This window comes from Aestuariivita boseongensis (genome assembly GCF_001262635.1).
GTDB lineage: Bacteria > Pseudomonadota > Alphaproteobacteria > Rhodobacterales > Rhodobacteraceae > Aestuariivita > Aestuariivita boseongensis.
The window spans coordinates 1-40,797 of the sequence record NZ_JXYH01000029.1; the positions used below are offsets into that span (position 1 = coordinate 1).

Below are 40,797 nucleotides of genomic sequence, written 5' to 3' on the forward strand. Positions count from 1 at the left end.
GCGGATTGACGGCGGCAGGCCAGTCGCGGGCGGGCTCCGACCAGGCGGCAGCCAGGGGTTTGGCGGTTTTTTCGGGGATATGGCTGGAGGCCGGGTGCAGGCGGGTGATCGCCTCCAGCCCCACGCGCGCGCCCAGCCGGCCGATCAGATCATCCACCGCATCCGTGGCGGCAAGCCGTTCGCTGACGGCGCGCCCGGCATCGCGGTGGCCGGTGGTGGTGCGGACGTGAAGCGGTTCGGTCTCTGTCGCCTCCAGCCGCAGCATGTCGATGCCGAAGCCTGCGTCGATCTCGCCCAGTTTCATCGCCAGAAGCGACTTGATCCGGTGCGGGTCGCGCCCCGGACGGGCCAGGCCCAGCGTCACCACCTCTGCCGCCTGATCGGTGCGATGCGCCTCGAGCCTGAGCGTGCGCGCACCGCGCCCCTGCGCCTCCAGCTTGTCACACAGCCGGGGCAGCATCCGGTCAAGCGCGGCGAGGATATCGGCCTCAAGCCCGACGGGTTCGGGCAGGGTCAAACGCAGGGCAAAGTGATACGGGGGCCGGGCGGGAGAGACGGGTTCGGGCGCGCTGCCCATGGCCTGATCCAGACGCAGCACCAGCCCCTTGCCAAAGCGGCGGGCAAGGCCCGCACGGGGCTGGCCCAGCAGATCGCCGATGCGGCGCAGGCCCAGCCGGCCAAGCTGCGCGGTGATCTCATCTTCAAGGCGCAGCGCCGCCACCGGCAGGGGGCTGAGCGCGGAATAGGTCTGCCCCGGCGGCGCAATGGAGGCGGTGGAGGTGGTGGCCAGTTGTACCTCGGGCGCGGTGCCGCCTTTGGTCCAGTGCCTGCGCCGCGCGGCGCGGGAGCGGGTGGCGCGCGCCTCCTGATCAATCGCATCGCCTGAGCGGTCCGCGCCCGGCGCACGGCCCGCGTAACGCGCCAGCGCCCAGGCCGCGCCCAGCGTATCGGCAATGCCCATCCGCACGCTCAGCCCCAGATCGGCGCAATCGGTCTGCACCACGGAACAGAGCCCCGCCTCTCCCCCGAACAGATGCGCGCATCCGGTCAGATCGACGATCAGCCCATCGGGCGCCTCTTCCGCCACCCAGGGGGAAAACTTGCCCGCCCAGCGGCGCAGGGCGGCGAGAAACTGCACCTCAGCCGGGGCGTTGCGGGATTTGGTCAGAAGCGTGCCGCACATGGCATGGGCGTCGCGCAGGGGCTGGCCGGGATAAAGCCCCGCCGCCTCTGCCGCCGCATTGAGAGACGAGATGACCTGGGCGTTATGCTCTTCCGTCACCACGGCCAGCGGCGTGCCATCCGCGGCGAAACCGACACGCATCAGCCGTTCCGCGCCAAGGCGCGGAAACCACAGCGACAAGACACGGCGTTTCGGCATGAGATCGGCAGGCAGCTAAATGTTCACTCTTTGTTCTGATTTAGCCCTGCGCGGATCATGAGTCGAGTCCGGCAGACAAAAGGCCCAAGAAAATTCGAATTTTCTTGGGCCCCTGAATGGATCTTTCCGCGGGTTACTCGGTAACGGTCTGCAGACCGACCGGCTGGCCCACCACCACGAAATGCAGGTTTTCGGGCTGCATCACCCGTTTGGCCACACGCGCGACATCTTCCAATGTCACCGCGTTCACCTTGTCGTTGCGGGTGTCGATGTAATCCACGCCCAGCCCCTGCATCTGCATGCCGGTCATGATGCTGGCGATCTGGCCATGGCCGTCAAAGCGCAGCGGATAGGCCCCGGTGAGATAGGTCTTGGCGGCCTGCAGCTCTTCGGCGGTCACGCCCTCTTCGGCCATGCGCGCCCATTCGGCCTTGATCACCTCGACCGCTTCGGCCACGCGTTCATTAGCCGAGGCTACAGAGCCCATATAGACCGAGGCCAGATCCTTCGGCAGAAGATAGGAATAGACGCCATAGGTCAGCCCGCGTTTCTCGCGCACCTCGCTCATCAGGCGGCTTTCGAAGCCGCCGCCACCCAGAATGTGGTTCATCACGAACGCGGGGAAGAAATCTTCGTCATCGCGGTCGATCCCCGGCTGCCCGAACAGCGCCACCGATTGCGGCGTGTCATAAGGCACCACGGTCACACCGCCATTCAGCGTCACGGTGGCCCGGCCCGGAATGGGTGTCCCGGTTTCCGGCAGGTCGGCCAGAAGATCGTCCAGCAATGCGCCCAACTCTTCGGCGGTGATATCGCCCACCGCACCCACGTAGAGCCGGTCGCGCGCCAAGGCGCCTTTGTGGGCGGCCACCAGATCATCCCGTGTCAGGCCCGAGACACTGTCGATCGTGCCCTTGCCCGGGCGGGCATAGGGGTGATCGCCATAGGCCAGTTCGCGGAACGTCCTGCCCGCGATGTCATTGGGGTCACGCGCATCCGACCGCAGGCCGGAGAGCACCTGCTGGCGCACCCGTTCAATCGCGTCCTCGTCAAAGCGCGGCTGGGTCAGGGCCAGTTTCAGAAGCGCCACGGCGTCCTCGCGGTTTTCGGTCAGGAACCGGGCCGAGATCGACACGTCATCGTCACTGCTGTCAAAACTGATCGAGGCCGCCAGACCCTCAAGCGACCGGGCGAAGGCGCGGGCATCCAGATCGCCTGCCCCTTCTTCCAGAAGCCCTACCATCAGGTTGGTGGCGCCCAGCGCATCTTCGGAATCCAGGGATGTGCCACCGCGAAAGCGCAGCTCAAGCGCCATGAAGGGGATCGAATGATCTTCGACCAGCCACGCCTCGATCCCGCCGGGGGTTTCGATTTCCTTCACATCCACCCCGGCCCAGGCCGGCAGCGCAAGGCAGAACGCGATCAGGCTCGCGAAGATCCGGGTCATTGCAGAACCTCCTCTGCCTGCATCAGCCAGCCGGTGACGGATGTCTCACGTTTCAACACCGCGCGGGCGGCTTCGATGATGTCTTCGGCGGTAACCTCTTGCAGGATCGCGGGCCAGGCCTGCACGTCCTCGACGGTCAGGCCGCTGGTCAGCGCCCGGCCATAGCGGCTGGCGATGCCTTCGGCATTGTCGCGCGCATAGATTTCCGAGGCGCGCAGTTGCATCTTGATCCGCTCCAGCTGATCGGGGTCGACGCCGTCTTCGATGAACTGGGCCAGGGCCTCGTCCATGGCGTCTTCGGCCTCTTGCAGGCTGACGCCGGGGGCAGGCACCACGATCAGATCGAAGGTCGTGTCATCCAGCGCCATGCCGCTGTAGAACGCACCGGCATAGACCACCGTTTGCGTGTCGAACTGAAGCTTCTCGGCCAGATAGGACGTTGTCCCGCCACCCAGGATTTCCGCCAGGAAGGTCAGCGCGGCCGCCTTTTCCTGCGCACCGCTGTCGCGTTCCGGTGCGATATAGGAGCGGCTGACATAAGGTTGCGCCACGCGCGGATCTTTGAAGATCACGCGGCGTTCGGCAGTTTGCGGCGGCTCTTGTGAGCGGAAGCGCTCAGGCAGGGCAGGGTTGGCCGGAATGACGCCGTAATACTGCTCGGCCAGGCGACGCACCTCGTCGGGGTCGACATCGCCAGCGACGATCAGGATCGCATTGTTGGGCGCGTAATGGGTTTCATAGAAGGACAGCGCGTCGTCCATATCCAGCGCTTCCATTTCGTGACGCCAGCCGATGATCGGCACCCCGTACCGGTGGTTCAGAAATTGCGCTGCGTTGATCTGCTCGGAGAACAGGGCACGCGGATTGTTTTCCACGCGCTGATTGCGTTCTTCCAGAATGACCTGACGTTCGGTGACGATATCGCGTTCGGTCAGGCGGATATTGACCATGCGGTCGGATTCCATCTGCATCATCAGCTCAAGCCGGTCGGCCGCCACCCGCTGGAAATAGCCGGTGTAGTCCCAGCTGGTAAATGCGTTGTCGCGCCCGCCATTCGCGGCCACGGTCGCCGACAATTCACCGGATTCCAGCGTTTCGGTCGCTTTGAACAGAAGATGTTCCAGGAAATGCGCGACGCCAGACGATCCAATCGGTTCATCCGCCGATCCGGCGCGGTACCAGACCATATGCTGGACCACGGGCACGCGGTTGTCTTCGATGACAACCACTTCCATCCCGTTGTCCAGTTCGAAACTGGTGACGGCGTCATCTATGGTTTGGGCATGCGCTGCGGCGCTGCCAAGAACAAGGCCAAGCGTGATGGCACGCAACATGGGCGGTCCTCCTTCAGGTTGCCATGCAACCTACGCCGCCCTCACGCCCATTCAAGAAGTCTTGGCGGAAATGTGAGCGGTTACTGGAATTCCGGGGGGTTTGTCGGCGTTGGAATACCGCTTTGCCGCGCACGGCGTTCGGCCGCGAAGGAATCGAGCCGTTGCGGACGATACACCTGGTTGTAGCGATCCGTGCGGAACAGCTGGATCGAGGTCAGGCGGCCACGGCGCTTGCGGAACTGTTCATCCTCGGCCGATGTCGTCTCGCGAATGTTCTCGGGCACGCCGTTGCGGCTGGCATAGCTGACCAGCACTGCGTCCGAGGATGGCACGCCCTGATCGACCAGTGCCGACGGGCGTCCGCCAAGGGCCGCGATCGCATCGGCCTTGGGCTGCGGATCGGTCAGGTTCGCGCCGCCCGGCGTGGGTTCGGGCAATTCGCTGAAATTCGAAGGCGGCTGCAGAGGTTTGGAGGGCAGGATCAGAAATTCGTCCGGCCCCGCGCCAGTGCTGCGCAGATCCCGCAGCCCCTGGTTCGAGCATCCGGCGACGGCAAGCACCGCCACAACAATCGCAATTCGGGACAATGTCATTGTCACCCTCCAGACCGTTCGGAGCGCCGGTCAACACACGTCACCAGCACCCTCACGACGCCTTCTTACCGCGCGCACGGCCCTCGAACAAGATCAGACCTATGGCGCCGGCAAAGATGAAGATATCGGCGATGTTGAAAACAAACGGATTGTCGATGCCGCAGCAGGACATGTTCAGGAAATCCACGACAAAGCCATAGGCGATGCGATCCACCACATTGCCAAGCGCGCCCCCGATCAGCATGCCCGCCGAAACCAGCATCAGCATGTTGCCTTCGAAGCGCCGGATCCACCAGGACACACCGACCACCACAAGGATCGAGAACCCGACAAGAACCCAGCGCAGAACGTCCGGGGCGTCGCCGAAAAGGCCGAAATTGATGCCCCGGTTTTCGCCATAGCGAAAGCGCAGCAAAGGCGGCAGCACGTCGATCGACCGGACCTGGCTGAGCGCGAGGACATGCAGCATCACGTATTTGCTGGCCTGATCGACCAGGAACACCCAGAACGTTGTCCAGAAGACGGGCCGCATCCCCTGCCCCTTAATGCCGGAAATGGCGCATGCCGGTCAGCACCATGGCAAGCCCCGCCTCATCAGCGGCGGCGATCACTTCATCATCGCGCATCGACCCGCCGGGCTGGATCACGGCCGTTGCACCTGCGGCGGCGGCCTCCATCAGACCGTCGGCGAAGGGGAAGAACGCGTCGGACGCCACGGCAGACCCTTGGGTCAAGGGCGCGGGCAGGCTCAGCGCCTCGGCCATGCGTTTGGCTTTCTTGGCAGCGATCAGGGCGCTGTCCAGGCGGCTCATCTGTCCGGCGCCCACGCCCACGGTGGCCCCATCCTTCACGTAAACGATGGCGTTGGATTTCACGTGTTTCGCGATGATCCAGGCAAAGCGCAGATCGGCCATTTCGGCCTCGGTCGGGGCGCGTTTGGTCACGACTTTCATATCCGCCGGATCGACCCAGCCGGTGTCCTTGTCCTGCACCAGAAGACCGCCCGCGACCTGCTTGAACGCCATGCCGGGCGCGCGTGGATCGGCCATGCCGCCCGTGGTCAGAAGACGCAGGTTCTTCTTCTCTTCAAAAATACGGATGGCGTCTTCGTCTGCCCCGGGCGCGATCACCACTTCGGTAAAGATCCCGGTGATCTCCCGCGCAGTCTCTGCGTCCAGAGACTGGTTCAGCGCCACGATCCCACCGAATGCGCTGGTGCGGTCGCAGTCGAAAGCCTTCTGATAGGCCTCTTTCAACGTAGCGCCCCGTGCCGCACCGCAGGGGTTGGCGTGTTTGATGATCACGCAGGCAGGCCCGTCTTCGGGGGCAAATTCACTGACCAGCTCAAACGCTGCATCGGTGTCGTTGATGTTGTTATAGGACAGCTCTTTGCCCTGGTGCTGGCGGGCGGTGGCCACGCCGGGGCGGGCAGAGCCATCAGTATAAAACGCCGCCTGTTGGTGCGGGTTTTCACCGTAGCGCAGGGTCTGCGCCAGCTGACCGGCAACGACCCGGCGGCGCGGGGCGGTTTCCCCGATGGCGCCAGCCATCCAGGTGGAGACAGCCGCGTCATAGGCCCCGGTGCGGGCATAGGCGGTCTGTGCAAGGCGCTGGCGGAAGGCAAGGGAGGTGGCCCCGTCATTGGCGGCAAGTTCGGCCAGAAGCGGCTCGTAATCCTCTACATCCACAACGACATTCACAAAGGCATGGTTTTTCGCGGCGGCGCGGATCATCGCCGGGCCGCCAATGTCGATGTTTTCGATGCAGGTATCGTAATCCGCGCCCTTGGCCACGGTTTCCTCGAACGGATAAAGGTTTACGACCAGCAGATCGATCGCGCCAATGCCGTGGGTGTCCATCGCGGCCAGGTGTTCGTCATTGTCGCGCAGGGCCAGCAGCCCGCCATGCACCATCGGGTGCAGGGTCTTCACGCGGCCATCCATCATCTCGGGGAAGCCGGTCACATCGGCCACGTCGCGCACGTCAAGCCCCGCATCACGCAGGGTCTTGGCCGACCCGCCGGTGCTGAGCAATTCAACCCCACGCTCGGACAGGGCACGGCCCAGCTCCACAAGGCCTGTTTTATCGGAAACGGAAAGAAGCGCGCGGCGCACGGGGTGAAGATCGGTCATGGATTTAGGCAGCCTTGTCGGTCAGTCGTTGAATTCAAGTTCATCCCGGGAAAGATCGCGCACCCCTATCGCTGTCTCCTGCGCCTTGGCAAGCGACCACCGGACGGAGGTCGCATACTCCATTGCCCGGCCAGAGAGAACGATCTGTTTTGTCGCGCGTGGCTTCAGCCGGCCTTTTTCCAGAAAAACGGACGGCTCAAGGCTGAGTTGCGCGGCGCTGTCATGGCGGAACACCCAGATTTCCCCGCTTTTCAGCGCCATCGAGATGGCCGCGCCGCCCAGATCAACCGTGGCATCCACATCCGGGTGCAAATGGAATCGGACCACATAGGGGATGCCTTTCAGCTTGGTTGCGTCCAGCATCTTGTCGAAGACGCGCTTATCGGCCCCTTCGATCGCCAGAAGCATGTCTTCACCCGCCAGCCCGCGCCCGTCGAATGTCATCTCAAGAATGCGCGCATGGGTCAGGCCATAATGCGCGGCATAGCCGTTATGCCCGCCTTCGAACCGCAGCCCGTCACCGACGGTCGACAACTCGAACGGCACGTCTGTTGGTCCGGACACCAGCGGTTCGGTCAGACTGCCCAAGGGCGCATCGCCCAGCCGCGCGCTGGAGAACCCGTCAAGACACAGCACCGAATGCGATGGCGTCGCCCGCCCGGCCCGGCGCCATTCCAGCCCGAAACTTGCCCCCGATCCGCAATTCACCACCAGCGGCCGGCGCCCCGAGGTCAATTCGAATGAAAGGGTCGAGGCATGGGCGTTCAGCGACGCATCGCCCGCAGGCGGCCTGCTGGCATCAACGATGATACTGGTGCGCCCGCCTGACAGGCGCGCATATCCCATGGACAGGCCGTCTTCGCGCCGCTCCTTGATTTCGGAGGCCGCCAGGGCGTGATCGAGCCGCCCCTCCAGCCCGCGCCCGCCGCCGTGAAACCGGGCAAGCCCGCCATCGGAATGGCGTAGCGCGCGTAAGGTCGGGGCGATCCGCGCAATGGCGGCGGTATGGGCGGGGGGAACCGGCGCTTCCGCCTCCTCCAGCGCCGCCGCCGCCCAGGTCAGCAGCATGAAGACCTCAAGCAGTTCTTCCGGGTTGCGGGTGGGCAGACCGCCTTCGTCGTCAATCTGGCTTTCGCATTCGCGGGCAAGCGCGGTGATGGCCGGGGCGGCCAGCGCCTCTTCGCCTTCAAGGGCAAGGCTGGCATAGATCAGACCTGTCAGCGCCTCGAACCGTGGCAAGCCGGGGGCAGCGCCGCACCAGCGTTTCGACAGGAACCATGTCTGGCGGCCCAGCGACCGGTAGAACGCCTCGCTTTGTTCCTTCTCCACACCGCGCAACACCAAAAGCGCGTGGTTGATCCAGCGGATCACGCGGCGACCCGTCAGGTTCGGTGTCCAGCCGGGGCCGGAGCCGTCATCATGCGCCTCGATCCATTCAAACAGCCATTTCTGGGCCAGGGCGCGGGCGGGCGCATCGCCCACCGCCGCCAGATCATCCAGCCAGGCAAAGCCGTGGATTTCCTCGGCATACGCAATGTCGGGGGGATCAATGGCCCAAAGATCGGCGTTCTGCGCCTCGACCAGATAGCCTGAAAACAACAGGTTGCCCGCCACCAGCTGCCGCCCGCGCGCATAGCTGCCAATGGTCCGCGGTTCGGGTGAGGACACGAACCCACGCGCCGCCTTCTGACGGCGCGACAGCCGTGCATACAGACGGTTTAGAAACCGCGCCCGCTTGTCCGACAGCCGGGATCTGGGTGACATACGCTCTGCCTCATACGCTCTTTGGCGTTTTGTCAGATCATAGCTTCATGGCGCGGGTAAGTCACCGCTGATATTTGCGGGTTACGTCTCTTTGCGCAAAACCGCGATATAGAACCCGTCCATCCCGCCCAGATCGGCCCAGTAATCGGGCCGAAGGCGCAGCCCGCCTTCGGCAGTGATCCAGGCCGGATCAATGCCCGGCCGGTCAAGCGCTGCGCGGTCGATCTGCGCGCCGGGCAGGCGCGGCAAAGCCTCCTCCACCTGAACTTCACCTTCGTCGGGCAGCAGCGAACAGGTGCAATACACCAGCCGTCCGCCGGGCTTCACCAATCCCCAGGCATGATCCAGAAGCTGCGATTGCAGATCGAACAGGGCCATGAAATCCGACCCATCCTTGGCAAAGGGCAGATCGGGATGGCGGCGGATCGTGCCGGTGGCGGAACAGGGGGCGTCCAGCAGAACGGCATCGTATTGACCGGTCTGGTTCAACGCGTCGTCCACCCGCAGATCAGCCGTCAGGCCCGTGCGCGCTAGGTTCTCGCGCACCCGCGCCATGCGCGGTTCTGACGTGTCGACAGCCACAACATCCGCACCGGCGGCGGCCAGTTGCAGCGTCTTGCCACCGGGTGCCGCACACAGGTCGATGATCTTCTCGCCCGGCTGCGGGTCAAGGCACATCACCGGGATCGCCGCGGCAGCGTCCTGCACCCACCATGCGCCGTCCTCATATCCCGGCAGGGTCGAGATCTGGCCTGCATCCCCAAGGCGCACGGATCCGGTGGGCAGGCGTGTGCCGCCCAGCGCTGTGACCAATGCATCGTCGTCGCGGCTCAGGCTCAGATCCACCGGTGCGCCAGCGAAATGCGCCTGCTCCATGGCCATCACGGCCTCGGGCCCCCAGGCTGCCACCAAAGGGTTGCGCAGCCATTTCGGCAGGCGCGGCACACGCAGGGCGCCCCACGCATCCGGCCCCTGATCGGCGATCTTGCGCAGCACGGCATTGACCAGACCTTTGAGCGCGCCATGGCGCTTGTGCCGGGACACGATGGCAACCATGGAGTTGACGACACCATGCGCGGCCTCGCCCTGACACAGCTCGACCGTGCCCACCCGCAGCGCGTTGCGTACCGTCAAGGGCGGGTATTTGCGCAGGTGCTTCTGAAGCAGCCGGTCGGCACGCTCCAACCCGCGCAGGGTCTCCATTGCCAGGCGTTGCGCACGCGCGCGATCCTGCGGTTCAAGCCGGTCCAACGCGCCGGAGGCCAGCAATTCCGACATCAATCGCCCCTCGCCCAGGATCTGGTCCAGCAGGTAAATGGCGCTGCGGCGCGCGGCCTGGCCGGTATCTGTCATCTGTGTTTCTGCCCTGTCCTGCTTGCCCCGATCGGACGCGGGCGTATATCAAGGGCAGACGAACAAAGGAACCCGGCATGAGCGAACAAAACCGCACAGACCTGCCCCCCGCCGCCCAGCGCGCCCTGGCCGAAGCGGAAGAGCGGCGCAAGAAAGCCGAAGCAGAAAAGCCCCTGCCCAAGGAACTGGGCGGGCGCGACGGGCCAGAACCCGTCCGTTATGGCGATTGGGAAAAGAAGGGCCTTGCGATCGACTTTTAAGCCGCGCCCAGCTGCTTCTTCTTGCTAAAAATACGGAAACGCAACCTTCACGCCCCAGGCGCGATTAGGGACAATGCGCCCGGTCAACGCAGACGGAACACCGCCGACTGCCCCGCCCCACGATCAGATGTGAAGCGGATCCGGTCGTTGAACACGCGCACTTCCTGGCAGTTATACCCAAGGTCGGTGCCACCCCAATCCAGATCGCGGCAGAAATAGCCGTCCCGCCAGCTCCAGTTGCCGGTCACAGGCCAGCTGGCCCCCTGCCCGGAAATCTGTCCGGTCGGCGACACTTCAAGCTGCACCAGTGGACGGGTCAGCGTTTTGCCGTTCACAACTTCAACAAACTGGTTTTCATCCGCGATTTTGGCAAAGTCCGCCAAAGCCGGACTGGCCAGAGACGCGAAAATGGCAGTGATCATCGCGACGCGCATCGATCTAGGTTCCCCTGAAACCATGTAAAGATGACTGTGATACGTGCGTTTACCGGAACTGGATTAATTTTCAGAGAAGAATCTGCACATTTTCGCCCGATTTGGGCTGTCAGAGGCCCAAAACGTCCAGCATATCGTATTCTCCGGGCGGTTTTCCCTGCCCCCAAAGCGCCGCTTTCAGTGCGCCGCGGGCAAAAAGGCTGCGGTCGCTGGCCACGTGGCGCAGAATGATTCGCTCACCCGGTCCTGCAAACATCACGTCATGTTCGCCCACGATGTCACCGCCCCGGATGGCCGAAAACCCGATCTGGCCTTTCGCGCGCGCGCCGGTAATCCCATCGCGCCCCCGGTCCGACACATCGGCAAGCGAGATCCCCCGCCCCTCGGCCGCCGCTTCCCCCAGCATCAGCGCGGTGCCTGACGGCGCATCGACCTTCTGGTTATGGTGCGCCTCGATGATTTCGATATCGAAATCATCGTCCAGCGCCTCGGCCACTTTCTTCGTCAGCTGTGTCAGCAGGTTCACGCCAAGGCTCATGTTTCCGGCGCGTACGATCACCGCGTGGCGGGCGGCGGGTTTCAACGTTTCAAGCTCGGCCTCGGTAAATCCAGTCGTCCCAATCACATGCACCAGCCGCGCCTGCGCTGCGAGCTTGGCAAACTCAAGCGTCGCGGCAGGTGCCGTGAAATCCAGCACGCCCTGAGCCTGTGCGAAGGCCTCAAGCGGATCATCCGTCACGGTCACGCCCAGACGCGCGCCGCCCATGGCCACGCCCAGATCCTGACCGACCCAGTCATGGCCCTTCCGTTCCACAGCGCCCACCAGCCGCGCCTTGTCGCTGGCGCGGATCATCTGTGCCAGTTGCTGACCCATCCGGCCCGATGCGCCGGTGACCACAAGTCCGGGAAGCTGTGTCATATTCGTGAAGCTCCTTGAGTGTGTTTTGTCCTCATATCCAAGCCGGGCCGCCTTGGCAAAGGCCCATGCAAGGCGTAAGTGGTGGCCCATGGGCAAGAACAAGTTTCATGACGGGCCAGGTCCGTCCCAAAGGCAGCTTCGGGTGGGCGAGCTGATCCGCCGCACATTGGCCGATGTGCTGGCGCGCGGGGATGTGCATGACCCCGATCTCAACCGCATGTCGATCACCGTGGGCGAGGTGCGCACCTCACCCGACCTGAAGATCGCAACCGCCTATGTCCTGCCGCTGGGCGGGCGCGGCTCGGACGAGGTGCTGAAGCTGCTGGCGCGCAACAAGAGCGAGCTGCGCCGTATCATCGGCAAGAAGCTTGCGCTGAAATACGCCCCCGATCTGCGGTTTCAGCTGGATGAAACCTTTGACCGGATGGATGACACCAGACGCATGCTGTCTCAGGACGTGGTGCGCCGGGACGTGGACGAGTGATCAGGCTTTTTTCTGCGCTGGTGCTGATGACAGTCGCAACCGCGGCGTCCGCACTGGACTGCAAGGAAATGTCCCAGGGCAACAACATCTATGCCCTGTGCGAGGTTGATGCCCGCACCGCCGATATACGTATGTTCCTGAAGGATGCGCAGGACGAACCGCTGGGGCAGTTCGACACGCTGAAGGACATGCTGGAAGGCAAGGGGCTGTCGCTGGTCTTTGGCATGAATGGCGGCATGTATCACGACGACCGCGCGCCTGTGGGTCTGTTCATCGAAAACGGCGTGCAGCACATGCGCCTTGTGCGCGGCGCAAGCCCCGGCAATTTCGGTCTGGTCCCGAACGGTGTCTTCTGCATCCGCGACGACCGCGCCGATGTCATCGAAACCGAAGCCTACGCCGCGGACACACCCGATTGCGATTTCGCCACCCAATCGGGGCCAATGCTGGTCATCGACGGCGAAATTCATCCGAAGTTCCTGCCCGACAGCACCTCGCGCTTTATCCGCAATGGCGTGGGCACCAGCGCAGATGGCAGCCGCGTGGTCTTTGTGATCTCGCGCATCCCGGTGACGTTTCACGAATTCGCCCGGTTTTTCCGCGATGATCTTGGCCTGCCCAATGCGCTGTTTCTGGATGGCAATATCTCACGCATTTATGCGCCGCCCCTGAACCGGGACGACCGGGGCTTTCGTATGGGGCCGATCATCGGCGTGGTTGCCCCTGCCGATTGACCATGACGCCGCCTTGCGTATAACGCGGGCTTTTCACGACGCATCGACAATCGGGGCAAGGCAATGGCACGTAAAGGGCGCGATATCTCGGGCTGGCTGGTGGTGGATAAACCCGCCGGCATGACCTCGACCGCTGTGGTCAACAAGGTCCGTTGGGCGCTGGGTGCCAAGAAGGCGGGCCATGCCGGCACGCTGGACCCCGAAGCGACCGGCGTTCTTGCCGTGGCGCTGGGCGAGGCCACGAAAACCGTGCCCTTCATCACCGACGCGCTGAAAGCCTATGCCTTTACCGTGCGGCTGGGTCAGGCCACCAACACCGACGATGCCGAGGGCGAGGTGATCGCCACTTCGGACACACGCCCCAGCGATGATCAGATCAAAGAGGCACTTGGCCAGTTCGTCGGCGATATCATGCAGGTGCCGCCAAAATTCTCGGCCGTGAAGATCGACGGGCAGCGCGCCTACAAGATGGCCCGCGACGGGGAGGAGGTTGAACTTTCCGCCCGCCCGCTTTGGGTCGAGGAACTGGTGATGACCGACCGGCCCGATCCTGACCATGTCAGCCTTGAGATGACCTGCGGCAAGGGCGGCTATGTCCGGTCGATCGCCCGCGATCTGGGAGAGGCGCTGGGCTGTTACGGCCATGTCACGCGACTGCGCCGCATCTGGTCGGGACCCTTCGACGCGGAAGAAGGCCTGAGCATCGACCAGATCGAAGAGATGGCCCATGACCCCGCGCTTGATGCGCATCTGAAACCGCTGGAAGTGGGGTTGACCGATCTGCCGGAACTGCGCTGCACCCCCGAAGGCGCCACGCGCCTGCGCAACGGCAACCCAGGCATGGTGATCGCCACGGACGTCGAATATGGCGATGAATGCTGGGCGTCGCTTGATGGCAAGGCGGTTGCCGTCGGCATCTACAAGGCCGGGGAACTGCACCCCTCGCGCGTGTTCAATCAGCCGGTCTGAGATAGAACAGCTTTGACACGATGACCCACTGCCCCTCGTGCAGCAAAAGCGTCAGCGTGTCGTCAAAATGCATGCCCAACCAGATATCCTCGACCTGGACCGTGGCCATATCGCCGATGATGGTCATCGAGTTGATCTGAAACCAGGGGTCGGGGTCGGGTGTCTCCACAGCCTTGAGTGTTCCCGCTATGAACGCTTCACGGTGATCCCATTCGAGGCCACCGTCGAAATGCCCGATGCAACAGGCCTTTTCATGCATCGCCTCGCGCAAAAGATCGGCATTCGCGCCGCACATCCCGCGCACATATTTTGCCACAACCTCTGAAATGCGGCCGTATTCCTGTGATCGGTCCATTGCGTCCATCCCTTATCATTGCGACAAGAAGCCTATCACAAATAATGCCGTTCCACTGCCCATGATCACGCGCACCCATACCAAAGGCGACGCGCCCTCGACCGCGATCTATTCCGACTGCGAACGCTATCGTTACAGCCTGACCCGTATCTGGGACCCGGCGGGTCAAAAGGCGCTTTTCGTCATGCTGAACCCGTCGACCGCGACCGAGGTGCAGAACGATCCGACCGTCGAACGCTGCGAGCGGCGGGCGCGGGCACTGGGTTTCGGCGCGTTTCAGGTCACCAACATCTTTGCCTGGCGCGACACCGATCCGCGCAAGATGCGCGCCGCCGCCGATCCGGTGGGCCCCGAAAACGACGCGGCCATTCTGGCGGGCGCGGACTGGGCCGATCAGATCGTCGCGGCCTGGGGCACCCATGGCGCGCATCTGAACCGCGGCCCCGAGGTCGAGGCACTGTTGCGCAAAGCGGGCCACGACCTGTTTCATCTGGGCCTCAGCAAGGCAGGCCATCCCAAGCACCCGCTTTACATTTCCTATACCCAAAGACCCGAACCCTGGCCCACCCAAACGGTCACCAGGTGTTAACCAGATACCCAACTATGCTTTGACCGAAACGGATCTTGCGTGGCACTGAGACTGCCTGCGATTGGGTTTGGTTTGGATAGGGCATCGCATGCTTTGGTTGGCGGGTTTGTTTGGTATGATGGCCGTCGGTGCCGCCGGTATGGCCGGGCTGTTGGAAGCCGATGACGCGGACGATGCACCGGTTAACCCTTCAGCCGCAGCTTCCGAAAGCGAAGCCGCGCCCATTCCGCTGTCAGAGGTTATTGGAACCGACGGCGCGGATACGCTGACTGGCGGCGCTGACGCGGATATCCTGCGCGGGAATGCGGGCGACGACGCGCTGGGTGGATATGGCGGCAATGACGTGCTGCTGGGCGGTGACGGCGCGGACAGCCTTGTGGGGGGCGCGGGCCTTGACACGTTGCAAGGTGATGCGGGCAATGATCACCTTCAGGGCGAAGATGGGCAGGACACCCTTCTTGGCGGCGCGGGCAATGACACCGGGTTCGGCGGCAATGACAACGACCTGCTTCTTGGGCAGGACGGGGATGACCAGATGCACGGCTCGGCCGGCGACGACACGCTGGACGGCGGTGCGGGCGACGATGCCCTGCATGGCGGGCTGGACAATGATGCCCTGCAGGGTGGCGCCGGCGAAGACACGCTGTTCGGCGGCTGGGGCGATGACACCCTGAACGGCGCAGATGATACAGAGACCGATTACCTGAATGGCGGCGGCGGCGACGATGTGATCGCGGCGGGGCAGGGCGATATCGTCACCGGCGGCGACGGGGCGGACGACATTGTGATGGGCGATTGGGGGCTTGGCGGACCTGCGGCCGACATCATGGATTACGACGGGGCGCAGGACCGGCTTGTGCTGATCTGGGACGGCCCCACCGAAGAAAGCCCGGAGATCGAGATCGTTCCCGATCCCGCGCAGCCGGACACGGTCACCCTGTTCCTTGGCGGGGAGGCGTTGGCCACATTGCGTGGCGGCGCAAGCCTTGGCGAAAACGATATCGCCTTGCTGAGCAGTGCGGAGGCAACCGAACTGGGCCTTGTGGCACGCTGACGCCTAACCGCCGCCGCGCCGGCAACAAAGCCTTTGCCATCCGCGAAAATTCCGCCTATACGCCCCCATCCAACCCGGAATCGCCATGCGGCGGGGCCTGGGCGGATCCCTCCAAGGGCCTGTGCTGGACGACATCCCGGCCTGCGCCATCACTCTAACCTGTCAAGGAGACCCCGATGTCGATTACTGCTGAAGAAAAAACACGGCTGATGAAAGAATATGCGACCAAGGACGGCGACACCGGTTCGCCCGAAGTTCAGGTCGCCATTCTGAGCTCGCGCATTGCCACGTTGACCGAGCACTTCAAGACCCACAAGAAAGACAATCACGGCCGCCGCGGCCTGCTGAAAATGGTCGCCCAGCGCCGCAAGCTGCTGGACTATCTGAACGGCAAAGACCCGGCCCGTTATCAGGACCTGATCAAACGTCTGGGCCTGCGCCGCTAAGGCTTTTGTCCGTTTTGCACCCTTTTCGAAGGGGCGATTGACCGTTTTGTACCCCCTGCCCAGCGATGGGCGGGGGGTTTCTTGTTTCAACCGCTGCACGCAACCAGGCCCGCGCCGTGCGGTCAGAGGCCCTGGGACGGATAGGTCTGCGCGCTGATATCGATAATCCAGTCGCGAAACTGCTGGGCGGCGGGCGACATGTCGACATTGCGGGGCACGATCAGGTGATAGGCGAACGAGGTGGGGAAAGCCTGGGCGAATGGGGTCACCAACTGGCCGCTTTCAAGTTCAGACTGCACAGCCCATGAAGCGAATAGCGACACGCCCAGCCCGTTGATGGTGGAGCTGAGTTGGAAATGCCGATCCTCTAGCATCATCTGAGACTGGCTGGACGGCAAATCGAGCCCGTTGGCGGTGAACCACTCCTCCCACATGCGGGTATCGTCCACATGCAGCAGGTTGCACCCTTCCAGATCCGAAGGCGCGTGGATCGGGTGCGCCTTCAGATAGGCGGGGCTGCAGACCACCACCAGCTTTTCCGGCCACAGCTTGGTCACGTCGAAATTCGCCCAGTTGCCCCGTCCCCACTGGATCCCCAGATCGGCAAAGCGTTCCGGGTTGGGCATATGCGCATAGCTGTTGTTGTGGTTCTTGATCGACAATTGCAGGCCCGGTCGCGCCTCAAGCAAACCGCCCAGCCGGGTCGACAGCCAGCGGCTGGCAAACATGGGCAGCAATGCGACCTGCATGGACCCGGCGCGATTGGCCACCAGATCCAGACCTGTGCGGATCGACCCCAAACCGCGCGAGACGTGACCGGCAAGCACGGTTCCGGCTTCGGACAGCTCAAGCCCTGCAGGGCTGCGGCGGAACAGCGTCACACCCAGATCAGCTTCCAATTTTTTGATATGATAACTGACCGAGCTTTGACTGATGTTCAGAGATTTGGCCGCCCGCGTGACATTCTGCACATCCGCAACCTTGTTAAATATCTGGATAGATTTGATATTTCTTATCTCATCAGACATGTCTTTGGAAATTCCATCCTTCCCATACCTGACAGTTGCAATCTAAAAATTAGATAGCAAGAACAAATCATTGTATTTTCGCCCCTCCCCATCGGCAGGCTAGGCTTCAAAAAAACTGCTGAAAACAGCAGACGGGAGGAACACGTGACAACCGCCATTCTTCAGGTGGAGAAGCTGTGCAAATCGTTTGGCGGCGTCCATGCGGTGCGCGATCTGACTTTCCACGTCGCCCCAGGCGAGATCCTGGGCCTGATCGGCCCCAATGGGTCGGGCAAATCAACGACGGTCAACGCGCTTGCGGGCGTCTTTCCCCCGACATCCGGTGAAATTCTTCTGGCGGGCGGGCATATCCAGACCCTGCCGGAATATGAGCGCGTGGCCATGGGCCTGTCGCGGACCTTTCAGACCGCCAGCATCTTTCCCGAATTCACCGTGCGCGAACAGCTGCGCCTGGGCTGCAACGTGACGCTGAAATCGCATCCCCTGTCATCGGTCTTCGGCATCGGCCGCCATCCCGGCGAAGATGAGGCCGTGGAAAGCCGGATCAACGATATTCTGGAACTGACGGGTCTCGCGGAGGTCGCCGAAGACAAGGTCGGCACGATCACCGCCGCGCAGCAACGGTTCCTGATGATCGCGACCACATTGGCGAGCGAACCCAAGATCGTCCTGCTGGACGAGCCCGCCGCCGGTTTGGTCAGCCACGAACGCAAGACGCTGTCCAATCTGATCCGGGCGATCCGCGATACCGGCGTGTCGGTTCTGGTGATCGAACATCACATGGCCCTGATCATGGAGGTTTGCGACCGTATCGTGGTGCTGAATTTCGGATCGAAGATTGCCGAGGGCACGCCCGAGGAAATCCGTAACGACAAGGCGGTGATCGACGCCTATCTGGGGGAGGCGGTCTGATGCTGAAGGTTTCGGATCTGCGTGTCAGCTATGGCCCGATCGAGGTGATCCACGGCATCAGCCTTGAGGTGAAGGAAGGCGAATGCGTGGCCCTGATCGGGGCCAATGGCGCTGGCAAATCCTCGACCCTGAAGGCGATCTGCGGGCTGGTTCCGGCCAAGGCGGGCACGATCAGTTTCGAAGGGCAGGACATCACCAATCAAAGCGGCCATGCCATCGTGCGGGCAGGCATCACCATGTGCCCCGAAGGGCGACAGGTTTTTCCGCAGATGAGCACGGTGCAGAACCTGCGCATGGGGGCCTATGCCCGCAGCGACAATGAACAGGCCAGCGACCTGGAGGACATGATGAACATGTTCCCGATCCTGCGGGAGCGTGCGCATCAGGCCGCGGGCACCCTTTCCGGCGGCGAACAGGAAATGCTGGCCATTGCCCGCGCGCTGATGGCGCGGCCCAAGCTGTGCATTTTCGACGAACCGTCGCTTGGCCTTGCGCCCAAGATCGTCGCCGAGGTGGGTGCCACCATCGAGAGGATCAAGAAGATGGGAAAAACCATCCTGCTGGTTGAACAGAACTCGCTTATGGCGCTGCGCCTCGCGGACCGCGCCTATCTGTTCGAAGCCGGTGAAATCGTGCTGAGCGGCACCGGCGAGGAGCTGCAATCACATCCCGAAGTGGCAAAGGCCTATCTGGGCCACTGACCGGGCTAGTCATGAATTGGGAGGAGACATCATGAAACTGACAACCCTGACGGCGGCCCTTGCGCTGGCCGGAACCACGGCACTGGCCGCGGAAAAAACCCTGGATATCGGCGTCAGTGACGCCCTGACCGGGGGTGCTGCTGTGTACGGCCTGCCCCAGGCAAATGCGGTCAAGATGGCCGCGGAAGAGATCAACGCCGCAGGCGGGATCAAGGTGGGCGACGACACCTACATGCTGAATGTCATCGCCTATGACGACAAGGCCAACCCGACCGAGGCATCGAATTCGGTGCGCAAGCTGATCGACCGGGACGGCGTGAAATACATCCTGGGCTTCTGCTGTTCCGGCGCGACCGGCGCGGTGGCATCCTTTATCGAGAACGAAGATGCCGTGATGCTGGTGGGCAACGCCGCTGAACGGTCGATCACCACGCGCGAGATCCCCAACCTGGTGCGCACCCGCCCACCGGCGGATTATACCGGGGCAGCAGCGGGAACCTTCGTGGCGCAGAAGGGCCACAAGAAGGTCGCCGTGCTGGGCGCGCTGGATATCGGTTTTTACGCCAGCTATGTGGATGCCTTTGAAAAGGAGCTGGAAAAAGCAGGCGGCGAGATCGTCACGCGGGAAAGCTTTGGCCTGAAAGACCGGGACATGACCCCGCAGCTGACAAAGATCCGCGAGCTGGGCCCCGATGCAATCCTGGTGGTGGGCTATGTCGAACCGGCGGCCTTCATCTATCGCCAGGCGGTCGAGCTGGGCATCGACGTGCCGCGCTTTGGCTTCACCAGCGGGTCGGAAGAGCAATTCCTGCGCGTGGCCACGTCCGAACAGATGGAAGGCGTCTGGGACCTGCGCCCGACCGAGCTGACGCTGCTGTCGGCCAGCGACAATGGCATCGCGTATCACGCGAATTACTCAGAGAAATACGGCATCGCGCCTTCGCCCAGCTCTCCTTATGCGTATGACCAGACCTATGCGCTGAAAGACGCGATCGAGGCGGCGGGTACGGTTGACGATACCGAAGCGGTGGCGGCTGCGCTGCGCGAATTGCCGGTGCCGGATGAGGTGGTCATGCAGTACCTGCCGGTGGACGGGAAGATGTTCGACGTGAACGGTCAGGCCTATACTTCGAACGGAGCGTTCCAGTGGCAAGGCGGCAACTGGGTCTTCGTGCAGGATCTGCCATCGGATGCCGCGGCCTATTCGGCCTTCCTGAGCACCATCGACTGATGAAACCCGTGCCGCGCGGGGGTCTTCCCTGCGCGGCATGTCAGGGACCGGGACCATGATCGAGATATTGCAGCAAATCATCAACGGGATGGCCATTGGCGGGGTCTATGTTCTGATCGCGCTTGGGCTGACCACGGTGTTCGGCATCCTGGGCATTGCGCATTTCGCGCATGGGTCAGTGTCGATGTTCGGCGGGTACCTGACCTTCTTTCTGGTGGTGATGTGGGGGCTGCCGCTGGCGCTGGCGATCCTGATTGCGCTGGTGGTAGGGTTTCTGTTGGGGGTGTTGATCGAATTGCTGGCCTATAGGCCGGTGCGCAATGCCAACCATATCAACGCCTTCATCGTGGCGCTTGGGCTGACCATGATGGTCGAGGGGCTGAACCTGGAGTTCTTCGGCCATGAACAGGTGGTCATCCCCACCGATTTCAGCCGCGTGTTCAATATCGGCGGTGTCACCATCCCCGAACTGCGGCTTTACGTGATCCTGGCCGCCGCGCTGCTGATCGCGGCGATGACGATTTTCGTGGAGAAGACGAAAACCGGGCAGGCGATCCGCGCGGTGGCCGAAAACCGCGATGCCGCGATCCTGATGGGGGTCAATGTCAATACGATCCCGCTGGTGGTCTTTTCTATCTCGACCGCGCTTGGCGTCTGCGCCGGTGTCATGGTGGGCGCACTCTTTGCCATTGCGCCGGGCATCGGCGAGGGGCTGGTCGTCAAAGGCTTCGCGGTATTGATCCTGGGCGGGCTGGGATCCATTCCCGGCGCGGTTGTCGGCGGGCTGGTTCTGGGCATTACCGAGGCGCTGGCCGCCGGTTTCATCTCGTCCGCGTATAAGGATGTGATCGCCTTTGTCGCGATGATCCTTGTGCTTCTGGTGCGCCCGCAGGGCCTGATGGGGAAAGCATGATGCGGTGGAATGGCAAAACGCTTTTGTGGGCGCTGGCGCTGGTCGGGTTCATCCTGCTGCCGCAGCTGATCACGGTGAAATATTACCTGCACCTGTCGATCCTGGCGCTGTGCTGGGTGATCGCGGCGCAGGGGCAGAACCTGATCCAGGGCTATACCGGATATGTCTCAATCGTGCAGGCGGGGTTCATGGGCATCGGAGCCTATTCCACTGCGCTGATGGGGCTGCATTATGACCTGCCCGTCTGGCTGACGATCCTGCTTGCGCCTTGTGTAACAGCCGTATTCGCGGTGCTGACCGGGTATCCCAGCCTGCGGGTGAAAGGGCATTACTTTGCCGTGGTCACGCTGGCCTTCAACCTGGTGATCTTCATCGTGCTGATGAACTGGCACGATCTGACCCAGGGCGAGGCCGGGATCACCGGCATTCCGAAACCCGGCGGCAAGGACAGCTGGCTGAACTGGCGCGACCGGGGCACGTATTATTACTTTGTCCTGAGCATCGCGATCCTGATGACAGGGCTGGCGGCGCTGATCGTGCGGTCGCGGATCGGACAGACCCTGATCGCCATCCGCCAGAACGAGGATCTGGTGGGCGCAATCGGCATCGCGGCCTGGAAATACAAGCTGTTCGCCTTTGTCACATCCGCGATGTATGCGGGACTGGCCGGGGCGATCTATGCCCATTACCAAAGCTTCATCAATCCCGAGATCTTCGGCGTCGCCCAGTCGCTGGATGCGATCCTTGCCGTCATCATCGGCGGGTCGGGCACCATCGCGGGGCCCGTAATCGGGGCCTTCTTCGTGGTCTTTTTGCCCGAATACCTGCGCTTTGCCGACAGCTTCCGCCTGATCCTTTATGGTCTGGTTCTGGTGCTGGCCACGATCTTCATGCCGCGCGGCATCGTGGGTGTGGCGGGTGATCTTTGGGCGAAGGTCAAAGGGAAACCCTCTTGAGCGGTACGGACGCATTCCTGACCCGGCTGCGCGCCTTTGCCCAAGGCTCGGTGGCGGCGGCCGCGCCGCGCTGGTCACTGGGTGACGCGCCTGATCCTGCGCTTTACCGGGAGGCCGCTGACATCGGGCTTTTGGGCACAACCGTACCCGCGACCCATGGCGGGCAGGCCCATGATTTCGCAACGCTGGTTGCGGCCTGTCAGACGCTGGCGGCAGTCGATTTCGGCTTTGCGATGTCTTTGGTCAACACCCACAACGTGGGGCTACGTTTGTGCCTGTCGGCCGGTGACGCGCTGCGCGACCGGTACCTGCCGCAGATCCTGAAAGGAGAGATCAGCGCCTGCACCGCCCTGACCGAACCCGGTGCGGGCACGGATTTCGCCGCGATCACCACGCAGGCGGTTGAAACCGAAACGGGCTGGCGGCTGAATGGCGGCAAACGCTGGATCATCAACGGTCGCCATGCCGGTGCGGCAATGGTCTTTGCCCAATGCAAATCCATGGGCGATGCCAGCGGGATTGCGGGGTTCTTCGTTGATCTGAGCCTTCCGGGTGCGCGCCGCTTTGCCATCGAGTCTGGGTTTTCGCAAAGCTCCATGGGCACAGGTGGTTTCGAGCTGACCGATGTGGAGGTCGGCGCAGAGTGCCTTTTGTTGCCACCCGGCACGGCCTTCAAGGCGATCCTGACCGAAATCAACGCCGCCCGCACCTATGTCGCCGCGATGTGCGACGCGATGCTGGGCGCGGCGATTGATGAGGCCGCGGCTTATGGCGCCCAGCGGATGAGTTTTGGTCAGACACTGGATCAGCACCCATCGTGGCGGCAGCCTTTGGGGGCCGCGCAGGCGGATCTGGCCGCATCAACCGCCCTGACTGCGCAGGCGGTTGCGCGGATCACCGAAGGTGCCGACGCCCAGCTTACCGCGGCGCAGGCCAAGATCACGGCAGTCGAGACAGCCCAGCGCCACCTGCCCGCTTTGTTGCACGCCATGGGTGCGGCGGGGCTTGAGCCCGAACGCTGCTTTACCCGCCATCTGGCCGCCGCGCAGATCGCGGGCCTGACCGATGGCGCAACCAGCATCCTGCGCGACCGGGTGGCGCGGCTGACCCAGGCGCGAAACGTCAAGGACCGGAGGTAACCCATGCGCGTTTTCCAGATCGAAGGCGATTGGGGGTTCGACAATCTGAAGCTCTCGGACCGTCCCGAACCCGAACCCGGCCCGGGCCAGGTTCTGATTTCGATGCGCATGGCTTCGTTGAATGCGCGCGATCTGATTGTGCCGGAACGCGGATATGGACGGGCGACGGGTGAATTGCCCCTGATCCCGGTCTCGGACGGTGTGGGCGAGGTTGTCGCCATTGGCGAGGGTGTCACCCGTGTGTCCGTGGGCGACCGCGTCTGCCCCACCTATTTCCAGAACTGGACCGCCGGCGCCCCCACGCCGGAACGCTTTGCATCAGCGCTTGGCGGGCCTTTGGACGGGGTGATGGCCGATCTGGTCTGCCTGTCGGAAGAAGGTGTCGTGAAGGCGCCCGATTACCTGACCGACGCCGAAGCCGCGACCCTGCCCTGCGCCGCCCTGACCGCATGGAGCGCCATTGTCACCCACGGTCAGACGCGCGCAGGCGACCGGATCCTGATCCAGGGCACGGGCGGCGTTGCCCTGTTCGCGCTGGCCTTTGCCAAGATGCAGGGCGCGCATGTCACGGTGATCTCATCGAGCGATGAGAAGCTTGAGAAGGTGCGCGCCATGGGCGCGGATGAGACGATCAATTACCGCGAAACCGAAGACTGGGCGCGGGCCAGCCGGGCGATCACCGCCGACCGTGGCGGGTATGACAACATCATCGAACTGGGCGGCGCGCGCACCCTGCCCCTGTCGCTGCGCGCGGTGCGGCCCGGCGGCACGCTGTCGATGATCGGGGTGCTGTCGGGGCTGAATATCGAGGCCTCGCTTGGGCCGATCGTGGCGCGGCAGGTGCGGCTGCAAGGCGTGACCGTGGGCCATCGCGACGGGTTCGAGGCCATGCTGACCGCAATGGCGCAGCATCAGACACGGCCTGTTCTGGGCAAAAGCTTCGCCTTTGAAGACTTGAAACCCGCGCTGGAGCACCTGCGGGCGGGCGGACATTTCGGCAAAACTCTGATCCGGTTCTGACCCCTATGCCGGCCCTTTCGCATCCCTTCCAGCCCCGCGCGCATTCGCCCGACAAGCCGGCCTTCGTGATGTGCGCCAGTGACGAAACCGTCACCTTCGGCGCGCTTGAGGCGCGGGCCAACCAGGGGGCGCATCTGCTCAGGGTGCAGGGCGTGGGCATCGGCGATCACATCGCGATCCTGATGGAAAACCGCCGCGAATTTCTTGAGTTGTGTTTTGCCGCAGACCGTGCGGGGGTCTATTACACGACGATCAGCACCCATCTGACCGAGGACGAGATCGCCTTTATCCTGGCCGATTGCGGTGCACAGCTGCTGATCGTGTCCGAGAGATGTCTGCCCCTGGCCGGCCACGCGGTGCGCAGATCGGGCTGCGCCCTGTTCCGGGTGGGTGCAGGGCCGGAGGATGTGCCCGACTGGATGGAAGCGGCGGCGCGGATGCCCGAAAGCCCCATCGCGGACGAGGCGCAGGGGCTTGATATGCTTTATTCCTCGGGGACGACGGGGCGGCCCAAGGGCATCAAATGGCCCCTGCCGCAGGATGCGCCGGGCGGGCGCACCATGCTGATTGACCTGCTGACCGGGCTGTTCGGCTATGATGCCGAGACGCGATACCTGAGCCCAGCGCCGCTGTATCATGCGGCCCCTTTGCGCCATTCGATGGTCACCATCAAGATGGGCGGCACCGCCTATATCATGGACCGTTTCGACGCGGCCGGTGCTTTGGCGCTGATCGAAAAACACCGCATCACCCACAGCCAATGGGTGCCCACCATGTTCGTGCGCCTGCTGAAACTGCCCGAGGCAGAGCGGCAGGGCTTCGATCTGTCTTCGATGAAAATGGCCGTGCACGCCGCCGCGCCGTGCCCGCCGGATATCAAACACAAGATGATCGACTGGTGGGGCGAAATCATTCACGAATATTACGCGGGGACCGAAAACAACGGCTTCACCTCGATCACCAGCGCGGAATGGCTGGCCCATCCCGGTTCGGTCGGGCAGGCCAAGCTTGGCACGCTGCATATCTGCGACGAGGACGGCAACGAGGTGCCTGTCGGGCAAACCGGCGAGGTTTATTTTGAGAACGGCCATCAGTTCGCCTATCACAATGACCCGGAAAAGACGGCCTCCTGCACCAATGCGCAGGGCTGGACAACGCTGGGCGATATCGGTCGGGTGGATGAGGAGGGATACCTCTATCTTACTGATCGCAAATCATTTGTTATCATTTCAGGCGGCGTGAACATCTATCCGCAAGAGACCGAAGACGTGCTTCTGACGCATCCGGCGGTCATGGATACGGCGGTCATTGGCGTGCCCAACGAGGACTTCGGCGAAGAGGTCAAGGCGATCGTGCAGCTGGTACCGTCGAACGACCCGTCGGATGAGTTGGCGCAAAGTCTGATCGACTATTGCCGCGCGCGGCTGTCGCCTTTGAAATGCCCGCGCAGCATTGATTTCAATGACGCCCTGCCCCGTTCAGCGACCGGGAAGCTTTACAAACGGAAGCTGCGAAACCAGTACTGGAAGGGCTGAACCCGGCGGGTTTTCACCGTTATGTACTGAATTTGACGGCCGCATTGTTCGTTTTGCACTCGGCTTGATCCGCGCCAAGGGGCCCGCACCTTTCCCTTTTCCGGAAATTTTGGACAGGACCAGTCCGGGAGCGTTACAAGGGACGAAAGGGAGTTGAGTTAATCCGGTCCATGGACAGTCTGACCTTCGCAGATTTCACCTTGCACCTTCGAACACGCAAGCTGTTGCGGGCTGGGGACACCATCAAACTGGGTGCGCGGGCCTTCGATCTGCTTGAGCTTCTGGTGACCCGGCGCGACGATGTGGTCAGCCGTGACGACATCATGCGAAAGGTCTGGCCCGATACGGTGGTTGGCGACAACAATTTGAATGTGCAGGTCGCAAACCTGCGCAGGCTGTTGGGGTCTGACGCGATCGTCACCGTGTCCGGACGCGGCCTGCATTTCGCGCTGGATGTGGAGGCAGGCGATTTACCGGCTGTCGAACTGCCGGACAAGCCGTCCATCGTCGTTTTGCCTTTTTCGACGCTGGGCGACGACCCCGATCTGAGCTGGCTGGCCGATGGGTTTGTCGAGGATATCACCACAGAACTGTCGCGGTTTCGCGATCTGTTCGTCGTGGCGCGGAATTCGGCCTTTGCCTATGGTCAGGCGCCGCGCGACCTGCGTCTGATATCGCGCGAGCTGGGCGTGCGCTATGCGCTGGAGGGCAGCGTGCGGGCTTCGGTCAGCCGCGTGCGGGTCACGGCGCAGCTGATCGACGCCACCACCGGCGGCCATATGTGGGCCGAGACCTTCGACCGGGACATGCAGGATCACCTGGAAACCCAGGCTAATGTCGCACGGGCGGTCGTGTCCTGCATCGCGCCGCAGATCGACCGGGCCGAAGCCGTCCGTGTCCGCGCCAGAGCGACCGAAGATCTGCCCGCACAGGGCCTTGCTCAGCGCGCATGGACGATCATCTCGGCCGGCGAGATGACCTATGACCGCGCGCCACGCGACCAGGCAGAGCAACTGGCGCGCGAGGCCCTGACGCGCGACCCTGATCTGGGACTGGCCTGGCGCGTGCTGGCCTGGGTGGCCTGGTGGAATGTCTATCACGCGACGACAGTGTCCGTCCCCGATGCGCTGGCCGAAGGGATCGACGCCGCCACGCACGCGCTGGAGGCCGATCCGACAGATCACCATGCCCGCCGACTGCGCGGGCAGTTGCATTTGATGAATAACGATGTGCGATCCGGCCTGCCGGATCTGCGCGAGGCCCATGAGATCAATCCAAACTGCGCACTGACCCTGTGCTGGCTGGGACTTTACGAGGCGCTTAACGGAGATCCCGAAAAGGGTGTGCGGCTGGCTCAGGCCGGGCTCAGGCGCAGCCCGCGGGATCCGGTGCGTGGGTCGATGCTGTGCACCGTGGGGTTCGCGCAATTCGCGGCGCGCGATTACGAAGCGGCGGCGCAGGCGGCTGAGGCCGCTCTTGCCGAGGCGACGCAAGGGGCCACGCCGCTGATCCTTGGAGCGATTGCCTATGTTGGTCTGGGCCAGACCGCGCGGGCCGCCGAGATGTTCCGCCGCGTCGAACGGATGGCCCCCAAACTGGTCAAGGCGCGATTATCCGGCAAGTGGCTGAGCTCTAATCCCGATTACCTGCGCCGCGCGCATATGTTCTTTCGGATCGCTGGCGGTTTTGCCCCGCCAGAAGCCGCAGAGCCGTCGAGCGAAAAAACCACCGGCCTTTAGATCTTTTTAGTCTGCGAAATAGACAGCGCCGGAGCTGCTGCGCGACCGTCGACCTGTCGGTGCCTGCGCCGAGGGAATGGGCAGGGTGTCAGTGCTCCCTCCTGATGCTTTGATCCATCCCCGTCCCGCAGAAGCGTTCCGACATCACATTCATTCGCGCGACACGCGCGCCAGAAGGATCGGGACCTGTCGTGCCCGGCGGAGAGCATTGATGACTGAGACACTGACAAAGGGCACATCCGAAGCCAATGGCCGGCTCTGGGGCGCGCGCGCCCGTGACTGGGCCGATATACAGGAAGGCCAGGTGGCCGCCGCCTATCACGAAGTTCTGGACAGGTGCGGTGTCACTTCGGGCACCTGGCATTTGGATGCTGGATGCGGGGCTGGGATGGCCTGTGCGCTGTCCGCGTCTCTTGGTGCAGCGGTGGCTGGTCTGGATGCGTCGGAAGAGATGTTGAAGATCGCACGGGACCGCACCCCGTCGGGGTATTTCCGCCAAGGCGATCTGGAAGCGCTGCCTTTTGAGGATGACAGTTTCGATGTGGTGACCGGGTTCAATGCATTCCAATACGCAGGCGATCCGGCGCAGGCGCTGCGCGAGGCGGGCCGCGTCACCCGCCCAGGCGGCAAGATCGTCATTCTGACATGGGGTGAGCCGGAAGGGATGGAAGCCGCGGGCCATATTGCCGTGATGAAGCCGCTTTTGCCTGCGCCGCCGCCCGGTGCGCCCGGTCCCTTCGCCTTGTCGGAGGAAAGCACGCTGCGCGCCTTTGCCGAAAAGGGTGGGCTGACGCCGATGGAGATCCACGACGTGGAAACGCGCTGGCATTACCCCGACGCCGATACCGCGCTGCGAGGTCTGTCATCGCCAGGTGTGGCCGTGAAGGCCATCGAACATGCCGGGGAAGAGGCGTTCCGCGCCGCCATGTTGGCCTTTCTTGCACCTTTTGTCGGGGCGGATGGCAGCGTCAGTTTCGGGGCGCGTTTCCGGTACCTGATCGCCACTGTGTGAGACCGAGTTCAGAGCTTCCGCGATGAAAGACGCGCCCCCATGACGCAGATCCTGCATGCCGCCGCCATTGCCGTCTTCACCCTTGGGGCCGGAGCAGCCACTGTGAAGCTTGTGCAGGAGGAGCCTGCGCCCTTCGTCATTCCCGCCGGGAACTGGGCCCCCGGTGCGGAACTGGATGGGCGGGTCTTCCACACGCGTGACAGGATCATCGAAACAGACGAGGTGCTGGACGATATCCTGCATTTCAGGGACGGTCGGTTCCAGTCGGCGATGTGCCAGGAATATTGCGATTTCGGCTGGTCGGAATACCGCACATGGGTCGAGGGCGATGTGGTGCATTTCACCACGACGACCCGCTGCCCCGATGCCCCGCACAGCGTTGTCTGGTATGGCCGCGTGACCGGCGACGAGATCGAGTTTGATGCCAGGTGGACGACACGGCGTTGGTACTGGACCCGTCATCTGAACGCCGAGGGCGCTGGGTCAGGGGCACCAGTTGCGGGCGGCTAGGCCCGCAGAATTGCAGTAGGCATCTGTTTTTCCGGCGGGAAACGCCCCCTGAAAAACCCCACCCCTTTCCTTTGCGCCCAAAACGCGCTATGGCCCGGCCATCTGAGACGTGACGCCTTTGGCCCCCGGGCGCGTGCAACAGGATTGGGGGCGGCGGCAATGGGGCCGCCATTGAGAACGGGAGACCCGGGATACGCCTGGGAGTGCTCCCAAGATAGGACGACATATGTTCAACATTACGACGAAGACGATGCAGTGGGGCGAGGAGACGCTCACACTGGAAACGGGCAAGGTTGCCCGCCAGGCAGATGGCTCGGTCATCGCCACGCTGGGTGAAACATCGGTCATGGCCAACGTGACCTTTGCCAAGCAGCCCAAGCCGGGTCAGGATTTCTTTCCGCTGACCGTGCATTACCAAGAGAAATACTATGCCGCCGGTAAAGTGCCCGGTGGCTTCTTCAAGCGCGAGGCGCGGCCGACCGAAAAGGAAACGCTGACCGCGCGTCTGATCGACCGGCCCATTCGCCCGCTGTTCGCACCGGGCTTCAAGCATGAAGTGCTGGTGATGTGCACCGTGCTGTCCCACGATCTGGTCAACGACCCCGATATCGTGGCGATGATCGCGACATCGGCTGCGCTGACGATTTCCGGCGTGCCCTTCATGGGCCCGATTGCCGGCTGCCGCGTTGGTTTCGAGGATGGCGAATACATCCTGAACCCGACCGTGGACGACATGCAGGACCTGCGCCTGAACCCCGATCAACGTCTGGACCTGGTGGTTGCCGGGACCAAGGACGCGGTGATGATGGTGGAATCGGAAGCCTATGAGCTGACCGAAGCGGAAATGCTGGGCGCGGTGACCTTCGCGCATGAGCAGATCCAGCCGGTGATCGACCTGATCATCGACCTGGCCGAAGACGCGGCGAAAGAGCCGTTCGATTATCAGGCACCTGATTATTCGGAGCTCTATGACGCGGTCAAAGCCGCCGGTGAAGAGCAGATGCGCGCCGCATTCGCCATCACCGACAAGCAGGAGCGGACAAGCGCCGTTGCTGCCGCACGTGAGGCAATCATGGGCGCCTTGACCGAGGAACAGCTGGAAGATGCGAACCTTGGCTCGGCCATGAAAAAGCTCGAAGCGTCGATCCTGCGCGGTGACGTGGTCAAAACCGGCAAGCGGATTGACGGGCGGGATACCTCGACCGTGCGTCCGATTGTGTGCGAAACCGGCCTTCTGCCGCGGACACATGGTTCGGCCCTGTTTACCCGTGGGGAAACACAAGGTCTGGTCGTGACCACGCTGGGCACCGGCGATGACGAACAGTTCATCGACGCGCTGCACGGCAACTTCAAATCGAACTTCCTGCTGCATTACAACTTCCCCCCCTATTCGGTGGGTGAAGCTGGCCGCGTGGGCCCTCCGGGCCGTCGTGAGATTGGTCACGGCAAACTGGCATGGCGTGCGCTGCAGGCTGTTCTGCCGGCACCGACGGACTTCCCCTATACCATTCGCGTGGTGTCGGAGATCACGGAATCGAACGGCTCATCCTCGATGGCGTCGGTTTGCGGTGGCTCCTTGTCCATGATGGACGCGGGCGTTCCGCTGAAAGCACCGGTTGCCGGTGTGGCCATGGGTCTGATCCTGGAAGACGACGGGTCTTACGCGATCCTGACCGACATTCTGGGTGACGAAGACCACCTGGGCGACATGGACTTCAAAGTGGCGGGGACCGAGAACGGCATCACCTCGCTGCAGATGGACATCAAGGTTGCGGGCATCACCCCCGAGATCATGGAGAAAGCCCTGGCGCAAGCCAAGGACGGTCGTCTGCACATCCTGCAAGAGATGGGCAAAGCCCTGTCCGAGGCCGGTGAGTTCAGCGTTCACGCACCGCGGATCGAAACCATGCAGATCCCGACCGACAAGATTCGTGAAGTGATCGGGTCGGGCGGTAAGGTCATCCGTGAAATCGTCGAAGTGTCGGGCGCGAAGGTCGACATCAACGATGACGGCATCATCAAGATCGCCTCGCCCAACGGGGAAGCGATCCAGAAGGCCTATGACATGATCCATTCGATCGTGGCGGAGCCGGAGGAAGGAAAGATCTACAAAGGCACGGTCGTGAAGATCGTGGACTTTGGCGCGTTCGTGAACTTCTTCGGCAAGCGCGACGGTCTGGTGCACGTGTCCCAGATCGAAAACCGCCGGTTGAACCACCCGTCGGACGTTCTGAAAGAAGGTCAGGACGTGTGGGTCAAACTGCTGGGCTTTGACGATCGCGGCAAGGTCCGCCTGTCGATGAAAGTCGTCGATCAGGAGACCGGCGAAGAAGTACCGGCAGAGTCCAAGAAAAAAGAAGAGGCTGAGTGATCAGCCTTTTCAGAAATCAGACCTCCGAACCCCGGTTCGGAGGTCTTTTTTGTTTGGAGCCGACAACCGGAGCGACAGGGATTGTTGAGACAGATGTTCGGATGGCTCTCGCCCGAATGGCCTGAGATTGATGCACGGACCGCGATCTTGTGGGAGCCATGCTCGAAAAGTCATGGGGAGATCGTGCCGGGCTATGCGCAGCTGCTTCTGGACCTGAAATACCGGGTGGTTGTGCTCATGACGCCCCAGCGCCTGGACGAGGGGCTTTTCTCGCGCATGTCGCATCCGCGTCTTGAGCTGCCCCGTCTGACCCAGCGGCAGATCGGTCGTTTTGCCAAGACCGGCGCAATGAACAAGGCGGCGGTTGTCTTGATATCAACCGCAGGCAAGCTGCCGCATACGGATCAGGGAAATGCCGACCTGCAGCGCGTGTTCGGCGCGGAGGTTCCGCCAGGGCTTTTGCTGGTCGAACATGACGCACAGCTTCGCATCGATGCCGGGACATGGTCCGATCGCGCCATTACCTTGCGCGGACTGGATTACAAGGGCGCGCAATCCACGATCATCAACCCCCATCGGTTCGGAGAGGTCAGGATCACACCGAAGTCCGATGGGAAGACCATCTTTCTTCTAGTGGGTGCCGCGCGCGCAAAGCGGCGCAATCAGAACCTTGTCTTTGATGCAGCCGAACGGCTTCTGGGCGAGGGTCACACGAATTTCGAAATCCGGCTGATCGGCAAGAAGGGCGGTCAGACAATCCCGCCCCGGCTGGAACAGCATGTCACCGAATTGGGACGCGTGGATTTCAGCGATCTTTACAAGCAGGTTGAAGACGCCGATTTCATTGTCACTGCTTTTCAGGCGGATAATCCCGATCACCTTGCCTATCGCACCGTGAAGACGACCGGCAGTTTTCAGCTGTGTTACGGTTTTGGAACGCCCTGCATCGTGCAAGAGCAGTTCGCCAATGGCACCGCCCTGACAGCTGAGAACAGCCTGTTTTACGACACCGATGCGCAGATGTTCGACGCGATGCGCGCGGCAATCCTGATGAAGGCAGATACCTATGCCCGGATGCAAAGTCAGCTGGTTCACGATGCCGGGGCGCTGTATCAGACATCGCTTGAAAATCTGAAAGCGCTCATCCATGGCTGATATTCCGATCCTTCTGTGTTTTGACGACCGCATTCTGATTGGCGCCGGGGTCACTATCGCGTCTCTGGTGCAGGCAGCGCGGCCGGGCACATGCTATGAGATCAACATCATGCATCCCGGCCTGTCGGCGGATGTGCAGGCCGGTCTGACCGCGCTGGTAAGCGGGACACCTCACAGCATCCGGTTTTTTCAGATCCCTTCATCGCGGTTCGACGGGCTTCCGAAAAGCAAGGGCAGCTGGACCGAGATCGTGTATTACCGGCTGCTGGCGGCCGAGGTTTTGCATGACCGCGACCGCGTCATTTACTCAGATGTCGATGTGTTCTTTTGCGACGACATGACCGAGGTGTTTGAAACCGATCTGGAAGGCATCGAATGGGCCGGCGTGAAAGCCGAAGCCAACGGCCCCGACATGGTGATGCACACCTACTTTGCAGAGAACACGAAAGACTGCATTTACATGTCCGGTTTCATGGTGATGAACCTCGCGCTGATGCGCGAGCGCCGTGTCATTGACCGGTATTTCGAAACGGTGAAACACATCGGCGATCGGCTGCGGTTCTTCGATCTTGATCTGCTGAATGTGGCGAGTCCGCAGATCGGGACGGTGCCGTTTCGCTATGCCGTGCTGGAGGATACCTATGAGGCCGATGATGTTACGCGGTCCTCTGATTTCCCTTATCTGGGCACGGTTTACGGTGCAGATGAGCTGTGCGAAGGGCGCGACGATCCGGCGATCATCCATTATGCGGGGCGACGGGGCAAACCGTGGCAGCGCAGACAGGTTCCGGACTATTACAACGCAGTGATCAAAACGCTGCCTGCGGTTTTGCGGCCGTTCAATTTCCGCGATTTCCGCAAGAGGTGGCTCTCTCGCAAGGGTCGGCGGAGCTTTCCGAGCCGTCACTGAACGCACGATGGGGCCAGAGTTCGGCCCCACCGCATGTCGCCGGTCTCAGAGTTTGGTCATCCGCAGGTACGGCAGAACCGTTTCGAACTCCCCGAACTTGGCCTTGGCGTCTTCATCCGACACGGCGGTGGGAATGACAACGTCCTGGCCCACCTCCCAGTTTGCAGGGGTCGCCACACCCGCGCGCGCGGCGGTTTGCAGCCCGTCCAGGGCGCGCAGCACCTCGGCAAAGTTGCGGCCCACATTCATCGGGTAGGTCATCGACAGTTTCAGCTGTTTGTCCGGCCCGATGATGAAGACCGACCGCACCGTGGCGGTGTCGTTGGGGGTGCGGCCGTCGGGCAGGTAGGCCTCGGACGGGAGCATGTCGAACGCCTTGGACACCTCCAGCCCGGTGTCGGCAATGATCGGGAAGGTCGGTTTCGCGCCTCCCGCCTTTTCGATATCGCCTTTCCATTTCTTGTGGTCCTCGACCCCGTCGACCGATACGCCGATCACCTTGGTGCCGCGTTTCTCCCATTCATCGGCCAGTTGGGCCACCGCGCCGAATTCGGTGGTGCAGACCGGTGTGAAATCCTTGGGGTGTGAGAACAGGATCGCCCAGCTGTCGCCGATCCAGTCATGCAGGCTGATCGTGCCGGTATCTGTTTCAACGGTCAGGTCGGGGATCGTGTCATTGATGCGCAGTCCCATTCGGGTCTCCTTCCAGTGCGAGTCGCATTGCAATTAACCTTGGGACTGCAGCAGCGGGTTACAACCCCCGTCTTGCAGGTCGCGGCGCGGAGTGACAGAGTGCGCGCAAAGCGCCGACCGCGCGGTCGGTGAAACACATGGGATTGGGAGTGCCTCCATGATTGAAAAGCGTCAGTTCTATATCAACGGCCAGTGGGTCGACCCGGCCGAACCGAATGATTTCCACGTGATCGACCCCTCCACGGAAGAGCCCTGCGCGGTGATTTCGCTGGGCGGGAAGGCCGATACCGATGCGGCGGTCGCCGCGGCCAAGGCCGCTCTGCCCGGCTGGATGGCCACCCCGCCCGAGGAACGGATCGCGCTGGTTGAAAAGTTGCTGGAAATCTATGCCACGCGGGCCGAAGACATGGCGCAGGCCACCTCGATGGAGATGGGCGCGCCTATCGACATGGCGCGCCAGCAGCAGGTTCCCTCGGGGTCGTACCACCTGAAAAACTTCATCCGCGCGGCGAAGAATTTCCAGTTCGACAAGCCCTTGGGCGATCATGCGCCGAATGACCGGATCATCTATGAAGCTGTTGGTGTGGCCGCGCTGATCACGCCGTGGAACTGGCCGCAGAACCAGATCACCCTGAAAGTGGGTGCTGCAGCCGTTGCGGGCTGCACCATGGTTCTGAAACCGTCGGAACAAAGCCCGCTGAACGCCATGATCTTTGCCGAATGCGTGCATGAGGCGGGCTTCCCGCCGGGCGTGTTCAACCTTGTGAACGGGGATGGCGCCGGCGTGGGCACGCAGCTGTCAGGCCATCCAGATGTGGACATGGTCAGCTTCACCGGATCGACCCGCGCAGGCACGGCGATTTCGAAGAATGCCGCGGATACGCTGAAGAAAGTGCATCTTGAGCTGGGCGGCAAAGGCGCCAACCTGATCTTTGCCGATGCCGATGAAAAGGCGGTGAAGCGCGGTGTGATGCATATGATGAACAACACCGGCCAAAGCTGTAATGCCCCCAGCCGGATGATGGTTGAAGCGTCGATTTACGATCAGGCGGTGGAAGCAGCGAAGGAAGCGGCGGAAAAGGTTGCCGTTGGCAGCGCCCATGACGAAGGTCGCCATATCGGTCCGGTGGTGAATGAACTGCAGTGGAACAAGATTCAGGGTCTGATCGAAAAGGGCATCGAGGAAGGCGCGCGCCTTGTCGCCGGTGGTCCGGGCCGCCCGGAAGGGTTCAACAAGGGCTACTACGTGCGCCCCACGGTCTTTGCCGATGTGACCAATGACATGACCATTGCCCGGGAAGAGATCTTTGGCCCCGTCCTGTCAATCATGAAATTCGAGACCGAGGAGGAGGCCGTCGAAGTGGCTAATGACACGGTTTACGGCCTGACCAACTATGTCCAGACCGGCGATCCGGCGCGGGCCAACCGGCTGGCGCGCAAGCTGCGCTCGGGCATGGTCGAAATGAACGGCCAGAGCCGGGCAGCAGGTTCGCCCTTTGGCGGGATGAAGCAGTCGGGCAACGGCCGCGAAGGCGGTGTGTATGGCATCGAGGATTTCCTTGAGGTCAAAGCGGTCTCGGGCTGGACACCGGAATAAGAAAAACGGCCAGGGCGGCGTCTGACCAAAGGTTCAGCGCCGCCTTGCCATCCGGGCTGGCTCATGCCGACGGATTTCGTTAAGCGGACAACATGATCTTTACCCAGCTCAACGGCCGTCTTGGCAATCAGATGTTTCAATATGCCATCGCACGTGGTCTGGCCGCGCGGCATGGGACATCCGTTGCGCTGGACCCGCGCTATGCGCTGAAGCGCGGCGATGGGGTTCTGACGCGTGTCTTTGACCTGGATGTGGAAGCGAATCCGACACTTCCGCCTGCCAAGCACGAGAACCTGATCGGCTATGCCCTTTGGCGGCATCTTGGCCTTGCGCCGAAGCGCATTCAGGAACGGGAATTGAGGTATTATCCGGAATTCGAAACCTGGCCCGACAACGTCTATTTGCGCGGCTACTGGCAATCCGAGAAGTACTTTGCCGCTATTGCGGATCGGATACGCGAGGACTTCACCTTTCCGGAGTTTTCAAACAGCCAGAACGCCGAGATGGCGGACAGGATTTCCCGATCCATGGCCATCTCGCTTCATGTCAGACGTGGGGATTATGTGGATCTGAACGCGCACGGGCTGTGCGATGCCGCGTATTACACCAATGCACTGTCCCGGATCCTGGAGGATGTCAGCGGGGAACCGACGGTCTTTGTTTTTTCGGACGAGCCGGAATGGGCCAAGGTCAACCTGCCTCTGCCCTGCGAAAAAGTGGTGGTCGATTTCAATGGCTCGGATACCGATTTCGAAGACATGCGATTGATGTCGCTATGCCGGCACAACATCGTGGCCAATTCCTCGTTCTCGTGGTGGGCGGCCTGGTTGAACAACCACGCTGAAAAGCGGGTCATGGCGCCGTCGCAGTGGCTGGCGGATCCGGCCTTGCAGATCACCGACAACATCCCCGATGGATGGACCCAGATCGAGGTTGGCTTGAACCGCTAGGCAGGGACGGTTTCAGGCCGCTCAGAACTCGGGCTTGGCGCGGAACTTCAGCCCTTTGCCGCTTTCCGGATGGCTGATGCGCAGCTCTTCTGAATGGAGCATCAGGCGGGGATGGGCCTTGGCCTCTCCGGTTGCATAAAGCGGATCGCCAAGGATCGGATGGCCCAGCGCCAGCATATGCACGCGCAACTGGTGACTGCGCCCGGTACGGGGAAACAGGCGCACGCGGGTTTCGGTTTCGCTGTCCTTGACGACTTTCCAATCTGTCACGGCGGGCTTGCCGTTTTCATGGTCGACCATCTGCTTCGGGCGATTGGGCCAATCCACGATCAATGGCAGATCGACGGTGCCTGTCGTGGGCGTCAGGCGTCCCCAAACCCTTGCCACATAGGTCTTTTTGGCTTTGCGTAGTTCGAATTCCTTCGACAAGCTGCGCTGCGCATGGGGTGTTAGAGCAAAGACCATCACCCCGGATGTGTCACGATCCAGCCGGTGCACCAGAAGCGCGTCGGGGAAAGCGGCCTGCAGGCGGGTAAGCAGACAATCCCGCAGATGATCGCCCCTGCCGGGAACCGACAGCAAACCGGCGGGCTTGTTCACCGCGATCAGGTGGGCGTCTTCGTAGAGCAGATCGAGCGGGCCGGTTGGGGGATGATAGCTCATGCGCGGCCCCGCATCCGGCGCAGCATGGAGGTGGTGTAGATGATCAGCGCGACCCAGATCATCGGGAAGGCAATCAGGCGCGCGCCCGAGAAATCCTCGCCAAACAGAAAGATCGCGATGAGGAAGATCATCGTGGGTGTGATGTATTGTAAAATGCCGATGGTCGAGAGGCGCAGCCCCTTCGCCGCATTGGCATAGATCAGAAGGGGAATGGCGGTGGCCGCGCCGCTGCCCAGAAGCAGGCCCATATCCGTCGCGCTCGCCAGAAAATGCCCGGTTCCCTGCTGCGCCAGCCACAGGATAAAGCCCAGTGCGATGGGACTGAGAATGAGAACCTCCAGCATGAACCCCTGATTTGGGCCGATGGGCAGGCGGCGTTTGAAGAAGGCGTAAAAGCCCCAGCTGAAGGTCAGGCCAAGGGCGGCCCAGGGCAGGGTGCCGGCGTCGATGGTTATGAGGAGGACGGCGCAGGCGGCAAGCGCGATGGCGATGATCTGCGCGCGGGTGAGGCGTTCGCGCAGCAGCACCGCGCCCAGAAAGACGCTGAAGAGAGGGTTGATATAGTATCCCAAGGCCGCCTCGACCGCGTTCCCGCTGGCAATCGCCCAGACATAGATGCCCCAGTTGATCGACACGAGCGTCGCCGTCAGCGCCGCCATGGCCAGCACCGAAGGTGACTTAAGCGCTTGTTTCAAGTCCTGAGTTCGGCCGGTGACGATCAGAAGCGCCCCGGCAATGGGGATGGACCAGAGAATGCGGTGGGCAACCACTTCGACCGGGGGGATGTGGTCGAGCAGCTTGAGGTAAAGCGGGAAGAACCCCCAGAAGAGATAGACGGTGATCGCAAGCACAAAACCTTGCTTGGTGTCCTGATCTTCGGGGAAGGGGGTGGTTGGCGCGGTCATCTTGCGCCCTGCCTAGACCGGAAAAGGGCCATGCACAACGCGTATGACATACGTATGACTTGCGTATGACACCTGTGCGCGGCCTTTTCCGGCGGGGTACCGCGCCTCAGGCGCGGACGCGTTCGGATTTCGGGTCGTACAGCGGGCGCAGAGAGGCGTCGGCCTTCACACGGGTACCGGCCACGTCGATCTCATAGCCGGAAGCGAGGACCTGATCGGCGCTTTCGCCTGCGCAGGGCACATATCCCATGCCGATCGCCCCGCCCAGATGATGGCCATAGGCGCCCGAGCTGAGATGGCCCACAATCTCCCCATCCCGGACGATGGGTTCGTTGTGATAGAGCAGCGGTTCGGGGTCAGTCAGGCGGAACTGCACCATCCGGGTTTTCAGACCTTCATCGCGTTTGCGTTCCACTGCGTCACGGCCGATGAAATCGGGTTTGGTTTTCGACACGGCAAAGCCAAGGCCCGCTTCCAGCACGTGATCCTCGCAGGTGATGTCATGGCCGAAATGGCGGAAGGCCTTTTCGATGCGCGCACAGTCCATCATGTGCATGCCGCAAAGTTTCAGGCCCATGTCGCGGCCCGCATCCCAAATGGTTTCGAACGCATGGCCGGCCATCTCGGTCGGGATATAGATCTCCCACCCCAGTTCGCCGACATAGGACACGCGGTGGACGCGGGCGAGGCCAAGGCCCAGTTCAATCTCTTGCGCAGTGCCGAAGGGGTTCGCGTCGTTGGAGAAATCGTTGGGCGAGATCTTTTGCATCAAGGTCCGCGCGTTGGGGCCCATGACGGCCAGCACGCCTTCAGCGGCGGTGACATCGGTGATGACAACCATGTCGTCACCCAGATGGCGGCGCATCCAAGTCTCATCCGCCAGTCGCGTGGCGGCGGGTGTGACGACCAGATAGGCGGTCTCGGACAGGCGGGTGACGGTCACATCCGCTTCGATCCCAGCGCGGGAATTGAGGAACTGGGTGTAGACGATCTTGCCCTGCGGCACGGACATGTTCGCGCCACAGATGCGGTTCAGGAAGGCTTCGGCATCCGGGCCTTCGACACGCAGCTTGCCGAAGGAGGACATGTCATACATGCCCACGTTCGACCGCACGGCGGCGAGTTCCTCACCCACGTTGTCGAAGAAATTCTGCCGCTTCCACGAGTATTCGTATTCCGGGGCCTGCCCGTCACGCGCGTACCAGTTCGCGCGTTCCCAGCCAGCGAGTTCGCCCATCACGGCGCCCAGTTCCAGAAGGTGGTGATGAAAGGGCGTGCGGCGCACCCCGCGTGCGGTGGCTTTCTGGCGATAGGGGAAGTGATCGGCGTAAAGCAGGCCCAGCGTCTCGGACGCGCGTTCTTTCAGATAGCGCTGGTTGCCCTGGAAGGGGTGCATCCGGGTGATATCCACGTCGCCCAGATCGAAGGGTTTTTCGCCATCCTCCATCCATTGCGCCAGCGCCATGCCTGCGCCGCCTGCCGATTGGATGCCGATGGAGTTGAAGCCTGCTGCGACCCAGACATTGTCCATCTCGGGACAGAGGCCCAGGTGGTAGGCGTCGTCGGGCGTGAAACTTTCAGGGCCGTTGAAGAAGGTGTGAATGCCCGCCTCGGCCAGCATGGGCATGCGGTTCACGGCCATTTCCAGGATCGGTTCGAAATGGTCGAAATCTTCGGGGAGCTGGTCGAACTCGAATCCTTCGGGGATCGGACCCCAGGGTTTGGAGACGGGTTCGAACGCGCCCAGCATCATTTTCCCTGCGTCTTCCTTGTAGTACGCGCATTCGTCGGGGACGCGCAGTACGGGAAGCTGGGTTAGCCCGTCGATGGATTCGGAGACGATGTAGAAATGCTCGCACGCCTGCAGCGGGATCGAGGTGTTCAGCATGCGGCCCACCTGATGGCCCCACATGCCCGCGCAGTTCACCACCATGTCGCAGACGATATGACCCTGGTTGCCCGCCTCATCGGCCCAGTCGATGCCGGTGATGCGGCGGCCATCGCGGATGGCTTTGGTGGCCTTGACGCGTTCGCGGATCACCGCGCCGCGTTGGCGCGCGCCTTTGGCCAGTGCAAGCGCGATATTGGCCGGATCGCCTTGCCCGTCCTTGGCGAGGTAGACGCCGCCCGTGACGCCTTCGATATTCAGATGTTCATAGCGGGATTTGATGTCGTTAGGGCCGATTTCTTCAATCTCGACCCCGAAAGCGCGGGCCATGGCGGCGGATCGGTGAAGCTCCTCTAGCCGTTCATCGGTGAGCGCGGCGGTGATGGAGCCCACGCGTTTGAAGCCGGTGGCGACGCCGGTTTCCTTTTCGAGGTTGCCATAGAGTTCCTGGCTGTATTTGGCGAGGCGGGTCATGTTGGCCGTGGCGCGCAGTTGCGCGATGAGGCCTGCCGCGTGCCATGTGGTGCCGGAGGTGAGTTGCTTACGTTCCAGCAGAACCACATCGGTCCAGCCCAGCTTGGTCAGGTGATAGGCGACCGAACAGCCGATGACGCCACCGCCGATAATGACGACGCGGGCCTTGGTGGGAAGATCAGTCATGGGTCATCCTTTCGTTGAGCGGTGTGTTTCGGACGCTATCGCGTCCGACCGATGCGAGGGG

At 62.4% G+C, this 40,797-nt stretch carries 39 protein-coding genes; 23 read left to right on the forward strand and 16 right to left on the reverse strand.

The window, feature by feature from the left end; genetic code table 11:
• From TR61_RS12110 to TR61_RS12145, 8 genes are all read right to left on the reverse strand, one after another.
• On the reverse strand, window positions 1–1,381 hold a 1,381-nt coding region (locus tag TR61_RS12110; RefSeq protein ID WP_050930341.1), incomplete at its 3' end, for a Y-family DNA polymerase.
• Between the two features lie 133 nt (window positions 1,382–1,514).
• Entirely contained in the window at window positions 1,515–2,828 is a 1,314-nt protein-coding gene (locus TR61_RS12115) for a M16 family metallopeptidase (protein ID WP_050930342.1), read from the reverse strand.
• A complete protein-coding gene (locus tag TR61_RS12120; RefSeq protein WP_050930343.1) occupies window positions 2,825–4,162 on the reverse strand; it encodes a M16 family metallopeptidase in 1,338 nt (445 codons plus the stop codon). The genes TR61_RS12115 and TR61_RS12120 overlap by 4 nt, the downstream gene beginning before the upstream one ends.
• Window positions 4,163–4,242: 80 nt before the next feature.
• On the reverse strand, window positions 4,243–4,755 hold the full coding sequence (locus TR61_RS12125) for a DUF3035 domain-containing protein (protein WP_050930344.1): 513 nt from the start codon (window positions 4,753–4,755) through the stop codon (window positions 4,243–4,245).
• 52 nt (window positions 4,756–4,807) lie between these two features.
• Complete coding sequence (gene lspA / locus TR61_RS12130) at window positions 4,808–5,287, reverse strand: signal peptidase II (protein ID WP_050930345.1); 480 nt, start codon at window positions 5,285–5,287, stop codon at window positions 4,808–4,810.
• A 10-nt stretch (window positions 5,288–5,297) separates the two neighbouring features.
• Entirely contained in the window at window positions 5,298–6,887 is a 1,590-nt protein-coding gene (gene purH, locus TR61_RS12135; protein ID WP_050930346.1) for a bifunctional phosphoribosylaminoimidazolecarboxamide formyltransferase/IMP cyclohydrolase, read from the reverse strand.
• Window positions 6,888–6,908: 21 nt separating this feature from the next.
• Complete coding sequence (locus TR61_RS12140) at window positions 6,909–8,651, reverse strand: heparinase II/III family protein (RefSeq protein WP_050930347.1); 1,743 nt, start codon at window positions 8,649–8,651, stop codon at window positions 6,909–6,911.
• Window positions 8,652–8,732: 81 nt separating this feature from the next.
• Entirely contained in the window at window positions 8,733–10,004 is a 1,272-nt protein-coding gene (locus tag TR61_RS12145; protein ID WP_050930348.1) for an RsmB/NOP family class I SAM-dependent RNA methyltransferase, read from the reverse strand.
• A 77-nt stretch (window positions 10,005–10,081) separates the two neighbouring features.
• Here TR61_RS12145 and TR61_RS12150 point away from each other — a divergent pair, with 77 nt between their 5' ends.
• Window positions 10,082–10,264 carry a DUF1674 domain-containing protein gene (locus TR61_RS12150; protein ID WP_050930349.1) on the forward strand — a complete coding sequence of 61 codons (183 nt, stop codon included), beginning with the start codon at window positions 10,082–10,084 and terminating at the stop codon, window positions 10,262–10,264.
• A gap of 83 nt (window positions 10,265–10,347) precedes the next feature.
• Here the strand turns inward: TR61_RS12150 and TR61_RS12155 are convergent, their stop codons facing one another.
• Window positions 10,348–10,698, reverse strand: a complete 351-nt coding sequence (locus TR61_RS12155) for a hypothetical protein (RefSeq protein WP_050930350.1) — start codon at window positions 10,696–10,698, stop codon at window positions 10,348–10,350.
• Between the two features lie 109 nt (window positions 10,699–10,807).
• Window positions 10,808–11,617 (reverse strand): 4-hydroxy-tetrahydrodipicolinate reductase, encoded by an 810-nt coding sequence (gene dapB / locus TR61_RS12160; RefSeq protein WP_050930351.1) that lies wholly within the window; start codon window positions 11,615–11,617, stop codon window positions 10,808–10,810.
• An 88-nt stretch (window positions 11,618–11,705) separates the two neighbouring features.
• On the opposite strand from dapB, the gene rbfA reads away from it, so the two are divergent.
• From rbfA to truB, 3 genes are all read left to right on the forward strand, one after another.
• The gene (gene rbfA, locus TR61_RS12165) at window positions 11,706–12,101 is read left to right on the forward strand and encodes a 30S ribosome-binding factor RbfA (RefSeq protein ID WP_050930352.1); all 396 of its coding nucleotides are present in this window, start codon (window positions 11,706–11,708) and stop codon (window positions 12,099–12,101) included.
• Window positions 12,102–12,127: 26 nt separating this feature from the next.
• Window positions 12,128–12,835, forward strand: coding sequence for a phosphodiester glycosidase family protein (locus tag TR61_RS12170; protein WP_050930377.1), 708 nt, complete (start codon window positions 12,128–12,130; stop codon window positions 12,833–12,835).
• Window positions 12,836–12,898: 63 nt separating this feature from the next.
• A complete protein-coding gene (truB, locus tag TR61_RS12175; RefSeq protein ID WP_050930353.1) occupies window positions 12,899–13,804 on the forward strand; it encodes a tRNA pseudouridine(55) synthase TruB in 906 nt (301 codons plus the stop codon).
• On the opposite strand, the gene TR61_RS12180 is transcribed toward truB, so the two are convergent.
• Entirely contained in the window at window positions 13,788–14,159 is a 372-nt protein-coding gene (locus TR61_RS12180; protein ID WP_050930354.1) for a nuclear transport factor 2 family protein, read from the reverse strand. The two genes, truB and TR61_RS12180, sit on opposite strands and share 17 nt — an antisense overlap.
• Window positions 14,160–14,220: 61 nt before the next feature.
• Between TR61_RS12180 and TR61_RS12185 the strand changes: the two genes are divergently transcribed.
• The 3 genes from TR61_RS12185 (at window position 14,221) to rpsO (ending at window position 16,248) form a co-directional block, all read left to right on the forward strand.
• The gene (locus TR61_RS12185) at window positions 14,221–14,748 is read left to right on the forward strand and encodes a DUF1643 domain-containing protein (protein WP_050930355.1); all 528 of its coding nucleotides are present in this window, start codon (window positions 14,221–14,223) and stop codon (window positions 14,746–14,748) included.
• Between the two features lie 88 nt (window positions 14,749–14,836).
• Entirely contained in the window at window positions 14,837–15,802 is a 966-nt protein-coding gene (locus tag TR61_RS12190) for a calcium-binding protein (protein ID WP_050930356.1), read from the forward strand.
• Between the two features lie 176 nt (window positions 15,803–15,978).
• Window positions 15,979–16,248: a 30S ribosomal protein S15 gene (gene rpsO / locus TR61_RS12195; RefSeq protein ID WP_050930357.1), complete on the forward strand. Its 270-nt coding sequence runs from the start codon at window positions 15,979–15,981 to the stop codon at window positions 16,246–16,248.
• A gap of 122 nt (window positions 16,249–16,370) precedes the next feature.
• On the opposite strand, the gene TR61_RS12200 is transcribed toward rpsO, so the two are convergent.
• Window positions 16,371–17,276 (reverse strand): LysR substrate-binding domain-containing protein, encoded by a 906-nt coding sequence (locus TR61_RS12200; protein WP_082181953.1) that lies wholly within the window; start codon window positions 17,274–17,276, stop codon window positions 16,371–16,373.
• Window positions 17,277–17,420: 144 nt separating this feature from the next.
• On the opposite strand from TR61_RS12200, the gene TR61_RS12205 reads away from it, so the two are divergent.
• From TR61_RS12205 to TR61_RS12270, 14 genes are all read left to right on the forward strand, one after another.
• The gene (locus TR61_RS12205) at window positions 17,421–18,188 is read left to right on the forward strand and encodes an ABC transporter ATP-binding protein (RefSeq protein WP_050930358.1); all 768 of its coding nucleotides are present in this window, start codon (window positions 17,421–17,423) and stop codon (window positions 18,186–18,188) included.
• Window positions 18,188–18,889, forward strand: a complete 702-nt coding sequence (locus tag TR61_RS12210) for an ABC transporter ATP-binding protein (RefSeq protein ID WP_050930359.1) — start codon at window positions 18,188–18,190, stop codon at window positions 18,887–18,889. Before TR61_RS12205 ends, TR61_RS12210 begins: the two co-directional genes overlap by 1 nt.
• A gap of 31 nt (window positions 18,890–18,920) precedes the next feature.
• Complete coding sequence (locus TR61_RS12215) at window positions 18,921–20,120, forward strand: ABC transporter substrate-binding protein (RefSeq protein WP_050930360.1); 1,200 nt, start codon at window positions 18,921–18,923, stop codon at window positions 20,118–20,120.
• Window positions 20,121–20,175: 55 nt separating this feature from the next.
• The gene (locus TR61_RS12220) at window positions 20,176–21,033 is read left to right on the forward strand and encodes a branched-chain amino acid ABC transporter permease (RefSeq protein ID WP_050930361.1); all 858 of its coding nucleotides are present in this window, start codon (window positions 20,176–20,178) and stop codon (window positions 21,031–21,033) included.
• Complete coding sequence (locus TR61_RS12225) at window positions 21,030–21,989, forward strand: branched-chain amino acid ABC transporter permease (RefSeq protein WP_245626882.1); 960 nt, start codon at window positions 21,030–21,032, stop codon at window positions 21,987–21,989. The genes TR61_RS12220 and TR61_RS12225 overlap by 4 nt, the downstream gene beginning before the upstream one ends.
• Window positions 21,986–23,128, forward strand: coding sequence for an acyl-CoA dehydrogenase family protein (locus TR61_RS12230; RefSeq protein ID WP_050930362.1), 1,143 nt, complete (start codon window positions 21,986–21,988; stop codon window positions 23,126–23,128). Before TR61_RS12225 ends, TR61_RS12230 begins: the two co-directional genes overlap by 4 nt.
• A 3-nt stretch (window positions 23,129–23,131) precedes the next feature.
• The gene (locus TR61_RS12235; RefSeq protein WP_050930363.1) at window positions 23,132–24,148 is read left to right on the forward strand and encodes a zinc-dependent alcohol dehydrogenase family protein; all 1,017 of its coding nucleotides are present in this window, start codon (window positions 23,132–23,134) and stop codon (window positions 24,146–24,148) included.
• A 5-nt stretch (window positions 24,149–24,153) separates the two neighbouring features.
• On the forward strand, window positions 24,154–25,683 hold the full coding sequence (locus TR61_RS12240) for an acyl-CoA synthetase (RefSeq protein ID WP_050930364.1): 1,530 nt from the start codon (window positions 24,154–24,156) through the stop codon (window positions 25,681–25,683).
• Window positions 25,684–25,853: 170 nt separating this feature from the next.
• Window positions 25,854–27,422 (forward strand): winged helix-turn-helix domain-containing protein, encoded by a 1,569-nt coding sequence (locus TR61_RS12245; protein ID WP_050930365.1) that lies wholly within the window; start codon window positions 25,854–25,856, stop codon window positions 27,420–27,422.
• Between the two features lie 211 nt (window positions 27,423–27,633).
• Window positions 27,634–28,434, forward strand: a complete 801-nt coding sequence (locus TR61_RS12250) for a class I SAM-dependent methyltransferase (protein WP_050930366.1) — start codon at window positions 27,634–27,636, stop codon at window positions 28,432–28,434.
• A gap of 39 nt (window positions 28,435–28,473) precedes the next feature.
• Entirely contained in the window at window positions 28,474–28,944 is a 471-nt protein-coding gene (locus TR61_RS12255; RefSeq protein WP_050930367.1) for a hypothetical protein, read from the forward strand.
• 226 nt (window positions 28,945–29,170) lie between these two features.
• Window positions 29,171–31,315 (forward strand): polyribonucleotide nucleotidyltransferase, encoded by a 2,145-nt coding sequence (pnp, locus tag TR61_RS12260; protein ID WP_050930368.1) that lies wholly within the window; start codon window positions 29,171–29,173, stop codon window positions 31,313–31,315.
• Between the two features lie 93 nt (window positions 31,316–31,408).
• Window positions 31,409–32,470: a glycosyltransferase family protein gene (locus TR61_RS12265; protein WP_050930369.1), complete on the forward strand. Its 1,062-nt coding sequence runs from the start codon at window positions 31,409–31,411 to the stop codon at window positions 32,468–32,470.
• Window positions 32,463–33,380 (forward strand): glycosyltransferase family 8 protein, encoded by a 918-nt coding sequence (locus tag TR61_RS12270; protein ID WP_050930370.1) that lies wholly within the window; start codon window positions 32,463–32,465, stop codon window positions 33,378–33,380. The genes TR61_RS12265 and TR61_RS12270 overlap by 8 nt, the downstream gene beginning before the upstream one ends.
• Before the next feature lie 45 nt (window positions 33,381–33,425).
• Here the strand turns inward: TR61_RS12270 and TR61_RS12275 are convergent, their stop codons facing one another.
• Window positions 33,426–34,073, reverse strand: a complete 648-nt coding sequence (locus TR61_RS12275) for a peroxiredoxin (RefSeq protein ID WP_050930371.1) — start codon at window positions 34,071–34,073, stop codon at window positions 33,426–33,428.
• Between the two features lie 157 nt (window positions 34,074–34,230).
• Here TR61_RS12275 and TR61_RS12280 point away from each other — a divergent pair, with 157 nt between their 5' ends.
• Window positions 34,231–35,670 (forward strand): aldehyde dehydrogenase family protein, encoded by a 1,440-nt coding sequence (locus TR61_RS12280; RefSeq protein WP_050930372.1) that lies wholly within the window; start codon window positions 34,231–34,233, stop codon window positions 35,668–35,670.
• A gap of 92 nt (window positions 35,671–35,762) precedes the next feature.
• Window positions 35,763–36,620 (forward strand): alpha-1,2-fucosyltransferase, encoded by an 858-nt coding sequence (locus TR61_RS12285; RefSeq protein WP_050930373.1) that lies wholly within the window; start codon window positions 35,763–35,765, stop codon window positions 36,618–36,620.
• A 21-nt stretch (window positions 36,621–36,641) separates the two neighbouring features.
• On the opposite strand, the gene TR61_RS12290 is transcribed toward TR61_RS12285, so the two are convergent.
• The 3 genes from TR61_RS12290 to TR61_RS12300 all read right to left on the reverse strand — a co-directional run bounded on the left by TR61_RS12290 (window position 36,642) and on the right by TR61_RS12300 (window position 40,736).
• Window positions 36,642–37,283, reverse strand: a complete 642-nt coding sequence (locus TR61_RS12290) for an RluA family pseudouridine synthase (protein WP_050930374.1) — start codon at window positions 37,281–37,283, stop codon at window positions 36,642–36,644.
• The gene (rarD, locus tag TR61_RS12295; RefSeq protein ID WP_050930375.1) at window positions 37,280–38,188 is read right to left on the reverse strand and encodes an EamA family transporter RarD; all 909 of its coding nucleotides are present in this window, start codon (window positions 38,186–38,188) and stop codon (window positions 37,280–37,282) included. Before rarD ends, TR61_RS12290 begins: the two co-directional genes overlap by 4 nt.
• Before the next feature lie 106 nt (window positions 38,189–38,294).
• The gene (locus TR61_RS12300; RefSeq protein WP_050930376.1) at window positions 38,295–40,736 is read right to left on the reverse strand and encodes a GcvT family protein; all 2,442 of its coding nucleotides are present in this window, start codon (window positions 40,734–40,736) and stop codon (window positions 38,295–38,297) included.
• Between the last annotated feature and the right edge of the window lie 61 nt (window positions 40,737–40,797).

Excerpts from the sequence above, each read along its gene's own strand:
- TR61_RS12115 (WP_050930342.1), bottom strand. The coding sequence starts at position 2,828 with ATGACCCGGATCTTCGCGAGCCTGATCGCGTTCTGCCTTGCGCTGCCG.
- TR61_RS12120 (WP_050930343.1), bottom strand. The coding sequence starts at position 4,162 with ATGTTGCGTGCCATCACGCTTGGCCTTGTTCTTGGCAGCGCCGCAGCG.
- TR61_RS12125 (WP_050930344.1), bottom strand. The coding sequence starts at position 4,755 with ATGACATTGTCCCGAATTGCGATTGTTGTGGCGGTGCTTGCCGTCGCC.
- lspA (WP_050930345.1), bottom strand. The coding sequence starts at position 5,287 with ATGCGGCCCGTCTTCTGGACAACGTTCTGGGTGTTCCTGGTCGATCAG.
- purH (WP_050930346.1), bottom strand. The coding sequence starts at position 6,887 with ATGACCGATCTTCACCCCGTGCGCCGCGCGCTTCTTTCCGTTTCCGAT.
- TR61_RS12140 (WP_050930347.1), bottom strand. The coding sequence starts at position 8,651 with ATGTCACCCAGATCCCGGCTGTCGGACAAGCGGGCGCGGTTTCTAAAC.
- TR61_RS12145 (WP_050930348.1), bottom strand. The coding sequence starts at position 10,004 with ATGACAGATACCGGCCAGGCCGCGCGCCGCAGCGCCATTTACCTGCTG.
- TR61_RS12150 (WP_050930349.1), top strand. The coding sequence starts at position 10,082 with ATGAGCGAACAAAACCGCACAGACCTGCCCCCCGCCGCCCAGCGCGCC.
- TR61_RS12155 (WP_050930350.1), bottom strand. The coding sequence starts at position 10,698 with ATGCGCGTCGCGATGATCACTGCCATTTTCGCGTCTCTGGCCAGTCCG.
- dapB (WP_050930351.1), bottom strand. The coding sequence starts at position 11,617 with ATGACACAGCTTCCCGGACTTGTGGTCACCGGCGCATCGGGCCGGATG.
- rbfA (WP_050930352.1), top strand. The coding sequence starts at position 11,706 with ATGGGCAAGAACAAGTTTCATGACGGGCCAGGTCCGTCCCAAAGGCAG.
- TR61_RS12170 (WP_050930377.1), top strand. The coding sequence starts at position 12,128 with ATGACAGTCGCAACCGCGGCGTCCGCACTGGACTGCAAGGAAATGTCC.
- truB (WP_050930353.1), top strand. The coding sequence starts at position 12,899 with ATGGCACGTAAAGGGCGCGATATCTCGGGCTGGCTGGTGGTGGATAAA.
- TR61_RS12180 (WP_050930354.1), bottom strand. The coding sequence starts at position 14,159 with ATGGACCGATCACAGGAATACGGCCGCATTTCAGAGGTTGTGGCAAAA.
- TR61_RS12185 (WP_050930355.1), top strand. The coding sequence starts at position 14,221 with ATGATCACGCGCACCCATACCAAAGGCGACGCGCCCTCGACCGCGATC.
- TR61_RS12190 (WP_050930356.1), top strand. The coding sequence starts at position 14,837 with ATGCTTTGGTTGGCGGGTTTGTTTGGTATGATGGCCGTCGGTGCCGCC.
- rpsO (WP_050930357.1), top strand. The coding sequence starts at position 15,979 with ATGTCGATTACTGCTGAAGAAAAAACACGGCTGATGAAAGAATATGCG.
- TR61_RS12200 (WP_082181953.1), bottom strand. The coding sequence starts at position 17,276 with ATGTCTGATGAGATAAGAAATATCAAATCTATCCAGATATTTAACAAG.
- TR61_RS12210 (WP_050930359.1), top strand. The coding sequence starts at position 18,188 with ATGCTGAAGGTTTCGGATCTGCGTGTCAGCTATGGCCCGATCGAGGTG.
- TR61_RS12215 (WP_050930360.1), top strand. The coding sequence starts at position 18,921 with ATGAAACTGACAACCCTGACGGCGGCCCTTGCGCTGGCCGGAACCACG.
- TR61_RS12220 (WP_050930361.1), top strand. The coding sequence starts at position 20,176 with ATGATCGAGATATTGCAGCAAATCATCAACGGGATGGCCATTGGCGGG.
- TR61_RS12225 (WP_245626882.1), top strand. The coding sequence starts at position 21,030 with ATGATGCGGTGGAATGGCAAAACGCTTTTGTGGGCGCTGGCGCTGGTC.
- TR61_RS12235 (WP_050930363.1), top strand. The coding sequence starts at position 23,132 with ATGCGCGTTTTCCAGATCGAAGGCGATTGGGGGTTCGACAATCTGAAG.
- TR61_RS12240 (WP_050930364.1), top strand. The coding sequence starts at position 24,154 with ATGCCGGCCCTTTCGCATCCCTTCCAGCCCCGCGCGCATTCGCCCGAC.
- TR61_RS12245 (WP_050930365.1), top strand. The coding sequence starts at position 25,854 with ATGGACAGTCTGACCTTCGCAGATTTCACCTTGCACCTTCGAACACGC.
- TR61_RS12250 (WP_050930366.1), top strand. The coding sequence starts at position 27,634 with ATGACTGAGACACTGACAAAGGGCACATCCGAAGCCAATGGCCGGCTC.
- TR61_RS12255 (WP_050930367.1), top strand. The coding sequence starts at position 28,474 with ATGACGCAGATCCTGCATGCCGCCGCCATTGCCGTCTTCACCCTTGGG.
- pnp (WP_050930368.1), top strand. The coding sequence starts at position 29,171 with ATGTTCAACATTACGACGAAGACGATGCAGTGGGGCGAGGAGACGCTC.
- TR61_RS12265 (WP_050930369.1), top strand. The coding sequence starts at position 31,409 with ATGTTCGGATGGCTCTCGCCCGAATGGCCTGAGATTGATGCACGGACC.
- TR61_RS12270 (WP_050930370.1), top strand. The coding sequence starts at position 32,463 with ATGGCTGATATTCCGATCCTTCTGTGTTTTGACGACCGCATTCTGATT.
- TR61_RS12275 (WP_050930371.1), bottom strand. The coding sequence starts at position 34,073 with ATGGGACTGCGCATCAATGACACGATCCCCGACCTGACCGTTGAAACA.
- TR61_RS12280 (WP_050930372.1), top strand. The coding sequence starts at position 34,231 with ATGATTGAAAAGCGTCAGTTCTATATCAACGGCCAGTGGGTCGACCCG.
- TR61_RS12285 (WP_050930373.1), top strand. The coding sequence starts at position 35,763 with ATGATCTTTACCCAGCTCAACGGCCGTCTTGGCAATCAGATGTTTCAA.
- TR61_RS12290 (WP_050930374.1), bottom strand. The coding sequence starts at position 37,283 with ATGAGCTATCATCCCCCAACCGGCCCGCTCGATCTGCTCTACGAAGAC.
- rarD (WP_050930375.1), bottom strand. The coding sequence starts at position 38,188 with ATGACCGCGCCAACCACCCCCTTCCCCGAAGATCAGGACACCAAGCAA.
- TR61_RS12300 (WP_050930376.1), bottom strand. The coding sequence starts at position 40,736 with ATGACTGATCTTCCCACCAAGGCCCGCGTCGTCATTATCGGCGGTGGC.